Source organism: Nocardia sp. NPDC003999 (assembly GCF_053604885.1).
Genome location: NZ_JBSGIB010000011.1, coordinates 114006 through 168195, shown reverse-complemented (window position 1 = coordinate 168195; position 54190 = coordinate 114006). Strand labels below are relative to the sequence as shown.

Here is a 54190-nt window from a genome sequence, read left to right as displayed (position 1 = left end):
AGCAGGTCGTCGACGATCTCGATGATCCGAGGCTCCAGTTGCCGCACGACGCGCGGGGTGAACGCCTTGGACACCAGGCGGCGCAGGCGAGTGTGATCGGGCGGATCCAGGAACAAGAACGAGGGTTTCGCTTGGGCCGCACCGTCTTCCCGCGTGCCGTCGTGGATCGGCATCGAGCCCAGCTGCAACCGGGCCAGCGACCGGTCGACGCTCGCGCGCGGATCGCGCAGCACGGCGGCGCAGTCGGCGTAGCGGGTGAGCACGACGACCGGAGCCGTGCCGATCCGGAACGCACCGGAGTCACGCAGCCGCGCGAAGACGGGGTACGGGTCCGGCCGCACGGCGGGGTCGAGCAGGCGCACGTAGTCGTCGGTCGGGTGGTTCGTGGTCGTCATCGACACTCCCAGCTGTCCGGCCCGGAGCGGGCACCGGTCTTGCTCGGTATTATTCCGATACCGTCGGTAGGAAAGCAATACCGATGCGGGATGCGAAAATGTCGCCATGACACTGCGGCGCCCGGTCGACGATTCGGTCACCCGCGTCGTCGAACTACTCGGCGACCGGTGGACCATCCTGCTCATCGCCGAGGCGTTCTTCGGGGTGCACCGCTTCAGCGATTTCGCGCGCAATATCGGCATCACCAACCGCAACCTGCTCACCAGCCGCCTGCGCATGCTGATCGACGCGGGCATCTTCACCCGCACCGACCACGGCGGCGGCCGGGTCGACTATCACCTCACCGCAGCGGGCCGCGAACTGTATCCGATCGTCACCGCGATGATGGTGTGGGGCGACAACCACCTGACCGGGCCGGAGGGCAGGCCGATCGTCCTGGAACATCGCACCTGCGGACACGAGACCTCGCCCATGCTGGTCTGCGACCACTGCCGCGAACCGATCGATCCGCGCGATGTGGAACCCAAGGCCGGGCCCGGCTTCCACCAGCCACCCGGGGCCGAACAAGCAGGTTGAGGGATGCGTGAACCCGGACTTGCTCCGCGCTCAATCCAGCTGGTTGACGAACGCCTCGGCCAAGTACAGCGGTAGGAGTAGGTAGTACAGCAGCATCGCCATCGAGCCGGCTCCGATCGTCAACGCGGGTCCCACGCGGTGCCGTCGCGGGAACGTCGCGCAGGGATGGGAGACCGGGTGGTCTCGCGAGTGCAGGAATGTAGTGCAGCTTCCCACCATCGGCAACACCGGGCAGCGTGTCGGCTCTAGTGGAGCGCGCTGCCCTGCACCCACTGCTCCCAGGGCACACCCCAGTCACCGTTCTGCCAGACCTCCAGCGGGGCGCCGCCCGTGTTGCGGATCTCCACCACGTCACCGGGGACGGCGAAATTGAAGAACCACTGGGCGTTCTCGCCGCTGAGGTTGAGGCAGCCGTGCGAGACGTCGGTGTTGCCCTGAGCCCAGACGGTGGAGTCGAGCTGGTGCAGATAGATGCCGTCGGTGCTGATCCGGGTGGCCCAGCCGATGGCCTCCTTGTAGCCGAGCCGGGAGTTGATCGGCAGTCCGTAGGTGGAGGAGTCCATGATCACCGGATTGGCCTTGTCCATCACCGTGTAGATCCCGGGCTGGGTCCAGAACGTGATCGTCTTGCCTCCGACGACCTCGCTGCCGCCCCTGCCCATCGAGGTCGGCATGGTGCGGATCAGCCTGCCGTTCTCGAAGACCTGGACCTGTTTGGTGTTGTCATCGGCGATCGATACGTGCGCCGCGCCGATGGTGAACGTGGTCTTGGTGTCCTCCTGGCCGTAGAGCCCGCGGCCGAGTTCCTGGCCGTAGACGTTCGCCGCCACGCTGACCTTGGTGCCCGGCGCGTAGTACTCCCTCGGACGCCAGTGCGCGTTGCGGTCGTCCAGCCAGTACCAGGAGCCCTCCACCGGCGGATCGGTGGTGACCGCGAGGTGCTTCTCGGCGGCGGCGTGGTCGGGAATGTTCTCGTCGAAGTGCGCCACCACCACGGTGCCCACGCCGAACGTGCCGCCGTCGGACAGTGGCGTGCCGCCCGTGGTGGTCAGTGACACCTTCGTCTGGTTGTTGGGGGTCAGCGTGGAGAAGGTCGAGGTGGTCGGGCCGGTTCTGCCGGTGATGCTCAAACCCTCCGCGGTCACCGTGTAGGTGCGGCCGTAGCCGAGCGGCTCGGTGGGTTTCCACGCCGTCTTGTCCGGCGTCATGATCCCGTCGACCGTCTTGCCCTGCTCGTTGGTCATGGTGACCCGGGCCAGCTGGCCGTCGGCCGTGCTCACCTGCACCGGCGCCAGCGGATCGACATTGCCCGCGCCCGAGGAGGGCGTGATCGTGATCGGCGCGGGCGCTGGGCCCGCCGCACCCGGTGTCTTCCCCGGCCCCGACGAGGACGAGCACGCCGCCACGAGCACCGCCATGATCAGGGCGAACCCCGCGACGATTCCGGATCGGACGCGACTGGTCGCCATGAAATCTCCTGTATCCGCCCAGCGCAACGAATGGCGCACCCGCGCCTGTCTATCCCCCTCGCAGTTTACCGACCCGTTTCGCGCGCGAACCCGTGCGGAGCGGGCCCACGGCAGACTCCCAGCCACTACACAGGAAGGGCCTCGGCGGAAAACCGCTGGCTCCCGGGCGGTCGACCTTTCTACCGTCGCTGGGTATGGAGATCGACTACCGATGGCGAGGCGCTCTGAGCGACAGCGAACTGGCCGACTTGACGAGATCGCACGGCGGCGACGCGGACCCGGGATGGTGGGACCGCGCGGCGCGGCACAGCCTCGGCTGGGTCACCGCCCGGACCGGCGCTGACGCGCTTGCCGGTTTCGTCAACGTGGCGTGGGACGGCGGCGACCACGCGTTCCTGCTCGACCCGAAGGTGCGGTCCGAATGGCAGCACCGAGGCATCGGCACCGAACTCGTCGCCAGGGCCGCGCACGGTGCCAGGACGGCGGGCTGCACCTGGTTGCACGTCGATTTCGAGGATCGCCTCGCGCCGTTCTACTTCGATGCCTGCGGTTTCCGCGCCACGACAGCCGGACTTCTGCGACTGCGCGGCCACGGCTGACGGCCGAAAGTACCGATCGGGACCGCGCCGGCGCGTGCCATGCTGAGGGCCGGAGTCGACCGAGGGGAACGAATGCAGAATCGCCCATCGGCAGCGGAGTTGCTGGATTCGCTCGCCGAGCTGCTCGAGGAGACGCTGCTACCCGCCCTGCCCGCGGAGTTGCGGCACAGGGCGCGGGTGGGGGCCAACCTCGCCAGGATCGTGCGCAGGGAGATCGAATCGGGCCCCGGCGCAGCCGAGCGGGAGCGCGAGCTGCTCGCCGCGGTGGCCGAGGGCGATGACGAGCGACTATGGGCGGCCCTGGTCTCCGTCGTGCGGGCGGATCTGGCGATCGCCAAGCCGGGCTACGACGCCTGGGCGGCCGAGTGAGCGCCGATCCGGCGCGCGGCTTGGCCGAATTCCTCGGGTCGGGAACCCGCGAGGTGACGGTGTCGAACCTCGAATACCTCTCCGCGGGCGCCCGCCGCCGCAACGTCGCTTTCGAGGCCGATCTGGGCGGCGGGACGCGTCGCCTGGTCGCGACCATCGTGCCGAGCGCGATCGAGCTGGTTCCGGTGGACGTGGAGGCCGCCGTCCGGGAACTGGCGCGCACGCACGGTGTTCCGGTGCCGCCCGTGGTGGCGATCTGCACCGACGCCGCCTTTGTCGGGGGCCCGTTCGTGATCTCCGAGCGCGTCGATGGGGAAACCGTGCCGCGCAAGGTGTTACGGCTGGTCGAGGCGTCGGGCATCGGCGAACGGGTCGCCGAGCAATTGGGCGAGGCCATGGGGCGCTTGCACGCGATCGACCCGGCGGACGCGCCCGCACGGCTGCCCGTCGCGGCGGCCGATCCCGAGCGCCAGCTGATCGAGGCCGACGGGCAGGTGCGCGCGCTCCTGCCGGACCGTCCGGTGTTCGCCCTCGCGCTGCGCTGGCTGGAACGCCACTGCCCGCCCGCGCCGCCCCGCACCGCGCTGCTGCACACCGACCTGCGCAACGGCAACATCGTCGTCGGTCCCGACGGCCTGCGCGCCGTGCTCGACTGGGAAGGCGCGCAGCGTCAGGGTGATCCGATGCGCGACGTGGCTTGGCCCGCGCTGCGCATGTGGCGCTTCCGCGCGGACGACCGCGAATTCGGCGGCCTGGCGGGCCGCGAGGCGTTCGTGCGCGGCTACCACCGCGGTGGCGGGAGCTTCGACGAAGACCGGTTCCGCTGGTGGAAGGTGCTGTGCACGCTCGGCTGGGGCGTCGGACTGGCCGGGCAGGCCGCGGCCCATCTGGACGGCAGCGTGCGCGACATCGTGATGGCGGCCAGCGGACGCCGCGTGTCGGAAATCGAATGGGACCTGCTGATGCAGATCCGACCCACTGCGAAAGGCTGAATGCCCGATGGATTTCGAGCTACCTGCGGAACTGGTCGATTACCTCGCCGAACTCGACGCGTTCATCGATCGGGAGATCACCCCGCTCGAGCAGGCCGACGACAACATCCGCTTCTTCGACCACCGCCGTGAGGACGCCCGCACCGACTGGGAGCGCGGCGGCCTGCCGAACGGGGAGTGGGAGGAACTGCTGGCCGAGGTCCGCAGGCGCGCCGACGCCGCCGGTCACCTGCGCTACGCGTTCCCAGCGCACTACGGCGGGCGGGACGGCACGAACCTCGGCATGGCGGTGATCCGCGAGCACCTGGCCCGGCGTGGCCTCGGATTGCACTGCGATCTGCAGAACGAGCACGCCATCGTGGCCAACAATGTCGGCCTGTTGCTCATGCTCGAATACGGCACGCCCGAGCAGCAGGCGGAGTGGGTGGACGGACTGGCCTCGGGAACGAAGTTCTTCGCCTTCGGCATCACCGAGCCCGAGCACGGCTCGGACGCGACGCACATGGAGACCTCGGCGGTCCGCGACAGCGACGGCTGGGTGATCACCGGGCGCAAGACCTGGAACACCGGTGTGCACATCGCCGACGCCGACCTGATCTTCGCGCGCACCTCGGGCGGCCCCGGCGACGCGACGGGCATCACGGCGTTCCTGGTGCCCACCGACGCACCCGGGTTCATCGTCGAGGAGTACCTCTGGACCTTCAACATGCCCACCGACCACGCCCGGGTCGCGCTGGACGGCGTCCGGCTCCCGGGCTCCGCCGTCTTCGGCGGCGAGGGACGCGGCTTGGCGGTGGTCCAGCACTTCTTCAACGAGAACCGTATCCGCCAGGCCGCGTCCAGTCTGGGCGCGGCGCAGTACTGCATCGACCAGTCGGTGGCCTACGCCAAACAGCGCAAGCCCTTCGGCAAGCCGCTGGCCACCAACCAGGCGATCCAGTTCCCCTTGGTGGAACTGCACACCCAGTGCGAGATGTTGCGCGCCCTCATTCACAAGACCGCGTGGTCGATGGACACCTACGGCACGTTCGCCGTCTCCGAGCAGGTCTCGATGTGCAACTACTGGGCCAACCGGTTGTGCTGCGAGGCCGCCGACCGCGCGATGCAGGTGCACGGCGGCCTCGGCTACTCCCGGCACAAGCCGTTCGAGCACATCTACCGCCACCACCGGCGCTACCGGATCACCGAGGGCGCCGAGGAGATCCAGATGCGCCGCGTCGCGGGCTACCTGTTCGGCTTCATGGGCAGCAAAGCGCCGAAGGGCGTATGAGCCGGGTCAGAGGCGGCGGATCCGGGCCAGCCACGCGGCGGCGTCGACCTGGCCGGACTCGGAGATCTCCAGGTCCGTCGCTTCTTGCGCGACCAAATCGGTGACCCGTCCGCGGTACTGGGTCGCTCGTAGGTCCTCCACCGACCAGCCGTCGCGGAACGACTCCCGGATCAACGTGTCGCTGATCCGCGGCCCGAACCCCGGCTCGACATCCGAGAGCGCGAGAACGTAGAGCGTTCCGCCCGGCTTGCAGACGGCGTGCAGGCTGCGGACGTACGCGGCGCGCGCCTCGTCCTCGGTCCCGAAGACGTGGAACAGCGCGCTGTCGACGACGGTGTCGAACGCGGGCGCGGAGCCGGGCGGGTCACCGGAGAAGTCCGGCCGGTCGCCGAGGGCCAGCGCGTCGGCCACCTCGAACACGGCCGACGGCACACCCTGTTCGGCCGCGTTGGCGCGCGCGTACGCCACCGCGCTCGGCGACATGTCGATGCCCCGCACGTCGTATCCCAGGCGGGTCAGCAGGATCGTGTGCTCACCCGCGCCGGAGCCCGGGTCGAGCACGCGTCCGGTGATGCCGCCGTCCCGCTCGAGCGCGACGATTGCCGGTTGCGGCTCGCCGATCACCCAGGGTGCGGAGTCGTTGTCATAGACGGTGTTCCAGAAATCAGCTGGACGAGTCATGCCACCATGCTTCATCCTCAACCGCCGTTGAGGTCAACCCGACGCGGCCGGGATTGTGCGAGGTCCGGACCACGTACGCTGCGTCGACGCGGCGGTCGCGGGTACGCGCCGGGTATGAGCACACCGAATATCGATCCCGAAACGGCGGAGTCGATGCAGCAGGACGCGGATTTCGCCGAGGAGCACACCAAACCGACGCACGCCGACGAGCACCCGGCCGGTGAGCAGCTCGAGACCGACGAATCGACTCCGCGCGGCCACGGCGGAATGGATCGGTGAGCACGGCGTGGCACGGTTCCACGCGGAAACCGTGCCACGCGACCGCGCTCAGGCGACGGCGACCATCCGAGCCGCGTTGGCGGACTCGTCGTCGGCCGCCTGGTTGGCGGCCAGTTCGGCGCGCACCCGCTCGCGGTACCGGGTGATCTCCCGCTCGGTGGCGGCGGCGTCCCAGCCGAGGTGCGCGCCGATCAGCCAGGCCACCTCGGGCGCGGCGGCCAGACCGCGGTCGGCGGCCTCGATGGAGACGCGGGTGCGGCGGGTGAGCACGTCGTCCAGGTGCAGCGCGCCTTCGTGCGTCACCGCGTACACGGCCTCCGCGCCGAGGTACTCCGGCGCGCCGGTGAGCGGACGGCCCAGGTCCGGTTCGCGGGCGATCAGGTCGAACAGGTCGGTGATCGCCGAGCCGTAGCGGCCGAGCAGGCGCTCGACCGTCGCCCGCGGCAGGCCCGCGCGTTGCGCCAGGCTGTCGAGGTCGGCCGCGAGTTCCTGGTAACCCACCGCGCCGAGGATCGGCAGGTGCTCGGTCACCGACGGCGCGACCGCGCGGCCGAGTCCCGCCACCGCCGCGTCCACGACGTCGGCGGCCATCACCCGGTAGGTGGTGTACTTGCCTCCCGCGATCACGAACAGACCGGGAGCCGGTTCGGCGACCGCGTGCTCCCGCGAGAGCGTCGCGGTGTCGGCCGACGCGCCGGACAGCAACGGACGCAGCCCCGCGTACGTGCCGACGATGTCGTCGCGGGTGAGCGGCTCGCGCAGCACCTGGTTGACGTGGTCGAGCAGGTATTGCACGTCGGCGTCGCTGGCGGCCGGATGGTCCTTGCTCAGCGACCAGTCCGTGTCGGTGGTGCCGATGATCCAGTGGCCGTGCCACGGGATGACGAACAGCACGCTCTTCTCGGTGCGCATGATCAGGCCGGTGTCCAGATGCAGGCGATGACGCGGCACCAGGATGTGCACGCCTTTCGACATGCGGACGTGGAACGGGAACTCGACGCCGGTCATCCGGTTCATCTCGTCGGTCCACACGCCGGTGGCGCTGATCACCCGGCGCGCGCGCACCGTGTGCACCCGGCCGGTTTCCAGGTCGGTGACCTCCGCGCCGACGACGCGCTCACCGTCGCGCAGCAGCCCCGTCACCTTGGTGCGGGTGAGCACGGTCGCGCCGTGCTGGGCGGCGGTCCGCGCGATCATCATCGTGTGCCTGGCGTCGTCGACCTGCGCGTCGAAGTACCGGATCGCTCCGGTCAGCGCGTCCTCGCGCAGCGCGGGCGCCAGCTCCAGCGCGCGGGTGTGCGACAGGTGCCGATGCATCGGCAAGGCGCGAGCACCGCCGATCGTGTCGTACAGGGCGACGCCCGCGCCGATGTAGGCGCGTTCCCAGACGCGATGGCGTAGCGGCAGCAAAAACGACACCGGCCGCACCAGGTGCGGGGCCAGCCGGCGCAACAGCAGGCCGCGTTCCTTCAGCGCCTCCCGCACCAGCCAGAAGTCCAGCTGCTCCAGGTAGCGCAGCCCGCCGTGGATGAGCTTGCTGGAGCGGCTCGAGGTGCCTGCCGCGAAGTCCCTGGCCTCCACCAGGGTCACGGCGAGGCCGCGGGCGGCGGCGTCGAGGGCGGCGCCCGCGCCGACCACGCCGCCGCCGATGACGAGTACATCGATCTCGGTGTCGCCGAGTGCGTTCACCGCGCGGGCGCGGTACTGGGCGTCCAATCGTGCGGACACAGCGGTATCTCTCCTTGTTTCGGGGTTATTCGGGTAGGACGGCGTCGCCCCTCATTCGTCGACGTCGATCCAGTCGAGGGTGCGGGCGACGGCCTTCTTCCAGCGCGCGTAGCCACGCTCGCGCTGTTCCTCCGACCAGGTCGGATGCCAGCGCTTGGCTTCGTTCCAGTTCCGTTCCAGCTCGTCGGTGTCGTTCCAGAAGCCGACCGCGAGCCCTGCCGCGTAGGCCGCGCCGAGCGCGGTGGTCTCGGCGACCACCGGACGCGACACCGGCACACCGAGGAAGTCGGCCTGCAGCTGCATGCACAGCTCGTTGGCGGTGACGCCGCCGTCCACCCGCAGCACGTCCAGCCGCACTCCGGAGTCGGCCTGCATCGCCTCGACCACGTCGCGGGTCTGGTAGCAGATCGATTCCAGCGTCGCCCGCGCGAGATGGGCGTTGGTGCTGTAGCGGGACAGACCGACGATCGCGCCGCGCGCGTCCGAGCGCCAGTACGGCGCGAACAGGCCGGAGAACGCGGGCACGAAATACACCCCGCCGTTGTCCTCGGCCTGCCGGGCGAGCGATTCGCTTTGCGCCGCGCCGGAGATGATGCCCAGCTGGTCGCGCAGCCACTGCACCGCCGAGCCGGTCACCGCGATGGAACCTTCCAGCGCGTACACCGGCTTCTCCCCGCCCAACTGGTAGGCCACCGTGGTCAGCAGGCCGTGCTGCGAGCGCACGATCTCGGTTCCGGTGTTGAGCAGCAGGAAGTTGCCGGTGCCGTAGGTGTTCTTCGCCTCGCCGGGACGGAAGCAGACCTGTCCGACGGTGGCGGCCTGCTGATCGCCGAGCACGCCCGCCAGCGGCACCGCGCCGCCGAACGGTCCGTCGGCGCGGGTGGTGCCGAACAGTTCCGGGTTGGCCGAGGGAGCGATCCGGGGCAGCATCGCGCGCGGCACCCCGAACAGGGACAGCAGTTCGTCGTCCCAGTCCAGAGTCTCCAGATTCATCAGCATGGTGCGGCTGGCGTTGGTCGGGTCGGTGACGTGCACGCCGCCGTCGACACCGCCGGTCAGCTGCCACAGCAGCCAAGTGTCGGTGGTGCCGAACAGCGCGTCGCCGCGTTCGGCGTCCTCCGCCACCCCGGGAACGTTGTCCAGGATCCAGCGCAGCTTGCCGCCGGAGAAGTAGGTGGCGGGCGGCAGGCCCGCCTTACGCCGGATGATGTCGCCGTGCCCGGCTCGTTCCAGTTCGGCGGCGATCCGGTCGGTGCGGGTGTCCTGCCAGACGATCGCGTTGCAGTACGGCCGCCCGGTCTTGCGGTTCCACACCACCGTGGTCTCGCGCTGGTTGGTGACGCCGACCGCGGCCAGGTCGCTCGCGACCAGATCGGCCTTGGTCAAGGTGGTCTGGATGACCGCGCGGGTGCGCTCCCAGATCTCGGTCGGATTGTGCTCCACCCAGCCCGGGCGCGGCAGGATCTGCTCGTGCTCGAGCTGGTGGCGGGCGACCTCGTTGCCACCGTGATCGAACACCATGAAGCGGGTGCTCGTGGTGCCCTGGTCGATGGCGCCGACGTACTGGCTCATCGCGGTCCTTTCGGGAAATTACTGGGAAAGAGCAGGATTCAGAACAGGAACTGCGCGGCGAGTCCGGCCAGCGCGCCGCCGAGCAGCGGGCCGAACACCGGCACCCAGGCGTAACCCCAGTCGGAGTCCTTGCCGTGTGGTGCGGCGTCGGGCGATTCGGCCGGAGCGGGCGCACCCGCGCCCACGGGGACCAGGACCGCGTCGGCGGGGGCGGGCTTGCTCACCGGCAGCAGCGCGTGCGCGATGCGCGGACCAAGATCGCGAGCGGGGTTGATGGCGTATCCGGTCGGCCCGCCCAGGGAGGCGCCGATGCCGACGACCAGGAGCGCGGCGGCGGCCGGGCCGAGCCCGCTCGGGGTGTGGCCGAAGGTGAGGATCACCAGGACGAGGATGAAGGTGCCGATCACTTCGGTGACGAAGTTCCAGCGCAGGGCGCGAATCGCGGGGCCGGTGGCGAACACCGCGAGCTTCTTCTCCTCGTCGATCTCGGCGTCGAAGTGGCGCTTGTAGGCGACGTAGGCCACGGTCGCGCCGAGGAAGGCGCCGGCGAATTGGCCGCTCAGGTACGCGAGTGTCGTCGAGCCGGAGATCGCGATGCCGGGGGCGAACTCGTCGGCCCCGCTGAACAGGATGCCGACGGTGACCGCGGGGTTGAGATGGCCGCCGGTCTTGTAGGCGACGTAGACGCCCGCCAGGACCGCGAACCCCCATCCCATGTTGATCAGCAGCCAGCCGCCGTCCAATCCTTTGGACTTCGCCAGCAGTACGTTCGCGACCACACCGACCCCGAGCAGCACCAGCACGCCTGTGCCGAGTGCTTCACTGAGGAAGATCGAGCCGAAGTTCATCGTTGAGCCTCCGTTCGCCCCGCAGGTCGCGGACGCGACCGTGCGTGAAACGGAAACTACGGCGGGATACGGAACCCGGATACAGCTGCCGTTCGACAATGTCGAACGCCTCGACTGGTTGCCGGAAGGCGGCGACGCTACCGTCCGACGCGCGAGGAGGATGTATGGCGCAGCTCACACTGGGTTTCAATGATGTTGCTCAGGTATCACCAGCCGTTCGACATTGTCGAATCACGACACGGGTAGGTTCCCCGATATGCCAGGTGCGATCCAATCGATCGAGCGGGCGGCGGCCGTTCTGCGGCTGCTGGCCCGCGGCTCAGGGCGGCTCGGCGTCGGCGACATCGCGAGCGCGCTCGACCTGCCCAAGCCGACCGCGCACGGCATCCTGCGCACGCTGCAAGGCGTCGGCTTCGTCGAACAGGATCCGGCCACCGGCAAGTACCAACTCGGCGCGGCGCTGCTGCACCTGGGCACCAGCTACCTCGACGCGAACGAGTTGCGCTCCCGCGCGATCAACTGGGCCGACGCGCTGGCGGCGCGCACCGGCGAATCGGTGCGGATCGGCGCGCCGATGGACGGCGCGGTGGTCGTGGTGCATCACGTGTTCCGGCCGGACAATACCCAGCAGGCGCTCGAACTCGGCGAACTGCTGCCGCCGCACGCCACCGCGCTGGGCAAGGTCCTGCTCGCCTACGACGCCGAGCTGGCCGCCACGACGCGCCGCGCCGAGCTGGCCCCGCTCACACACCGCACCCTGGTCGACCGCACCGGGCTCGCCAGGGCGCTGGGCGGCGTCCGGCAGGCCGGATGGGCGGGCGACACCGAGGAATTCCGGACGGGCGAGGCGGGTATCGCGGCGCCGATCCGGGCGCCCGGTGGCCTCGTGGTCGGCGCCATCGGCATCACCGGCGCGGTGGACCGGCTCTGTGACGCCCAGCTGCGGCACCGGCCCGCGCTGGTCGGTCAGGTGCTCGACGCCGCACGGGCGGTGTCGCGCGATCTCGGTACGAGTCACTGACTTTCGTCCCCGCGGTGACCGTCCGATGTCGATCAGGAGCAGCCGAGCATGAAGCAGCGTTACGTGCTGGCCATCGACCAGGGCACCACCTCCACGCGGTGCATCCTGTTCGACCAGCGTGCCCGGCTCGTCGGCGTCGCGCAGCGCCCGCACCGGCAGCACTATCCGCGGCCGGGCTGGGCGGAGCAGGACGCGCTGGAGATCTGGCGCAATGTCGAGCGGATCGTGCCGCAGGCCCTGCGGGATTCCGGTGTGACGGCCGACCGGATCGCCGCGCTGGGCATCGCCAACCAGCGCGAGACCACCGTGGTGTGGGACCGCCGCACCGGCACGCCGATCGGACGCGCCATCGTCTGGCAGGACGTGCGCACCGAGGAACTGGTCCGCGAGCTCGGGGACAAGCCGGGCGCCGACCGGATCCGAGAGCTGTGCGGCCTGCCGCTGGCCAGCTACTTCGCCGCGCCGCGGCTGCGCTGGATGCTGGACTCGGTGCCAGGTCTGCGCGAGCGCGCGGAACGGGGCGAGGTGCTGTTCGGCACCATGGAGACCTGGCTGATCTGGAACCTCACCGGAGGCCCCGACGGCGGGCTGCATTGCACCGACGTCACCAACGCCAGCCGCACCCTTCTGATGAACCTGCGCACCCTCGCCTGGGACGACGAACTGCTGGAGTTCTTCGGCATCCCCGCCCGCATGCTGCCGCGCATCCAGCCCTCGATCGCGTCCTACGGCAACACGCGCCGGGTCGTGCCCGGCATCCCGATCGCCGCCGCCCTCGGCGACCAGCATGCCGCGTTGTTCGGCCAAACCTGTTTCGCGCGTGGGGAGACCAAGTGCACCTACGGCACCGGCGGCTTCCTCATGATGAACACCGGACGCGACCTGGTGCGTTCCGAGCACGGCCTGCTCACCACGATCGGCTACCAGATCGGCCCCGAGCCGGTCTACGCGCTGGAGGGGCCGATCGCGGTCACGGGATCGCTCGTGCAATGGGTGCGCGACAACATCGGACTGGTCACCAGTGCGCCGGAGATCGAAACCCTCGCGCGCACCGTCGAAGACAACGGCGGCTGCTACGTCGTGCCCGCGTTCTCCGGGCTGTACGCGCCGCATTGGCGCAGCGACGCGCGCGGTCTCATCGCCGGGCTGACCTCCTACATCACCAAGGGCCACATCGCGCGCGCCGTGCTGGAGGCGACCGCTTGGCAGACCCGGGACGTGGTGGAGGCGATGAACGCCGACTCCGGCCTGCAAGCCGCGGCACTGCGCGTGGACGGCGGGATGACCTCGAACAACCTGCTCATGCAGATCGTGTCCGATGTGCTGGATGTTCCGGTGCTGCGTCCGTTCGTCGCCGAGACGGTCTCACTGGGCGCGGCGTACGCCGCGGGTCTCGCCGTGGGGTATTGGCCCGACCTCGAGGGATTGCGCAACAATTGGCGCCTTGCCGCCCAATGGGTTCCGCGCATGGACGCGGAGCTGCGGGAGGACGAGTACGAGAACTGGAAACGCGCGGTCGAGTTGACCTTCGGCTGGGTGCGGTCGAAGAAGCGGGCGCGGCGGTGAGTCCGGGGCCCGGAGCTCGTGTCGGGAGCGTGGGTTAGCGTCGAGAGCATGCGGCTTCACGTGGGATGTGCGATGTGGACGCACGCGGCCTGGCAGGAACGTCAGCTCTCCCCGGGGGAGCGGTTGCGCTGGTACGCCACGTGGTGCAACGCGGTCGAAGGCAATACGACGTTCTACGCGACGCCGTCGCTGCGCACAGTCGAATCATGGGCGGCGCAATGCGATCCCGCGTTCCGCTTCGTGCTCAAGTTGCCGAAGCCGATCACCCACGAACGCAGACTGACCGGCGTCGAGCAGGAGCTGCGGTCCTTCCTCGCCGCGATGGAGCCGCTCGGCGAACGCATCCACGCCCTGTGGATCCAGCTGCCGGGTTCGTTCGGACCCACCGATCTCGGTGTGCTGGCCGGTTTCCTGCGCGACTTCCCGCGCTCGTACCGGGTCGCCGTCGAGGTGCGTCACCCCGCGTTCTTCGAGGACGAGCAGGCGGCGCGCAGGCTGGAATACGTACTGTCCAGGGTCGGCGCCGAATGGGTGCCGTTCGACACCACCGTGCTTTTCGACGGTCCGCCCGCCAGCGCGGCGGAACAGGAGGCGGCCGCGAAGAAGCCGCGGGTGCGGCGCAGGATGCGCGCGCTGACCGAATACCCGATCGTGCGCTTTCACGGCCGCGACGACGTCCAGCGCACCGTCGACGGCTGGCGGCCGTGGGTCGGCACGGTCGCCGAATGGCTGCGTGAAGGCCGCTCGCCCACCGTGTTCCTGCACACGCCGGACAATGCGGGCTCGCTGGAACTGGCCCGCCGTTTCCATGCCGCGGTCAGGGCCCGGCTGCCCGAGCTCGAGCCGCTGCCCGAGCCCGCCGCCGCCGAGCCCATGACGCTGTTCTGACGGAAAACGCCTCCCGCGGCATCGAGCCGCGGGACCGCGCGGATCAGGCCTGCAGGCCGACCTCGACCTCGAGGGTGAGCGTGATCTTGTCGCCGATCACCGCGCCGCCGTCGGGCAGCGGCATGTCGATGGTGATGCCGAAGTCGCGGCGGTTGATCACGGTCTTGGCCTCGAAGCCCGCGACCGGCCCCTGGCCCATGCCGGGGTTGACGCCGAGGAACTCCACCTCGAGCGATACCGGCTTGGTGACACCGCGAATGGTGAATTCGCCGTCCACCACGAAATCGTCACCCTTCACCCGGAAACCGGTGGACTTGAATGTGGCCACCGGGAACTGCTCGGCCTGGAAGAAGTCCGCGGTGCGCAGGTGGGCGTCGCGCTGTTCGTTGTCGGTGGTGACCGAGTCGACCCGGATCTCGGCCTCGGCCGAGGCGCTGCCGTCCTCGCCGATCACCAGCTTGCCGGAGAAGTCGGTGAAGCGGCCGCGCACCTTGCTGACCATCAGGTGGCGCACCGAGAAGCCGAGCGTGGAGTGGGCGGGGTCGATGGCCCAGGTGCCCGCGGTGAGAGCGTTGGTGGTTCCGGTCGACATGGCGTTCTCCTTGATAGTTGAGATTTGAATTAGTTGGGTGTGAACGGGGGTGGGATCGGTCGGGGGAAGATCAGTGAGTGCCGAGCAGCTGTGCGAACGGTACCGGGTCGTCGTACGGATCGGTGCCACGCGCTCGCGGCGTGTTGGTCAGCGCGGCGGCGAATTCCGCTGCGGCGCGGTCGATCCGAGGGCTCAACCCCTCGGTCGCCGCGGACGCCCAGTCTTCCGACGCCGCGTACACCGCGGTGGGCGCGACCACCGCGTGCAGGTAGCTGAACATCGGTCGCAGCGCGTGTTCCAACGCGAGGGAGTGGCGCGCCGAGCCGCCGGTCGCGCCGAGCAGCACCGGCATCCCTGCCAGCGCGTCCGGTTCCAGTACGTCGAAGAACGTCTTGAACAGGCCGCTGTAGGAGGCGTTGAAGATCGGCGTGACGGCGATCAGGCCGTCGGCGCCTGCCACGCTGTCGAGCGTCGCGCGCAACCCGGTCGGCGCGAATCCGGTCAGCAGGTTGTCGGCCAGATCCCGCGCGTGCTCGCGCACCTCGACCACGTCGACGGTCACGTCCGCGCCGGACGCGGACAGCGCCGCCGCGGTGGCCGCGGTGAGCCGGTCGGCGAGCAGCCGGGTCGACGAGGGCTGCGACAGGCCGGCGGAGACGACGGCGATGCGGGTCATCGGGTCGCCTCCACGGCGGCGTCGCGGGCGGCGACCAGGCTCGCGTGCGTCGGGGCGTCCGGCACGTGCGCCGGGCGCAGGTCCGCGAACTCTTTGCGCAGCACCGGCACCACTTCCTCGCCGAGCAGGTCCAGCTGCTCCAGCACGGTCTTCAGCGGAAGGCCCGCGTGGTCCATCAGGAACAGTTGGCGCTGGTAGTCGCCGAACGTTTGGCGGAAGGTGAGCGTCTTGTCGATGACCTGCTGCGGGCTGCCCACGGTGAGCGGGGTCTGCTCGGTGAATTCCTCCAGCGACGGGCCGTGTCCGTACACCGGCGCGTTGTCGAAGTAGGGGCGGAACTCGCGCACCGCGTCCTGGGAGTTCTTGCGCATGAACACCTGTCCGCCCAGGCCGACGATCGCCTGGTCGGCGGAGCCGTGGCCGTAGTGCTCGTAGCGCTGCCGGTACAGCCGGATCAGTCGCTGGAAGTGCTCTTTCGGCCAGAAGATGTTGTTGGCGAAGAAGCCGTCGCCGTAGTAGGCCGCCTGCTCGGCGATCTCGGGGCTGCGGATCGAGCCGTGCCAGACGAACGGCGGAACGTCGTCCAGCGGGCGCGGCGTGGCGGTGAACGACTGCAACGGCGTCCGGAATTTGCCTTCCCAGTCGACCACGTCTTCGCGCCAGAGCCGGTGCAGCAGGTGGTAGTTCTCGATGGCCAGCGGGATGCCGTCGCGGATGTCCTTGCCGAACCACGGGTAGACCGGGCCGGTGTTGCCGCGGCCGAGCATGAGGTCGACGCGCCCCTCGGCCAGGTGCTGCAACATCGCGAAGTCCTCGGCGATCTTCACCGGATCGTTCGTGGTGATCAGGGTCGTCGCGGTGGAGAGCTGGAGCCGCTCGGTCCGCGCCGCGATGTAGCCGAGCATCGTCGTCGGCGACGACGGCACGAACGGCCGGTTGTGGTGCTCGCCGGTGGCGAACACGTCCAGACCGACCTCCTCGGCCTTGCGCGCGATCGTCACCATGGCGGTGATGCGTTCGTGCTCACTCGGCGTCCGGCCGGTCGTGGGGTCGGTCGTCACATCACCGACCGTGAAGATTCCGAACTGCACGACGCCTCCTTCGTTCTCAGTCTGACTCAATTTGGTGGATATGGCAACCAAAGGAACCGGCTGGGGTGCCCGAGTATTCCCCGCGCGGCGGTGTGACGCCGGTTACGGCAGGTATTCCGCCAGCCAGGTCCTGGTGAGTTCGCGGGTGACCCGCGCGCCCGTGTCGAGTTCGGTGGTGCCGAAGGCGTGTTCCACGTAAGGCAGCTCGACGTAGCGCTGCGGGACGCCCGCGGTCTCGAGCGCGGCGGCGTAGGCCGCGGTGTGCTCGGCGCGCACCAGGTGATCGCTGGACCCCTGGATCAACAGGGTGGGTGGGGAGGCTGCGCTGACGTGCGGAGCGGAGCTCGTCGCGGTGTAGCGCTCGGGATACTGTTCGGGCGTACCGCCGAGATACTGCCGGGCCGCGTCGACGCCGAGCGCGGTCTCGGTGCCGGAAGCGGTGAGATCGACCGCCGGGTACAGCGCGACCGCGGCGCGCACCTCGGGCAGCTCCTCCGCGCTGCCACAGCTGGGCCGCAAGGCGCTCGCGTTGATCTTGTTCGCGACGTTGACGGCCAGATTGCCGCCCGCCGACTCGCCGAACGTGGCGATCCGCCGCAGGTCCCAGTTGTACCGCTGCGCGTTCGCGGCGGCCCAGGTCAGCGCGCAGGCGACGTCGGCGTCCGCGGTGTCCCAGCGGTGCTCGGTCGCGCCGGAGAGGCGGTAGTCGACGTCGAGGACGGCGTATCCGTTGTCGGCCAGCCAGGTCGTGTAGGCGTCGGTGCCGCGGCTGCCCGCGACGAACGCGCCGCCGTGGATGCTCACCACCAGTGGGGCCGGGGCCGGTCCCGGGGCGGGCAGATACAGATCCGCCTGGATCGGCTGCCCGTCGACGGTCGCGTAGGTGACGGTCTCGTCCGGCGCGTCACCGACGGTGCTGAACGGGACGGCCGGGGCGAACGGAACCCAGACGCCCGCCGCGTCGTGCGCCGCGAACACCAGCGTCGCGCTCGTGACTACGGACAGCACCAGGCCGACGACAGCCACGCCGGTCACCGCGGCCGCCGGGCGCCGTCCCCGCTCGCCGGAGCGAAGCGCGGTGAGCGCGAGCCCGGTCGCTGCCACCGCCAGCACCATGTTCCACGAGCCGAGCGCGTCACGGACCGAGCCGAGCAAGAGCACCGCCGACTGCACGATCGCGTTGCCCAGCAGCGGCATCATCCAGGAAACCGGCAGGATCGCGATCAATTGGCCGAGCGCGAGATACCCGGCGAGGACTCCGGCGGATACCAGCAGCGCGAGGCGGGCCAGGCGAGGCGGGGTCGCGGATTCTCCGGGCACGGTCACATCCGCTCCTGGCTCGTCGGTCATCCAAGGTCTCCGTTTCCGGTCGGGGCTGCCCTCCAACCTAGGTCGGTCTTCGTGCGTGCCGGATGCGGGTGCTGGTGAGTCGGGGCGGAATCGGGTAGCCGACTACGCGCGTTTTCCCGTGTCTCGTCCGCAGAATCGGTCGTCACAGGGTTTCGACATCGGGGTTTCGAAGGGATTTGCATGGCTGGTTATCACGATTGGTTGGCGCCTGCTCCGAATCCGGAGCCGCCCTTGGACAGCCGCGGGCGCGCCGAAGTTCGCGATCCCGCGCCGGCACGGGCGCTACCTTGCCGCACGCGGACGCGCGCTGTGTCCGGCCGGTCGAGTGCCGGGATCCGTAGCGCGGTGCGGCGTAGTCATGCGTCCGCCGCGCAGGCGGGGGACGAAACCCGCTCGGCGGCACGCCGGTTCGCCGAGTCAGCGGTGCGCATCGTCCTCGAGGTACTCGACCGTAGGAGACCCGTACCGCAACTGGCCGCGGTCGCCGACGCCACGGTCGTCGCCGCGGTGCGCACATTGCTCGCCGCCGGTCTGGTGCCCGGTCACGCACTCGGCGTCGCGGTGCCGATCCGGGTGAGCGTGGCGCTCGTGGATGCCAGGACCGCCGAGGTCTTCGCCGCATATGCCCGTGGCGGTCGCCGTTTCGCCGTGGCGGCGAGGATCGTCCGGACGCGCTCGGCGGGCTGGCGGCTGACGGCGCTGCGCATCCGATGACGTGGTGCGTCAGCCGAGCTGGACGGATCGGCGCGCCATGCCGAACCAGTAGCCGTCGATGACGGTGCGCAGCGCGCCGAGGTCGTCTTCGCCCGCGCCGAGTGCGACGAACAGCGGTGCGAAGTGCTCGGCGCGGGGGTGGGCCAGGCGCGCGGCGGGAGCTTTCCGCTCGAAATCGAGCAGTGCGTCCAGGTCGTGTGCGGCCAGCGCGTCGCGGCCCCACTCGTCGAATTCGGCGGTGAAGGAGTGCACGTGTTCGTCGTCGGCCGTCAGGGCGCGCAGGTTGTGGGTGAAGAAACCGCTGCCGACGATCAGCACGCCCTCGTCGCGCAGGGGCGCCAGCTTCCGTCCGATGTCCAGCAGCGCCCCAGGGTCCAGCGTCGGCATGGACAGTTGCAACACCGGGACGTCGGCGTCCGGGTACATCTCCTTCAGCGGCACGTAGGCGCCGTGGTCGAGCCCGCGCGCCGGGACGTCGGCCACGGCGACGCCGGGTCCGCGCAACAGGTTTCGCACCTTCTCGGCCAGCTCCGGCGCGCCCGGCGCGGGATAGCGCACCTGGTAGTACCGCCCGGGGAAGCCCCAGAAGTCGTAGACCAGCGGCACCGTCTCGGTGGCGCCGAGCGCGATCGGCGCGGCCTCCCAGTGCGCGGAGACGATCAGGATCGCCCGGGGGCGCGGCAATGCGCCCGACCACGCCGCCAGTTCGGTGGGCCAGCTCGCGTGATCGGCCAGTGGCGGAGCGCCGTGGGAGAGATAGAGCACCGGCATTCTTCCGGTGTTCACGCTGGTCATGGCGCTCCTCCTTGTTCGGCCGCAGGTAGTTCGAATTCGAACTAAACGGTAGCTGATTGTTCAAATTTGAACAATATGGTTAGGGTGGAGCTGTGGAGACCAGGTGGCTGAACGCGCGCGAGATGCAGGTGTGGCACAGCTTCCTCGCGGCGGGCGCGCTGGTGGACCGTGAGGTGGAACGGCAGCTCAAGCGGGAAGGGCTGTCGCACACGCAGTACGAGGTGCTGGTGCGGCTCGCGGACGCGCCGGAGGGCCGCCTGCGGATGACCGAACTCGCCGACGCGCTCTACACCTCCAAAAGCGGGCTGACCTACCAGGTGACGCAATTGGAGAAGGCCGGACTGCTGGTGCGCGAGGCCTGCCCGACCGACGTGCGCGGGGTCATCGCCGTGCTCACCGGCGCGGGCCGGGAACGGCTGGCGCAGATCGCGCCGGACCATGTCGCGACCGTCCGCCGCGTCCTCGTCGACGTGCTCAGCGCCGCTCAGCAGAGCGCCGTCGCGGAGGGCCTGGGCGAGGTCGCGCGGCGGCTCGCGCCCTGACTCAGGCCAGCGACGCCAGCCAGTCGTGCATCCACGACAGCGCGGTCGCGCCGCCGCCGACGCGGTAGCTGCCGTAGGCGGTGTGCGCCTCGGAGCGGTAGAACTGGTCCAGCAACCGGGCCCGTTCCTGGTTCGCCGACTCCGACAACTGGCTCTGCAGCAACGGGATTCCGCCGTTGGACATCAGATCGCCGACGATGGCGCCCATTTCCATCTGGTAGCGCCAGAGATCGGCCGGGTCGGGATGGGAGGTCTGGGCCAGGAAGCCGGCGAACCGGGTCACGAAATCGTCCGACGCCGTGGTGCAGTACAGATCGCCGACCGCGCAGATGGTGCGGGTCTGCGGGCTGACGAAGCCGAAGCCGCCGATGCGGGGACCGCCCGCGCCCGCGCCGCCCACCGGCGGACCGACCAGCGCGTCGGTGGGGGAGCGGCGCGGATCGGAGATGAGTCCGACCGCCGCGATCCGGTACGGCGGCACGACGCCGATCCCGGTGCCGATCTCGGCGGCCAGATCGCCCGCGGCGTCCGCGCCCTGGCTGTAGCCGAGCAATGCGATCTTGGTCGCGCCGCACGCCCTGGCCATCGCTCCGATCATGCCGCGCGCGTTGTCGACGGCCTCGCGTTTGGACGCGCCGTAAACCTCGGTCTCCCAAGGGAAGGCGGTCGCGGCGTAGCTGACGTAGTCGACCCGCACCGAGGACGGCAGGCCGTTGGTGACTCCGGCCAGCATCCCGGGGCCGGGGCGCTCGCCATCGGTGGTGGTTTCCCAGGTGCCCGGGATGGCCACCACGTACATGCTCGGGCACTCGGGCTCGGCGACGGCGGGCCCGCTGCCCGGCCCTACGCACGACAGCGCCATCGCCGTGAAACCGATAGCCGCCGAGATCCACTTCGATCGCATGGCGTTTGCTCCTGGTAGTACAGGCGCCGCAGGCGCTCCCCGGCAGGAAAGGCCTTCGCCGGCGCCGCGCGGTGGTCGAACCCGGCCCCGTCGAAGGCTGCATTGAGACTCGGTGGTCTCAAAGTGCAGCCAGGATAGCGAGAGTGTGTGAGACGGCACAATCCGGGGCACAAGTGACGCGTATCACAGCGAGTTCGGTCGCCTCGACGCTCCCTGATTGCTAAATGCCTGGTGCGAGCAGAACTGCGATGGCCTGTGCCCATCGGTCGATGGTTGCCGTGGCGGCGCGCTCCGAAGTGCGCAGCGGACGGGACATCGCGGTGCCGCGCAGGATCGCGACGGTGAGATCGCGGACGGCCGGATAGCCGGGGTGGGCGACGAGGCTCGGGCCGAACAGCGCGTCCACCACGCGCCGCAAGTCGCGCCCGGCTTCTCGTTCGGCCACGCGCAACGCCTCGGCAAGCGCCGGATCGGTCCGCGCGGCCGTCCACAGTTCGAACTCGGCTTGCGCCGCCGGTCGCGCCATCGATTCGTAGAGGGCGGTCAAGGCGCGCAGCACGGGATCGGCTCCGTCGCCGAGTCCGGCCGCGATCTCTCGTACCGCCGCTTCGTTGCGCGCGACCAGATGGCCGACCAGGTCGGTGATCAACGCGCCGAGGGTCGGGAAGTGATGCAGCAGCGCTCCGCGGCTGACCTGCGCGGCACGCTGAACGGAGAGGGTGGACAGTGCCCGGTAGCCCTGTTCGGCCAGCAGGTCGGCGGCGGCGTCGAGGATGCGGGCGCGGGTCGCCCGTTTCTGTTCCTCGCGTAGTCCGGCCATTCCGGCTCCCTCCGTCGGCGCGACATTTTCACAGTCAATGTTGACTGTCAATCGGCGTTTGCGCCAGACTGCGGAGACGGGTTCGGGACCAGCGTCGAAGGGAAAGCGATGACCGACAGTGACATCAGGGCCGATGGCGACGCGGGCGCGTGGTATCGCGGGTGGACCGAGCAGCCGGACTCACCGTGGGCCGGACGCCCGGACCCGGACGACGCACGCGAGTACCGGACGCTGACTTACGAGCGGGACGGCCGCATCGCGCGCATCACCTTCAACCGGCCGGAGAAGGGCAACGCGATCACGCCCGACACACCGAACGACCTGGCGCACGCGGTGGAACGCGCGGATCTGGACCCGCGGGTGCACGTGATCCTGTTGTCCGGGCGCGGCAAGGGATTCTGCGGCGGATACGACCTGAGCATGTTCGCCGAGCAGAGTTTCGCGGTGGCAGGCGGTCCCGGCGACGCGGCGGGGACGGTCGTCGACCCGGTGGTGCAGGGCCGCAATCACGATCCGGCGCGGACCTGGGACCCGATGATCGACTACGCGATGATGAGTCGGTTCAACCGCGGTTTCGCCAGCCTGATGCACGCGAACAAGCCGACCGTGGCCAAACTGCACGGCTTCGCCGTGGCGGGCGGCAGCGACATCGCCCTGTTCGCCGATCAGATCATCTGCGCCGACGACACCAAGATCGGCTACCCGCCCACCCGGGTCTGGGGTGTCCCGGCGGCGGGCATGTGGGCGCATCGCCTCGGCGACCAGCGCGCCAAGCGTCTGCTGTTCACCGGCGACTGCCTTACGGGCAGGCAAGCGGTGGAATGGGGCCTGGCGATCGAATCCTGGCCGGCCGACGAACTCGACGCGCGCACCGAGGAATTCGTCGCGCGGATCGCGCGCATGCCGATCAACCAGCTGATGATGGCCAAACTGGCGCTGAACTCGGCGCTGTACGCCCAGGGTGTGGCGAACTCCGGCATGATCAGCACCGTCTTCGACGGGATCTCCCGGCACACCACGGAGGGTTACGCCTTCCAAACCCGCGCTGCTACCGCCGGTTTCCGCACGGCGGTCCGGGAACGCGACGAACCATTCGGCGACCACAAACGCGGCCGGCCGGAGGGATGATTCGCTTCTGAGCCGAGTGAGAATCGGCCGAATCCACCGGCGCGAACGGCGAGGGGCGGTGGTCCGGTGACCACCGCCCCTCCTCCGTACGCCGGAAAATCCGTCAGCGGACGGGCGGGACCTTCCCGGTCGCCTCGTCCTCGAGGTCGTAGCCCAGCCGCACGTCGTGGGCCATCTCGCCGCCGCTCACCGTGATCCGGCTGGTCACCGCGGGATAGCCCCGGGCGACGACCGTGTAGTCGCCTTCGGCGAGATCCGCGACGACATAGCGGCCGTTCTCGTCGGTGCGCGTCGTCGCGGTCAGCACGCCCGCCGCGTCGAGCACGCTGATCTGCACGTCCGCGACCGCCCGGCCGCCGTCCGCCCACGCCGACCCGGCCAGCACCGCCATCGGCGTGAGAACGATGTCGTGGTGCAGCAATCCGCTGTCCGGCACGGTCAGCGCGGTCGCGCTGGGACGCATGTGCTCGGCGACCGCCACGACGGTGTATGTGCCTGGCACCACGCCGTGGCAAACGTAGCCGCCGTCGCCCTCGGCGGTCGCGGATCCGACGACCTCGCCGTCCAGATCGGTCAGCGTGATGGTCGCGCCCGGCAGCGGCTCGCCCAGGGTGCTGGACCGGACCACGCCGGACACCTCGCCGGAGCCGAGCAAGGTGATGTCGAATTGCTGCGGCCGGTCTGCGACGGTCACGTTGACCGCGGCGGGCTGATGTCCCGCGGCCGACACGATCAGCACGTAGTTGCCCGCGTCGGGCACGCCGACGAGGTAACTGCCGTCCGCGCCGCCGTTCGTCCGCGCGGCCTGCCGCCCCTGATGGTCGATCAGCGTGAGTGCGGCGGCGGGCACCGGCCTGCCGTCCTCGCGATGGACGTAGCCGTTGAGCGAACGGCCTTCGTGCTCGGCGCCATCGAAATTCGCCCGCGGCTCGCGCAGGTACGCGCCGTTGGCCGCCGGTTCGCCCGAGGCGTAGCCGCCCGCGGCCGCGGCGAGCACCGGTTCCGGCTCCGACAGCGCCTGCGCGGCGCCCTCCCAGACCTGATCCGCGTCCCAGTGCGACTCGGCGGCCTCGGTCTGCTCGACCGGCGTCTGCGCGGCGGGCGCCGGAGTGTCCTGGAGCGGGATCTCTTTCATGAACATCAGCACCACGCAGGCCAGCAGCGCGACCGCGCCCGCCGCGTAGAACACCCCGTGCATGGAGTTGGTGAAGCCGGTGAGGATCGGCACCTTCAGCGCGTCGGGCAGCGCCGCGATGCCGCTGGTGTTGGACTGCATGCCGCTGAGCTGCTCGGTCCCGAACCCGGGTGGCAGCGCGCCGCCGAACGCGTCGGTGATCCGGTGCGGCAGCAGATTGAACAGAATGGTCAGGAACACCGCGACGCCGAGCGTGCCGCCCATCTGCCGGAAGAAGGTGGCCGACGCGGTGGAAACACCCATGTCGGAGCGCGGACCGGCGTTCTGCGCGGCGATGATCAGCGTCTGCATACAACAGCCGAGCCCGAGCCCGATCAGTCCGCCGATGGCCAGCGGCTGCCACAGCGGGCTGTCGTAGTGCACCTGCGCGTACAGGACCGCGCCGACCGCGACGATGAACGTGCCCGTCACCGGCAGGATCTTGTAGCGGCCCGTGCTCTTGGTGATCCGCCCCGCGGCCTGCGAGCCGATCATGATGCCGAGCACCAAGGGCAGCATCAGCAGACCGGCCTTGGTCGGCGAGTAGCCGCGCACGACCTGGAAGTACTGCGGAACCATGGTGATCGCGCCGAACATCGCGACGCCGACGATGAATCCGCCCGCGATGGTGACGCTGAAGGTCGAATTCTTGAACAGCCGCAACGGGATCAGCGCGGAGTCCTTCATGAAGAACTCGACCAGGAGGAACAGCACCAGACCCGCCGCGCCGATGCCGTAGCAGAGCAGCGAGCGGTGCGAGGACCATCCCCAGTGCCTGCCTTGTTCGGCGACGATCAGCAGCGGCACCACGCAGATGGTCAGCGTCAGCGCGCCGAACCAGTCGATCCGGTGATGCTGGCGCTGGTGCGGCACGTTGAGCACCTTGGCGACCACGAGCAGGGCGAGCACGCCGACCGGGACGTTCACCAGGAACACCCACCGCCAGCCCTCGATGCCGCCGAGCTGTTCGTAGTCGGAGAAGAAGCCGCCGAGCACCGGGCCCAGCACCGTGGCCGTGCCGAAGACCATCATGAAATAGCCCTGGTAACGCACTCGTTCGCGCGCCGGGACGATGTCGCCGATGATGGTGAACGCCAGCGACATCAGGCCGCCCGCGCCCAGGCCCTGGAACGCGCGGAACGCGGCGAGCTGGTACATCGAGGTGGCGAAGGTGCACGCCACCGAACCGATCACGAACAGGCTGATCGCCGTGAGGTAGAACGGCTTACGGCCGTAGATGTCGGCCAATTTGCCGTACAGCGGCGTGGTGATCGTGGCGGTGATCAGGTAAGCGGTGGTCGCCCAGGCCTGTTCGTCGAAACCGTGCAGGCTGTTGGCGATCTTGACGATCGCGACGCTGACGATGTTCTGGTCGAGCGCGGCCAGGAACATGCCGAGCAGCAGCCCGGACAGGATGGTCAGGATCTGCCGGTGCGACAGTGACGTGTCCGCGCCTGCGGCCGGGTTCCGCGGAGCCCGGGTGGTGGAAGTCGTCATGAATGAGCCCTATTTCGGATCGGCTGGGTGTCGGGTGGTGGTCTCTATTCCTGCGGTGAGCCGGTCGAGCAGCGCGGTCAAGGTGTCGCGGTCCGATGCGGGCCAGTCGGCCAGGATGTCGGCCAGCCACCGGTTGCGCTGGGCACGATTCTCCTCGAAGACGCGAACGCCTTCCGCGGTGGCCGCAAGCACGCACGCCCGGCCGTCGACCGGGTCGGCCCGGCGCTCGACCAGGCCGTGTGCCACGAGTTGTCTGCTCTGTCTGCTGATGGTGGATGCCTCGGCGTGCAGCAGTTCGGCGAGCCTGCCCGCGCGCTGCGGTCCCTCGTGCACGAGGGAGAACAGCACGGCGTAGGCGAGTCGCTCCAGTCCGTCCGGACCCGGCCGGACGGGCTGCCATTTCGCCCGGTTGACCGCGCGCATGAACCGGACCAGCCGCTGACCGAGTTCGTCGGCGGCCGCGAGTTCGGCCGCCGTGATCCGGCGCTCGCGAGCGGTTGCGGACATGACACTCACCTCGATGTTCCCCACCAGCACATTGATTGGCAACCACAACTAGTTGCTTTAAGCAACTATACATCCGGGTTGCCGGGGGTCTGCGAGGTGGGTCACGCGCCGGTTCCGTTGCTACCGTCGATGGCGTGTCCGAGTCGCTTGTCCGCTTCCGTGCCGCCTTGCCGTCCGATTGCCGATGGGCGCCGGTCGGCAGCGGGGAGTCCGGCGCCGAGGTGTTCCGGTCCGCCGACGGCTCCCGCTACGCCAAGTGTGCCGATCCCGGTGGGGTCGCGGACCTCGCGCTGGAGCGGGACAAGATCGTCTGGCTCGACAGCCACGATATGCCCGGCCCCCGGGTGCTGGACTGGCGGGACGGCGACGATGGCCCCTGCCTGGTGACCAGCGCGGTCCCGGGCGTGCCCGCGGACGCGGTATCCGGCGAGACACTGGGCCGCGCTTGGGAATCCATCGCGGACACGGTGCGGCGCCTGCACGAGGTGCCCACCGAGCAGTGCCCGTTCGATCGTGGCCTGGCGCGGATGTTCGCGATGGCCCAGGACGTGGTGGTCCGGGGTGCGGTGCACACCGAGTTCCTCCCCGAGGAACAGCAGGGCACTCCGCCCACCGTCCTGCTCACCAGGCTGGCCGGTGAGCTGGAGCCGAGGATGACTCAGGAGTTCGCCGAAGCCGTGGTGTGCCACGGCGATCTGTGCCTGCCCAACATCATCCTCGATCCGGAAACGCACACGGTGGCCGGTTTCGTCGACCTCGGGCGTCTCGGCATCGCCGACCCCTACGCCGATATCGCCTTGCTGCTCGCCAATTCCCGGGAGTCATGGCAAGACGAGCGGCGCGCCGAACAGGCCGACCGGACATTCGCCGCCCGCTACGGCATCGAGCTGGATGCCGATCGTCAGCGCTTCTTCCTCCATCTGGACCCGCTGACCTGGGGTTAGCTCGATCAGGCAGAGGGTTTGAGCAGAACGGCGGTGCCGTACGCCGCCACCTCGCTCATCGTCCCGGCGATCTCGTTGCAGTCGAAGCGCATCGCGATGACCGCGTTCGCGCCGAACGACATGGCGTGCTGACACATCCGCATGATCGCCTCGTGCCGCGACTGGTAGAGCAGCTGGGTGTACTCGGGGATCTCCCCGCCGCCCAGCGAACGGAAACCGGCGCTGAAGTTCGAGCCGAAGCTGCGGCTGCGCACGGTCAGCCCGGCGACCTCGCCGAAGACCCGGGCGATCTCCTGTCCGGGAACGTCGTTCATGGTCGAGACCAGGATGGGGAACTGCGGTCCCGGCGGCGGGGGCGGAGGATACGGCTGCGGCGGCTGGTGCGCGGGATGTTGCGGATAGGGCGGCGGCATCGGCTGGCTCATGAGCGGGATGCTACGGCGGCAGGGCGGCCGCGTCGCTTCCGTCCGCGGCGAGATCGCCCGGAGGCCCGGAATCGCACCGACCGCCCGGTCCCGATCGGCCGGTTTCGCGTGTTCCGGGACTGTCGTGGCGGAGTTCGTCCTTGCCTGTTGAGCATTCGACCGACAGAATCCGAAGAGATATGCAATGTTGTTATTGCGCAACGGCATTGAGAGGGAACCCACGGTGGCCGAATAGGCACCGGTAAAAGGGGGTGCGGCGAGATCATGTCGTCGAACACGTCCGAGCCCGGCGGCCGACGCGCCCGCCCGGGCCAGGTCGGGGCCGGACGCGTGCCCACGTGGCCCGGGATGATCTCCGCCGACGAGCCGCCGCCGCGCCGGGAACGCGACCGGCATCGGACCCACCGCGATCGACGCCGTGCCCGGCGCGGCGCTCGGCGCGCGTGGCTGGTCGGCGGTGCCGGGCTGGCCGCCTCGCTCGCCGCGGCCGCGCTGGTCCTGGTCTACACCGACGCGGCGTCGGCTCCCCGGCAATCGGCCACGGTAGCGGACCCGGTGCTCGGCGGCGGTCCCGGCTGTGAGCCGACCCGGGGCGCACAGTTGGTGCGCGGCAACGGGACCGGCTCCACGGCCTCGGGGCCGGACGTGATCCTGGCCTTCCAGCACGCCTACTACGCGACCCGGTCCGGAGCGGTAGCGCGATCGTTGACGGCGCCCGACGCCGTGGTGCCGCCGGTCGCCGTAATCGATGCGGGCATCGCCTCCGTCCCCACCGGAACGCAGCACTGCGTCATGATCACCCCCATGCTCGACGGACGCTACGACGTGGTCATCACCGAGTTGCGCCCCGACGCCACGAGCCGCACCTACCGGCAGTTCGTCACCGTGGTCACCGCCGACGGCGGATCCACCATCGCCAAGATCACCGCACCGAACTGAGTCCGATCTCCCATTCGAGCGCGGGGACTTTCGTTACGATGCCACTGCCGGGGCGGTCGATCGGCGCGAAATGCGGTGCATAAGCGATCGATTCCAAGGGGAGGTCGTCGGTGGTGTTCGCACGGTGGTGCGCGGTTGTCGGAACCGCTCTTTCGGTGCTGCTGGCGATACCGGGCCCGCCGTCACAGGCGGAGCCGCAACTCCCGGCGGTGGCGGATCCGGCGCCGCCGGAGCAGGACCCCTTCTATCGGCCGCCCGCCGAGCTGATCGGCGCCCAGCGGCCCGGTGGAATCCTCGCCGCGCGGCCGGTCACCATCGCGAACCAGGCGCCAGGGGCGCTGGATGCCGAGGCATGGCAGATCTCCTACCGGTCGAACAACAGCGCCGACCAGCCCATCGCCGCCGTCGCGACGCTGCTGAAACCGCCCGCGGCGAACGGGAAGCTGGTGTCGCTGCACGCCGCCGAGGATTCCACCGGACTGTTCTGCGCGCCGTCCTATACCGTGCGCCGGTCGATGGCGGCCGGTCTGCTGGACGGGCAGATCGACCCGTTGCGCAGCGCTGCGGCGCTGTTGGCGCAGGGGTGGACGGTCGTGGTGCCGGATCATCAAGGGCCGAACTCGGCGTTCGCCCACGGCCCGCTGGCCGCGCGGATCGCCCTGGACGGCATCCGCGCCGCGGAGCGGTTCGGTCCGCTGGGACTGCCTGGACCGGATACCGAGGTGGCGATGTGGGGCTATTCCGGAGGTTCGGTCCCCACGTTGCACGGCGCCGAGTCGCGCAGCTCCTACGCGCCGGAGGTGAACCTGGTCGGCGTCGTCTCCGGCGGTACCGACGTCGACCTCGAGGCGCTGTCGCTGGCGGCGAACAAGGGGCCGGGCGCGGGCCTGGTCGCGGCCGCCATCATCGGTCTGGCCCGCGAGGAGCCGGAATTGGACGCCTACCTGCGGGCGAACGCGACGCCGACGGGACGGCGGTTGCTCGACGCGAAGGACAGCGGCTGCGTGCTGTATCAGGCCGCGACGGAACCGTTCCTCGACATCGACAGCCTGGTCCAGGGCGGTCTACTGCACACGCCGGTGCTGCGCGCGGTCTTCGACCGCACCAGAATGGGCAAGTCGGTGCCCGACGCACCGGTCTTCCTCTACCACGCGACCGCGGACTGGCTCGTCCCGATCGGTCCCGCCGACGCACTCGCCGCCGCCTACTGCCGCGACCCCGCCGCTCGCGTCACCTACATCCGTGACCACGCGAGCGAACATCTGACCCTCAACACCCTTGCCGAGCAGAGCGTGGTCGCTTGGCTGCGCGACCGATTCGCCGGGATACCGGTCGCCAACGGCTGCGCCGTCGCGGATATGGGGTCCATCGCGCTCGGTCGATGACGGAGTTCGCGTGACGTGTTACTCGAGGCCCGCGACCTTCCGGCAGCGGAAATCCAGGTAGTTGATCATCTTCCAGAAATCCTTGAACGCCGGGTTCGTGGTCTGGCCGTGGTGGTAGCGGTAGTAGATCTGCTGGGCGATGACGGCCAGGCGGAACAGCCCGAAGACCTCGTAGAACGGCCAGTTCTCGGCGGAACGGCCGGTGCGCGCGCAATAGTGTTCGACGATCTGCGCGCGGGTCAGCATGCCGGGCAGGTGACTCGGCTGGCGGCGGGAGGCCCGCATGACCTCGTCGTCGTCCGCCTGCACCCAATAGGCCAGCGCGCCACCGAGATCCATCAGCGGGTCGCCCAGCGTCGCCATTTCCCAATCGAGCACACCGACGATCGCGCCGGAGCCCGACGGATCCAGCACCAGATTGTCGAGCCGGAAGTCGTTGTGGATGACAGTGGTGGCGACGTCCGCGGGCTGGTTGGCATCGAGCCAGGCCATCACCGCGGCGAAATCGCTGACATTGTCGGTGCGCGCGTTCACGAAGCGCCGCGACCACCCCGCGACTTGGCGGCCGACATAGCCCGCGCCTTTGCCGATTCCGGTGAGACCGGCCGCCTCGGGGTCGACCTGGTGCAATTCGATCAGGCAGTCGAAAGCCGTGGTGGACAACCGCTTCGCCTGATCGGGGGACAGGCTGGTGCCCTCCGGCAGATCGCCGCGCAGGATCGTCCCCGCCACCCGCTCCATCACGTAGAAATCGCTGCCGATCACGTCCGGATCGGCGCACCGGGCCACCATCCGCGGCACATAGCGATAGTGCGGACGCAGCCGCTCCTGCACCAGGAACTCGCGGCCCATGTCGTGCGCGGAAGCCGCCTTCGTTCCGCTCGGCGGACGGCGCAGGATCAGGTCACGATCCGGGTAGCGCAGCAGATACGTCAGATTGGACGCGCCGCCGGAGAATTGGCGCACCTCGGGCGGCTGGCTCAGACCGGGAACCCGCTCGGCGAGCCAGATGTGCAGGGCGGCGACGTCGAAGGCGTCCTCCGCGCGGACGGCGGTGGCCTCCGGAGCGCTCACCGGTCGGTCCCGTATTTACGCAGCTCCTGCCGGGCGATCACGCCGAGGTGCACCTCGTCGGGGCCGTCGGCGAAGCGCAGCGAACGAATGCCGGCGAACGCGCGCGCCAGCGGGAAGTCATCGGAAAGCCCCGCCCCGCCGTGCAATTGGATCGCCATGTCCAGCACCTCTTGGGTCATCCTCGGCACGACCGCTTTGATCTGGGAGACCTCGCTGCGCGCGCCGGCCAAGCCCTTGGTGTCCAGCAGCCAGGCGGTGTGCAGGACCAGCAACCGCGCCTGATCGATCGCGACGCGCGCGTTGGCGATGCGCTCGCGGTTCCCGCCGAGGTTGGCCAGCGGCTTGCCGAACGCGGTGCGCGACAGGGCGCGGCGACAGCCCAGTTCGAGCGCGCGCTCGGCTAGGCCGATGGCGCGCATGCAGTGGTGGATGCGGCCGGGACCGAGACGGCCCTGCGCGATCTCGAAGCCACGTCCCGGCCCGGCGATCACGGCGTCCAGCGGCAGCCGCACGTCGGTGAAAGTGACCTCGCCGTGGCCGAAGGGCTCGTCCAGGTAGCCGAAGGTGGTGAGCATCCGTTCGACCCGCACGCCCGGGGTGTCCAGCGGAACCAGCACCATCGAATGCCGCTGGTAGGGGTGCGCCTCCGGGTCGGTGAGGCCCATGAAGATGACGAACTTGCAGTTCGGGTGGCCGATGCCGGTGCTCCACCATTTGCGGCCGTTGAGCACGATCTCCTCACCGTCCACCACGGCGGTCGCGGCCATATTGGTCGCGTCGGAGGAGGCCACCTCGGGTTCGGTCATGCAGAACGCCGAGCGGATCGTGCCGTCCAGCAGCGGTCGCAGCCACTGCTGCCGCTGCTCGATGCTGCCGTAGTGCAGCAGGACCTCGGCGTTGCCGGTGTCGGGTGCGTTGCAGTTGAACACTTCCGGCGCCCACCCGGAACTGCCCATCGCCTCCGCCATCGGGGCGTAGTCGACGTTGCCCAGGCCCGCGCCGAGTTCCGGATCGGGCAGGAAGAGGTTCCACAGACCCGCGTCCCGCGCCTTCTTCTTGAGCTCCTCGACCACCGGCGGAACCGCCCATGGCGATTCCCGCAGGGCGGCGGCGTGCTCCTCGTCGCGCGGCTCGATCTCGTCGCGCACGAACTGCCGCACCTGATCGGTGAGGCGGACGGCTCGATCGGAGTGCGTGAAGTCCATACCCATCCTCGAGGTCTGCTGAGCATTGCTCAACTTCCGGTCAGGTCATTGGTAGCATATTGTTGAGCATTGCTCAATAGAGGAGGGTGGATGACCGAGGTCGCCGTGGAGCCGGGCGGCCGGCGCTCGGCGGACGACCGGCGCAGGCAGCTGATCGGAATCGGCCTGGGCATGCTGATCGACCGGCCCTGGCACCGGATCACCGTCGACGCGGTCGCGCAGCAGGCGGGCATCTCGCGCGGGCTGCTGTTCCATTACTTCCCGACCAAGCAGGACTATTACGCGCAACTCGTCCGCGCCGCGTCGCAGCGGTTCCTGCGCGCCACCGGCCCGGACCCCGACGCCGCGGACCCGCTCGCTTCGATGATCGCGAACTTCGTGAGCTACATGCGCAAGCGCAGCGGACCGCTGGTGGGGCTGCTGCGCGCCGCCGGGCAGGACCCGGTCCTCGAATCGATCATGGAGCGGATGCACGACGAACTGACCGATCGGGTGTTCGCCGCGCTCGGCAGGCCCGCGCGGTCGACCGCCGAGCGCCTGGTGGTGCGTTCGTGGTGGGCGATGGCCGAGGACCTGACGGTGCAGTGGTTGTCCCGCGACGACGTCGACCAGGACCGGCTGGACTCGTTGCTGTTCGACACGTTGTCGCGGGTGCTCGACTCGGTGGACGCCGAATGCCGGGCGGATCCGCCTGCGGAGTGAGCCGCCCGGTGCGAGAAGGCCTCCGCGATTCGGCGGGCCGGAATGGCCGCGCGAAATACTCGGTGCACGTAAATGGCGGAACGCGGTCGGCCCGGTGCCGCCGAGGGGCGAATCTCGACGGCACCGGCGTATCCGAACGCGCTGCGGGAGCGCACGCGCCGCCGCGAAGGGAAAGCGCGCCAGTTCAGCATAGAGCGATCAATGGTCTGGCGCGCGGGGAAGGAAGTGCCTGCGACCGCCGGGAAATCACGTCGCACAGCGTGTGTCGTCCGCGGCACGCCGAATAGTTTTGCGAGATGGCAAATGAACAGTTTCGCCGGTAGCGGTGGATCGACTATGAATGAAACGTGCCGTTGCCATACGTGATCACTTGTCTGCCATCGCGTCTCCCGTGCGGGGAGCGCTGATGGTCATCGAACATCCCATCGAGGACGAGGTTACACAGCTGGCGAGGCGGGTCGAGAAGGCCCGTGGACGGCTCGCCTACCAGTTCGATCCCGCGCTCACCGAGGCGCTGTCGGAGGACGAACTGTATGCCGAACGTGAGCTCGCCGAACGGATTCGCACCCAGGAGCGCGGACAGCGCTGGAAAGAGGCGCAGGCTGCCGCCGCGGCATCCGACCGCGCCAGGCAGACCACCGAAGCGATCGAGAAGGCCGACATGCGAGATCTCCTGCTCGCCCGCAAGGCGATTGCCGCGCAGCGACGCGAATCCAGCCCGCACGCGAAGCTGGCCTCGCTGTATCGGCATCGGTCCTGGTCGCTGCGCGCGCTGGCGGGTGTCGTCGCGGCGGGCATGTTGTGGTCGGCGGTCAACGTCCAGCACAACATCGCTCCCGGCGGCGCGACCGATCCGCTCTACTGGTTCAGCTACCTGCTCGAAGGCATGATCAGCGTCTGTCTGATCATCATCATGATCGGCACGAACAAGGTCGCCGAATGGGGTGTGATCGACAACCGCCGCCAGGTCGCGACGGCCGAAGTCGCCCTGCTGGCGCTGACCGTCAGCCTCAACACCTATCCCTACTTGCGCGCGGGCGCCTGGTACGACGCGGCCGTGCACGCCATCGCGCCGGTGATGATCGGTGTCGCGCTGCTCATCCACGACGCCGCGAGCGCTCGCTACGGCCTCGCCATCGCCAGGGCCACCGAGCAGGTCCGTGACCTGCCCGACCCGGCCGAGCAGATCCGGCTCACGCTGCCCAGATACCGCGCGCCGGTCGCGCCCGAGGCGCCGAGCGCTCCACCCGAACAGAGGCACTACGAACCGCCTCCTGTTGTCGCGGCGCCCCCGGAGGAGATCGTCGAGCAGGACGTGGTCGAGGTCGCCGAAATCCAGTTCCTGCCGGAGGTCTCCGACGAGCAGCCCGTGGCCACGGTGAAAGCCGAGAAGAAGCGGCCGCCGGTCGAGGCGCCCCGCAAGCCCGTGCTGCCCGAGTCCATCGAAGATCTCGACGCGATGGCGGCTTTCGACGCGCGCCCCACGTCGCCGGTGCAGGTCAAGGACACCGACGTCATCGTCACCAATGGCGGTGCGCCCGCCGCCAACGGGAAGAAGCTCGCTGCGAACGAGCCCGCACCGGTATCGGCCGCGAAGGCCGAGTCCCGGCCGGCCGCGCGCGTGCCCGCCGAAGACTCCGCGGCGAAGGTGGTCGTCCGGCAGACGCCGCCGGCCAAGCCGCGTACGCCGGTGGCCGAGGCGGAGGTCTCGACGGCCGAGATCCCGGCCGTCACCCGGCAACCGCTGGCGGACAGCAAGAGCGACAGCTCGACGCCGGAGCCGAAGAACGGCAAGGACAGCCCCGCGTCCGACGTCGCGCAAGCGCCGACGGCTCGCCCGCCGGACATCTACGACACCGGTTCGTTCCGCGTCGCCGACATCCTCGAGCAGGAACTCGCCGAACTGCAGGCCGAACGCCGCCGCGCCCGCACCAGCAGGCAGCGTTCCGCCTCCACCGCGGGTCGCGAGTCCTAGCGAGTACGCCCCCCGGTAAGGATGCCCGCCGGCGCACCACGCGCCCGGCGGGCATCGGCGTCTTCCGGTCGGAATACGCTGGGATCGTCAGGATTCCGGGTCGGACAAAGGCGCTGTCTTCGCCCACTCCGCCCACTCGGCGAGGGCGTCGTACAGTCGGACCGCGGCTTCGACCGTGACACGCATCGAGCGGGTCTGCGGGGAGTCGCCGAAGTCCCCGCGGTCTTTGGCGTTCGCGTACTCGCGGTAGATTTCCGCCTTCTCCCGGTAGAACCGGGCTTCCCTGGTGAGGTGCGCCTCCAGTTCGTCGGAGTTCAACAGCCAGAAGAACAACGAGCGCAGGACCGGTTCCAGACGGATGGTGTGGTCCACATCGACGTGCACCAGCCAGCGGCGCAACTCGGCGACGCCGTCGTCGGTGATGCGGTACTCCTTGCGCCGGCGCGGGCCCTCCGCCGCCGCCTCGACCAGTCCTTCTTCCGCGAGCCTGGTCAGCTCCCCGTAGATCTGGGGATGCTTGGCGGGCCAGATCGCGCCGAGCATCTCCTCGAATCGGCGCGTCAGGTCGTAGCCACTGCCGGGCTGGTCGGCGAGAAGTCCGAGTAACCCGTGACGCAGTGACATCGACGCTCCCTATTCCGTGATCAGTGGCCCGGCTGGAGCGTACCTCTGTCGTTCTGCCGTAGTTCACCGTCTTGACTGTTCCAACATGTAGATTTATACATGTTGCAAGGAACATGTGGTTGCCTACTTATGGAGGCTGATATGACGACTCAGAGTTCGAAGGCGGTGCTGATCACCGGTGCGGGCGGCGGAATCGGTTCCGCCACCGTCGAGGCATTCGCCGCGCGGGGCTACCGCGTCTACGCCGGAGTGCGGACGCTGCGAAACGCCCCCCGGTTCGGGCACGCGAACGTCGTGCCGGTGGAACTCGATGTGACCGACAGCGCGGGCGTTCGCCATGCGCTCGACGCGGTCGCGGCCGACCGTGGCCCAGCCGGGTTACAGGTGCTGGTGAACAACGCGGGCGTCATCGTGCAGGGGCCGCTGGAGCTGGTCCCCGACGCGGAACTGCACCGGCAGTTCGACATCAACGTCTACGGCCCGCACCGGGTCCTGGTGGCCGCACTTCCGCTGTTGCGGGCTGGCGGCGGCCGGGTGATCAACATCAGCGCGGCGAGCGCTCGCACCGCGATGCCGTACCTGGGACCGATCTCGGCGAGCAAGGCCGCGCTCGAATCGTTGTCCCACGCGGCCCGCGTCGAGCTCGCGCCCTGGGGCATCCCGGTCTCTGTGGTGGAGCCGGGCGCGCTCGAGACGACGATCTTCGCCAAGGCCGAATCGGCTGCGCGCGAAGCACTCTTGCTGGCCGACGCCGACCGTGTCGAGCTCTACCGCGCACGATTGGCCGCCGTCGATAAGGCGCTGGCGGAACAGAAGACACGGCCGGTCGGCACGGTGGTCGACGCGATCGTGCGGGCAGCCGAGGCCAGGCGGCCCAAAGACTGCTACGTCGCGAGTTCGGACGCACGCATGCTGCGGATGCTCGCGTATCTGCCTTTCCGCCTGCGCGATCGGGTGATCGCCGGTGCATTGGGCTTGGGCAAATCCGACGTAGCGGCCGGAGCGGCGCGATGAGCCGGATCGTGTTCGCCGGAGCCACGTCCGGGCTGGGACGGCAAGCGGCACTGCGGCTGGCGAAGGACGGCCACGACCTCGTGCTGGTCGGCCGCGACGCGGACAAAGGCGCGCGGCTGGCTCGCGAGACCGGTGGCCGGTTCGTGCGCGCCGATCTGGCGGTCTCGACGGGTATCGACCACGTCGCGGAGCAGGTCGCCGAGCGGTTCGACGGCGTGGACATCTTGATCAACAACGCCGGTGTCATGACGCCCGAACGTCGCGTGACCGGCGAGGGAATCGAGCTGAATCTCGCCGTCCATCATCTCGCGCCGTTCTCCCTGACCGGACGACTGCTGCCGTTGCTGTGTCGCGGCGGCGGCCGGGTGGTCAACGTCAATTCCGAAGGCCACCGGCAGTCGATGTTCCGCGCGGGCCCGGTGCGCATCGACTTCGACGACTTGCCGAGCGAGCGGAACTTCGACCCGTTCGTGACCTACAGCCGTACCAAGTTGGCCAACCTGTTGTTCACCTACGAACTGCGTCGCAGGTACCCGCAATTGACTGTGGCCGCATTGCATCCCGGCTTCGTGCGCACCGACCTCGGCCGAGAATTCCCACGGGCGCGGGTGGCGATGCTGCACCTGACGGCATTGTCCGCGCGGCAAGGCGCCGCGCCGGTCGTCCACCTGGCGACGACGCGGGATCTGGTGAACGGGGCCTATTACAACCGCTTCACCGAGACGCGCAGCTCGGACGCGTCCTACGACCGGGATACCGCGCTGCGGCTGTGGGAGGTGACCGAACGGCTGCGTGGCCCGTTCGCCGCCCCGGTTCGGGATCCCTCGCTCGACTGCTGAGAGCGGATCTGCCGAGGGCAGCAGGGGAACGGTCCGGCGCCACGCGTGCGGCACCGTGGAGCCATGGCTCACGATGACAAGACTCCGATGTTCAGCTGGCGGGCACGCGAGCAACTGCTCAGTCGCCGCATCGTCGTGCTCGACGGCGCGCTCGACGACGACAACGGGACGCTGCTGATGACCCAGCTGCTCACGCTCGCCGCCGAGGATCCCGAGGCGGGTATCTCACTGTGGATCCATTCGCCGGGCGGATCGGTCCCCTCGATGCTCGCCATCCGCGACGTCATGCGGCTGGTGCCGTGCGAAGTCTCCACGCTCGCGCTCGGATTGGCTTGCAGCGCAGGACAATTTCTCTTGTCGTCGGGCACCAAGGGTAAACGTTTCGCGCTGCCGCACGCCCGGGTGCTGATGCACCAGGGATCGGCGGGCATCGGCGGCACGGCCGTCGACGTCGAGGTCCAGGCCGACGATCTGCGCTACACCGTGGACACCGTGCTCGGGATCATCGCCGAGGACACCGGCCAGCCGTTCGATCGGATCTACGAGGATTCGCTGCACGACCGATGGTTCACGGCCGCGCAGGCCAAGGAGTACGGCTTCATCGACCACATCGTCGACTCGTTCGGGCAGGTCGTCCCGCAACGCCAGCGAATCGGGATCTCGGCATGATCGGTCAGCCCCGGAGGCGGCAGCGCAGCGTGACCACGGAGGGGCCCGATCATGCCGGAAGCGGGCACAGCATGATCGGTCAGCCCCTGAGGCGGCAGCGCGGCGTGACCACGGAGGGGCCCGATCATGCCGGAAAGGACACAGCATGAGCACCTACACCATCCCGAATGTGATCGCGCAGCATCCGCGTGGCGGGGAGCGGATCACCGACATCTACTCCCACCTGCTCGCCGAGCGCATCGTCTACCTCGGCACGCCGATCGACTCCGGGGTCGCCAACGCGCTCATCGCGCAGCTGCTGCACCTGGAATCGGAGAGCGCGGAGCAGGAGATCAACCTCTACATCAACTGCGAGGGCGGCGATCTGTCCTCCATGCTCGCCGTGTACGACACCATGCAGCACATTCGTTCGCCCATCCAGACCACCTGCGTCGGCCAGGCGATCGCGGTCGGCGCGGTGCTGCTTGCGGGCGGCGAGCCGGGCCGTCGCGCCATGCTCCCGCACGCCAGGGTGGTGCTGCACCAACCCGCCGCACGTGGACAGGGCGCGATTCCCGACCTGATCCTGCAGGCCGACGAGCTGGTGCGGTTGCGGGCGGAGATCGAGTCGATCCTGTCCCGGCACACCGGGCAGTCGGTGGAGCGACTTCGGCACGACACCGACCGCGACCGGGTCTTCACCGCGTCGGCCGCGATCGAGTACGGCCTGGTCGACCAGGTCCTGGGACGGCGCGACTGATCAGGCCGCCAGCGCCATCAGCGTGGGCCCGGTGCCGGAAAGCGGCGCCGACCGCGGCAGGAGGGCGATCCTGCGGCGCGCGCGGAGTTCGTCCGCCACCTGGCCGGTGAGCTCACCCAGCGTGGTGGCGAGCGATCCGGCCAGGGCGGCGATCATCTCGCTCGACGGCTCCTTGCGTCCCCGCTCGACCTCCGACAGATACTGCGGGGAGATACCCGCCCGCCGGGCCGTCTCGACCAGCGTCTCGCCGCGGTCCTGCCGCAGGGTGCGCAACTGTTCGCCGAGCACCTCGCGCCACAAGGGTTCCGGCGGCGTTCGCGAGTCCGGTTGAGGGGTGCGGTCATCGCGTCCACCGGGAATCGAGTGCAGTCTCGGGTGCTCGCTCATGAGCAGAGCGTACGGTTCCGGGCCGCCGGAGTGCCCGGCATTACGCTCAGGGCGGACGAGCGGCGGGTCTTCGCGAATTCGGCGTGGTCGTCGCGGTAATCGGCGCGGAGGCGAGCATGATGGGAAACCGTGCCCGAGAACTCGAAAGTCCCCGATCTGAAACCGCGCAGCCGTGACGTCACCGACGGGCTGGAGAAGACCGCCGCTCGCGGGATGTTGCGCGCGGTCGGCATGGGCGACGACGACTGGGAGAAGCCGCAGATCGGCGTGGCCTCCTCGTGGAACGAGATCACGCCCTGCAATCTGTCTCTGGAGCGACTCGCCCGGGGCTGCAAGGACGGCGTCTTCTCCGGCGGCGGCTTCCCCATGCAGTTCGGCACCATCTCGGTGTCCGACGGCATCTCCATGGGACACGAGGGGATGCACTTCTCCCTGGTCTCACGTGAGGTGATCGCCGACTCCGTCGAGACGGTGATGCAGGCCGAGCGGCTCGACGGTTCGGTGCTGCTGGCCGGCTGTGACAAATCGCTGCCCGGGATGCTGATGGCCGCGGCCCGGCTGAACCTGGCGAGCGTGTTCCTGTACGCGGGGTCGATCCTGCCCGGCATCGCGAAGCTCTCCGACGGCAGCGAGCGCGAAGTGACGATCATCGACGCCTTCGAAGCGGTCGGCGCCTGCGCCCGAGGGTTGATGAGCCGTGACGACGTCGCCGCGATCGAGCGGGCGATCTGTCCCGGCGAAGGCGCATGCGGCGGCATGTACACCGCCAACACCATGGCCAGCGCGGCCGAGGCGCTGGGCATGTCGCTGCCCGGCAGCGCGGCGCCGCCCGCGACCGACCGGCGCCGCGACGGTTACGCCCGCCGCAGCGGCGAGGCCGTGGTCGAGTTGATCCGCCAGGGCATCACCCCGTCGGACATTCTCACCAAACCCGCTTTCGAGAACGCGATCGCGGTCGTCATGGCGTTCGGCGGCTCCACCAATGCCGTGCTGCACCTATTGGCCATCGCGCACGAGGCGAATGTCGACCTGTCGCTGGACGACTTCGCGCGCATCGGTCGCCGTGTGCCGCACCTGGCGGACGTCAAGCCCTTCGGCAACCACGTGATGACCGATGTGGACCGGATCGGCGGCGTGCCGGTCATGATGAAAGCCTTGCTCGATGCCGGGTTGCTGCACGGCGACTGCCTGACCGTGACGGGACGGACGGTGGCGGAGAACCTGGCCGACATCACCCCGCCGGACCCCGACGGCAAGGTGATCCGCGCGATGGCCGCGCCGATCCATCCGACCGGTGGCATCACCATCCTCTCCGGTTCTCTCGCGCCGGATGGCGCCGTGGTCAAGTCGGCGGGTTTCGACTCCGACGTGTTCACCGGCACGGCACGGGTTTTCGATCGGGAACGGGCCGCGATGGACGCCCTCGAAGACGGCACGATCGCGGCCGGCGACGTGGTCGTCATCCGGTACGAGGGGCCGAAGGGCGGTCCCGGGATGCGCGAGATGCTGGCCATCACCGCGGCCATCAAAGGCGCGGGCCTGGGCAAGGACGTGTTGCTGCTCACCGACGGGCGGTTCTCCGGCGGCACCACGGGCCTGTGCGTCGGGCACGTCGCGCCGGAAGCCGTCGACGGCGGCCCGATCGCCTTCGTGCGTGACGGCGACCCCATTCGGCTCGATGTCGCCGAGGGCACGCTCGACCTGCTGGTCGATGCCGACGAACTCGCCCGCCGCCGCGCCGGCTGGGAACCGTTGCCGCCCCGCTACACCCGCGGCGTCCTGGCCAAGTACACGAAGCTGGTGGGCTCGGCCTCGATCGGTGCCGTCTGCGGCTGACGGATGCTCGATGCCGCGCACGACAGGGCCGAGTATCGAGGCCGCGCAGGCTGAGAACCGTTGCCGCCGATTGCATCGCAATGTCGTATCGAAGTACGCGGAGCTGGTGGCCCGGGCTCGATCAGGGCTGTGCGGCTGAGGAATTCGGTGCAGCGCAAGGCATCCGGTCTAGTACTGCGACCGCGCCTAGCTCTGTGAACTGGTTGTACGGCTCGACGGCTCGCCGCCAGTCGAGCTACGGAGGAGGGGATGGGTCGGGCCCGCGCGGGGGAATCTCCCACCGCGCGGGCCGCTTTGCGTGACCGCGCGGATCCCTAGCCGGCGGCGGCTCGGGCGATCAACTCACCGACTGCGTCGGGAGCGGACACCGAGACCGCGTGCGAGGCCGAGACCTCGACGATTTCGGCGCTCGCGCGTTCGGCCATGAACCGCTGCGCTTCCACCGGAATGTTCTTGTCCTCGCCGGTGACCAGCGCGAACGACCGGATGTCCCGCCAAGCGGTGGCGGTCGCGGGCTGTTGCAACGCGTCGAGGGCGACCGGTCGCTGGGTCGCGGCCATCAGCTCGGCCGTGGCGGCGGGCACGTCGGCGGCGAACTGCCGGTGGAATTCCGCCTGCCGGATGTAGAGCTCGGTACCAGTGCCCCCGTCGGGAAGCGGATAGGACGCGGCCCGGGTAGTGGGCCCGAGCGTCGATCCGGGGAACTTGTCGGTCAATTGCAGTGCGCTCTCGCCCACATCCGGAATGAACGCGGCGATATAGACGAGCGCTTCGACGTCGCTCCGTCCGGCGGCGGCCACCGTGATGACGCTTCCGCCGTAGGAATGGCCGACCAGAACGCTCGGCCCTTCCACGGAATCGAGTACCGACGCGACATAGGCTGCGTCACTGTCCAGACCGCGCAGTGGATTAGCGGCCGCGATCACGGGATGTCCCTGTGCGCGCAGCCGTTCGATGACCCCGTTCCAGCTGGACGAGTCGGCGAACGCGCCGTGGACCAGCACGATGGTCGGCGTGGAAGGACTGACGGGCTCGGTGCTCACAAGTGTGGTTCCTTCGAATCGGGTGGTCGGGGACCGGTCAGTCGGTGTACAGCGCGGACCGCAACGTCGCGACGGCCTGCGCCACCGCGGCTTTGGCGGCATGGGTGTCGTGCAGCGAGTTGACCATCACGAAGTCGTGGACGATCCCGCCGTAGCGCACCTGGGTGACCGGCACGCCCGCGGCGCGCAACTTGCCCGCGAAGGCCTCGCCCTCGTCGCGCAGCACGTCGGCTTCGGCGGTGATGACCAGCGCGGGCGGCAGCCCGGCCAGTTGCTCGGTGGTCGCCCGCAGCGGTGAGACGGTGATCTGCGCGCGCTCGTCGGCACTGGTGGTGTACTGATCCCAGAACCACTTCATGCCCTCGCGGGTGAGGAAGTAGCCCTCGGCGAACTGCTGGTAGGAGCCGGTGTCGAAGTTGGCGTCGGTGACCGGGTAGAACAGCACCTGCTGAACGAAGGAGACGTCGCCGCGCTCCTTGGCCATCAGGGTCAGCGCGATGGCCATGTTGCCACCGACCGAGTCACCCGCGATCGCGATCCGGGACGAGTCGAGGCCCTTCGCCGCGCCCTCCGCGGTAACCCACTGCGCCACCCGGTAGGACTGCTCGTTGGCCACGGGATACCGCACATCGGGCGACCGGTCGTATTCGGGGAAGACCACGGCGGCGTGCGTGCCGACGGCCAGGTCGCGAACCAGGCGGTCGTGGGTGTGCGCGTCGCCGAAAACCCATCCCGCGCCGTGGGTGTAGATGATCACCGGCAGCGTTTCGGTGACGCCCTGCGGCTTGACGATCCGAACCCGCACCGAGCCCGTCGGGCCGCCCTCGACCGTGATCCACTCCTCGTCGACCTCGGGCTTGAAGATCGGCGCGTCCTGCACGGAGTCCACCGCCTTGCGCCCCTCCTCGGGCGGGAGCTGGTAGAGGAACGGCGGCTGCGAGGTCGCGTCGACGAACTCCTGCGCCGCCGGTTCGAGCGAGATGCCCAGCGGGTTACCTGACATGATCGTGCCTCTCGTAGAAGTGGTGGAAACTGCGGTTATTCAGGCGGATTGATCGATCGCGCCGGTGATGACGGCCACGACTTCGTCAGGGTGGGTCTGCATCACCAGGTGTGGTCCGTCGATCTCGACCACCGCGCGCATTCCGGCTCGCTGGTAGCCGAATCGTTCGACGTCGGGATTGATGGTGCGGTCGGCGCCGGACACGATGCCCCAGGCCGGTTTCGTCTTCCACGCGGCCGCCGAGGCGGGCTCGGTGAACGCGAACGCCGACAGCGGCCGCTGCGAGACCGCGAGGACCGCGGCCTTCGCCGGGTCCAGGCCCGCGGCGAAGACATCGGGGAACGCGTCGATGGCGACCGAGACGTCCGTGCCGGGCTCGTCACCCTCGATCGGGTACGGCGCGTAGACGAGGTTGGCCGCCAGATCGGAATCCGGGAATCCGCCCTGTAATTGCCCGAGGCTCTCGCCTTCTTCCAGGGCGTAACCGGACACGTAGACCAAGCCCACCACGTTGTCGGCGACGCCTGCCACGGTGATGACGGCGCCGCCGTAGGAGTGGCCGGCCAGCAGGACGGGGCCGTCGATCCGTTCCACGAACGACTTGATGTAGGCCGCGTCCGCCGACAGGCTGCGGTTGAACACCGGCGGAACCACGACGCGATGGCCCTGGTCGAGCAGCCGTGCGGTGACGGGGGACCAGCTCGAGGCGTCGGCGAAGGCGCCGTGCACCAGAACGATGGTCGGACTTGCCGGGGCGGACATCGGTTTCCTTTCTCCAGCGCTCGGTGAGCGGCGCTGTGGCCGACTCAGTCTCGGCCGTAGGCCCCGCCGCGCGCCCCTCCCCACGGGCCACAAAAGCCTCCGTTCAGGACACGGCCTGCTCCAGCGCCGGATCGATCCGGGCGGTCGACCGGAAACGCTGCTGGTACTTGCGCGGGGAAATGCCAACGCGTGCCACGAAGGCCCTGCGCAACGCCTCGCTGGTGCCGTACCCCGCGGCCATGGCGGTCTCCGTCACGCTGTATCCGGCGTGCAGCATGTCCCTGGCCGTGCCGAAGCGGATGAACGCGACGTATTCCGCGGGCGAGCGTTCCAGTTCCGCGCGGAACAGCCGGGTCAGATGCCGGACGCTGACCCGCGCGTGGGCGGCCAGCGTCTGCACCGTATGCGGATACGCCGGGTCCGCGCAGATCAGATCCACCACCCTGCGCACCAGCGGGCTGCGCGGCGCCGGTCCGGTCAGCGACGCGGAGAACTGTGACTGACCGCCCGCGCGCTGCATGTAGACCACCAGCGCCTGCGCGACGCGCCGCGCGACGTCGGCGCCGTGGTCCTCTTCGACCAGCGCCAGCGCGAGATCGACGCCCGCGGCGACCCCGGCCGAGCTGTACAGATTGCCGTCCCGCACGAAGATCGCGTCCGGGTCCACCTCGATCGACGGATAGCGTCGCGCGAGCTCGGTCGTGAATTTCCAGTGCGTCGTCGCGCGGCGCCCGTCGAACAGGCCCAGATCGGCCAGGACGAACGCACCGCTGCAAATGGACGCCAGCCTGCGGGTGTTGCAGGAAAGATGCCGCGCGGCCGCCAAGACCTCCGGTGTCATGAACTTCCCTGGTGGCAGCTCGCTGCCCGGAATCACCACGGTGTCGAAACGACCCGCGTCGGCCGCCGCGCAGCTCACCTCCACCCGCGCGCCGATCGAGGTCTGCGCGTCCTTGCCGTCGGCCGAGACCAGCACCACCTCGTACCCCGCCACCGACTGATCGGCCTCGACGAACACCTCGGCGGGCCCGACGAAGTCGAGCATCTTCACGCCGTCGAATACCAGGATGCCCACCCGTTTGCTGGGCGAGGCGGCGAAGTTGTTGGACATGTCACCATTATTGTGGAGGCACGGCTCCAGAACAAGCGATGTGCCGCAGTTCGCACGCCGATTGGTACGGTGAGCACATGGGACGGCCGCGACGATTCGACGAGTCGAACCTGCTCGACGCCGCGACCGAGTTGTTCTGGTCGAAGGGTTTCGACAGCACTTCGGTGGAAGACGTCTCGCTCGCGACCGGCGTCGGGAACGGGAGCATCTACGCCGCCTACGGCAGCAAGCGCGGACTGTTCCTGGCCGCGTTCGAACGCTATTGCGAGGGCCGTGCGCGTCTGGTGCGCGATGCCATCGGTTCGGCGGGCGGTTCGGCGCGCTCCGCGGTGCGCGCGCTGTATCAAGCGATCATCGAAGACTGCGCGGCGCAACCGGATCGGCGCGGTTGCCTGATGATCAACAGCATCGCGCAGCTCGGCACTCGGATCCCCGAAGTCGCCACCATCGGCAGCCGCACCACCACCGAGATGGAGCGGGGCGTCGCCGACCGGCTGCGGCCCGCGATGCACGACGCGGGAGACGACGACGAAGCCACGCTCTCGGCGGTCAGCGCCGCTGTCGTGGTGGTCGCCCAGGGCCTGATCCAGCTCAGTCGTCAGGGATTTCCCGCACAGCGGCTGCACGAGATCGCCGATGTGTCGAGCGCGGCCTTACCGCGGGAATGGGCCGATCAGCTCGTGCACTGACCCGGGACGTCGATCGCCGTGCGTTCAGGGCAGTGTGCCCGCCGCGCGCCCGTTGGTGACCCGCAGGAGGTCGAGCTTCCCCGCGTCCTCGCTGCCGCCTGCCGCCGTGTAGGTGACCATGCGGAGGTCGGCGCCCGGAACGACGAGGACGTCGCAGTCGAGGGTGATGTCGCCGAGCTCGGGATGCCGGACCGTCTTCCGATCGCTGGTGTGCTGCGACGCTGTCGCCGTCGTCCACAGCTGGGCGAATGCGGCGGAGGTGTCGCGCAATTCCCGCACGAGACGATCGAGTCCCGCGTCGGCGGGATAGCGGGACACCGCGTCCCTGAGATCGGCCACGATCGACGCCGCGAAGGCGCCGTGCGCGCGGTCGGACCGGAACGGACGCATCGAGGCGCGGGCCGCGCCGGTGCCGAAAACCGCACGGGCGAGGTTGCGCTCGCCGACCGGGACCAGCGCGGGGTCACCGTGCAGCCCGCTCCACATGCCGTTCCACCACAGCAGCGTCCAGTCGGCGCCGAACACCCCGATCGGGACGTCGCCGAGGCGGGCGGTGAGCCGTTGGATGCCCGGCGGGACATGCGTGCCGATCGTCCCGTCCCGCGGGGGCAGCAATCCGGCTGCGCGATACAGCTCGTCGCGCTCGGTCCTGGACAGTTGCAGGGCCCGCGCGAGGGCGCCGACCACCTGCGCGGAGGGGTTGCGCGCGCGACCCTGCTCCAAGCGCAAGACGTAGTCGACCGAGAGTCCGGCCAGCTGCGCGAGCTCCTCACGGCGCAATCCCGGAGCACGACGGCCGCCGGTCACCGGGAACCCGGCGTCGGCGGGCGCGAGACGATCCCGCCAGGCGTGCAGGAGCGCGCCGAAAGCGGAGCGAGCGGAAGCCATGCGCTCATTCTCGCCGCCGCGCGCCGCATCAGCCTGGGTACTGTCAGTCCTGGTGACGGGCGCGGCACTGGCTGCCGAGGGCCGCGGCGGCGACCATCGAGGCGACCGACGGGCTGTCATCAAGTGAAGGAGCCGCTATGCCCTCGACCATCGTGATGACCGGGGCGAGTCGCGGGATCGGCCGCGTCGCCGCGGAGCGCATCGTGCACGCGGCGCCGCAGGCGCATCTCGTCGTCGCCGCACGCGGGTCCACCGGTGCGCGACTCGCGGCCGAACTCGGCGCGGGCGGACACCGGGTCTCGCACGTCCCGGCGGACCTCGATTCGCTGGACAGCGTGCGATCGGCCGCGGACGAGATCCGCAGCAGGCTCGACCTGGGCGAGCTGCCGCCGCTGCACGGTTTCGTGGGCAATGCGGGAATCCAGTACACGAACGCGCTCACCGAAGGGCCGGACGGATTCGAGTCCACCTTCACCGTCAATGTGCTCGCCAACCACCTGTTCATCCGCCTGCTCGAGGATCGCTTCCGCACTCCGTCGCGCATCGTGATCACCGTGAGCGACACTCACTTCGGCGACTTCCGGCACAACTTGGGCATGGTGCCAGGCCCGGTCTGGCGGTCCGCGGACGTCCTCGCCCGCCCCGGCGCGTTCTCCGAGCCGGGCACCACCGCCGCCGGGCGCACCGCGTACTCGACGAGCAAACTCGCCGCCATCCACCTCCTGCACGAGTACGCCCGCCGCCTGCCGGACGGCATCGATGCCATCGGCTTCAACCCGGGCTTCGTCCCCGGCACCGACCTCGCTCGCAACGCGGGTCGGGTCTCCCGGTTCGCGATGCGCCGCGTCCTGCCGGTATTGACCCGCACGCCGTTCGCGACCAGCCGCGCTGCCGCCGGGCGCCATCTCGCGGACGTCGTCCTCGGCGCCACCGCCGCGCCGACCGGCTCCTACGTCGACCGCGACCGGGTCGTCCGCTCGTCGGAGGAGTCGTACGATCCGCCGCGCGAAGCCGAACTCTGGGACGCTGTCGAGCGGCTCATCGCGCCTTACGCGGCCTGAGCCGGCGCAACTGCCCCTCCTGATCGGCAGAACCGGCCGGGTGATCGGAGAGAACTCGACGCAGGTCTTCAAAGCCGGGTAGGTCGAACCGCTCCGGGTCACCGAGCGTCTCTCCGCGAGTCACCTCACAGGTAGGGGAAGCAATCGATATCGCGGTGCGTCAGGCAGGGTTGCTCGACGGGCCGCAGCCAGCGGGCGGGGACTCGCAGCGGTTCGACTTCGGGCAGGCGCACGGGCCGATCCTCGCCGTCGAACAAGGTCCCGCGCACCCGGAACACACCCATCGGCAGTCCGAGCGCGTCGGCTTGCTCGCTGGTCAGGACCACCGCGATGCGGGAGTTCGCGGTGATCCGCAGCCCTTCGACGGTGGTCGGCTCGCTGGTGTGGTCGATGCCGGTGACGGTGAGCCGGAACCGGCCGCCGCGCAGCCACGACCACGCCCACGTGAGCGAACCCGGCTGGTCGCAGTCGGGGTAGCGACTGCGTGGCAAGCGCTGCGGGACCAACACCATATAGGTGCACCCGACCTCGATATCGCGGGTCCGCATACCTTTCAGGGTGGCCGCAGCATCGGCTCATCGCAAGGAAACCAGCAAATCAGCGCTACACCGGGGCGGACCCGAAGGCGTAGGCGCAACCGGCCGCCGAAACCGCGCCGGAGTCGAGTATGAAAGCCGCCGCGCGGGGTAGGCGACAGGTGTGCGACTGGGTGTGCTGGACATCGGTTCGAATTCCGCGCAGTTTCTGGTGGTGGACGCCTCTCGCGGGGCGCCTCCGTTGCCACTGCGCGCGTTGAAGGAGCCGGTGCTGCTCGGCGAAGACATCGACGCGGCCGGGGTGATCACCGCGGACGGGGCGCAGCGGGTCGCCGACGCCGTCGAGCGGGTGCTGTCGGGCGGCCCTGCGCGGGGTCTCTCCGGCACGCGCGAGTCAGATCCTGGCCGGAGCGATGGTGGCGGACGCGACCATGGCGGCACTGGACATCGACTGCCTGGAAGTGAGCCCGTGGGCCTTGCGAGAAGGGGTCGTCCTGGAACACATCTCCACGCGCGTCGACAGTGACCGGACGCTGCCGTTGCACGCGCTCGAGCTGCCGCGGCACGGCCCGGAGTCCCCGGTCAGCGTGCTCCCGCGACGGGTGTGATCAGGGGGATCAGCGGTTGCCGAACACTTTGCCGCCGAATCGTCCGAATGCGGCATTCATCAGTGGCGAGCGGGTGACCGTCACTTTGAGGCGGTTCAGAATGGGGGCGATGGGGCGGGGGTCGACGTCGCGAAGCGCCTCGGTGAGCAGGCGGACGGGTTCGGCGCAGGAGTCGTAGCGGTCACCGGGGGCTTTCGCGAGTGCCCGGTGCAGGATCGCGTCGACCTCGGGCGGGATCCAGCGGTGCTGCGCGGAGAGCGCCGGGGGAGGCTCCTGCAGCTGCGCTTCGGCGGTGGCCATGAGGTTCACGCGAGAGAACGGCGTGTGGCCGGTGAGCAGCTCGACGGCGGAACAGGCCAACGCGTACTGGTCGGTGGCCGGTGACACCGTCTCCGCCCGCAGCAGTTCCGGCGCGGCATACGGCACCGATACGACGACGAACCCGTTGGTGGCCAAAGGCGGTTCCGGCCGATCCAGCCACCGCGCCGAATCGAAATCCGAGATCTTCACCGTCGACTCGTCCGTCCCGACCAGCACGTTCGCCGGTTTCACGTCGAGATGGACCACTCCGTTGGCGTGCGCGAAATCCAATCCCGCCGCGACGTGTGTCAGTACGTGGAGCACCCGCCGCAGGTCCGGGTACCGATGCGGTGAACGCACCAATGTCGAACCCGTCGCGCCCGCCACGTACTCGTGTGCCGACCACAGCCTGCCGTCGGTTTCCCCGTGCGTGTACATCCGCACGATGTCGGGGTGTCGCAACGCCGACAAGATGTCGAACTCGTGCACGAATCGGGCGCGCGCCTCGGGTGACCGACTGTCCTCGGGCCCCAAGATCTTCAAGGACACCGGGCGTGACCACTCCGGATCCTCGGCCAGGTACACGTGGCTGCTGCCACCGTGTCCCAGCGGGGCCCGCACGACGAAGCCCGCGAACTGGTCACCTGGTTCTAGCAGCACCGCCTCACCATAGTGCGACGACCCCAGCCGCACGCCGGTGTTTGCCTTCGGTGTGCCCAACGGCACTGCGCCCGCCCGGTAAGCGCGATGCTGCCCGCCGACGCGCGGCCTGCGGGACGCGAGACTGCTCCCGCCGGCCCGAAGGTCGTGGCACGACACATCAGGCCGACGGGCAGCACGGCGGTGGGTCAGACGAGGGTGATCTTGAGGGTGTAACCGGCCGCCGAGCCGTCGGCGGAGGTGACGAGGATCTGGTAGTCGTTGCCGTCGGCGACGAGATCGGCGTGCGGTGCCTCGTTGGCGACCTGCGGCCCGATCAGCGGGGCCACCGAGACGCGGGCATTGCCCGCGACGTCGAAGCTCAGGCGCTGCCCCGGCGCGGTGGCGATGGAGTAGCTGTCGGCCTTGCCCTGCCCGACGTTGCCGCTGATCTCGGCGCTGTTCTGGCCGGGAGCGATCTGCAGGCGTTGCACGACGCCGGGAACCGAAGGAATACCGGGCGCGGCCTGGGCGGTCGCCGCCCCTCCGGCCGCGGTGAAGCTGACGACGGCGAGCACCGCGGGCACGGTACCCACCAACGAACGAATCAGTCGAGAAGCGGTCATGGGCACCATCTTTCCTCAGCGCGGGTGCGAGATCTCATGCGGCTGCGGTAAACCGATGGCTACGCCTGGGGATCGCGCGTGATCACCGCACAGACGAAGGCGCCCCAGTGACCGATCACGGATGGAAACACCGGCAATGAACGGGAGATGTCGGTGCCTCATGCCACACTGGCGGTGTAGTCACCTGGCCAGAGGAGAACGAATTGGCCGACATTGATGACCGCCCCGTGGTGCGACTGGTCGCGCATTGCCGTCGCTGTCACGGTTGGCTGCTGTCGCCACAATCGGTCGCACAAGGAATCGGCCCGACCTGTGCGATACGTGAGCGCGCGGAGCTGCGCGCCCAATCTACCCGAGAGCTCACTCTTTTCGATGTCGCGGCGTAGCCGGGGTTCGGTGCGTTGTCCGGCCGACCCGGAGATGCTGACCGGGCCGTCCCGCATCGAGTCCATAGCCGAGCTGTGGCATGGGGAGCGAGACGGCCCGGCGGGCCGATGCGTTCAGGTCGTCGCGATCAGAATCTGTTCCGATTCGGCCGGTCGCAGCCCGTCGGTCCGGTCGGCGAAGTAGCGGCCGGTCAGCTCCGCGGCGGGGACGTGACGGGTGGCGGCGAATCCCGCGTCTTCGGCCAGCCGCACCATTTCCTCGGGACGGAAGAAACTGATGAACGGCGTGCCGGATCGGCGGGCGCCCTCCTCGGCGAATCCGCGCATGACCTGTTCATCGGCGTCGACGAGTTCGAGCGGCAGCAGGAAGGTCGTGACCAGAGCGGAGCCCGGCGAGAGCGCCGAAAGTTGCCGCAGAGTAGCGATATTCGCCTCGCGGGTCAGGTACATCGATACACCGGTGGAGGCGACGAGCGCCGGACGGGCGGGGTCGAAACCGGCCTCGAGGAGCCGCTGCCACCACGCGTCCACTTCGAAATCGACCGGAACCAGCCGCAACCACGGCGGGATGTCGAAGCCGAGTTCGCTGAGGCGCTGCCGTTTCCATGCCTGCGGTCCGGGTTGATCGACCTCGAAGACGGTGAACCGTGCGGCCAGCTCCGGTCTGCGCTGGGCGAAGGTGTCCAGTCCCGCGCCGAGTACCACGTACTGATCCACGCCGCGCTCGGCCTGCTCGGCCAGCAGATCCTCTACGAAACGAGCCCGCGACACGATGCCCGCGCGCATCGGCGCGGTGGACCGCGGATCCATGTCCGGGCGGTCCCGCCAGCCGTCCTCGGGCGCGGCCAGGCGTAGGCCGACGCGGTCGTCGAACACGTGCGGTGCCTGGTCGTGCAGCGCGTGCACGGCTCGCCACAGCGCTACCCGGACCGCGGTGCTGTCCGGCGCGATCGTCTCGGGTGTCATTCGGCTCACTCCTCTCCCGGGGCCTGCAGGCTCCATACCCGCCCGTCCGGGTCGTGGACGGTCATCTCCCTCGTCCCGTAATGGGTCGGCTCGAAGTCGGTGCGGATCTCGACACCGTCACCCGGACGTACCTCTGGGCTCGCCACCTTCAGCACCAACCGGGTGCTCGTCTGCTGTGTCGGCGGCACCTCGGCCACGAAGACGTAAGCTCCCTCGCCGTTGCGGAACTGGCCGGAGTTGTGATCGGTCTCGAAGCCGACCGTGAAGCCCAGCCCTTGCAGGAATTTCGCCATCCGGCCCCAGTTGTGGGTCTCCAGGAACACGGCCTCGATGCCATCGGTGGTCATTGTCGATCCTCTCCTTCGTCGTCGAGGTAGGCGCGCAGCGCGGCGGTGACCAGCGCCGACAACGACATCTCCGACTCGATCGCCCGATACTTGACCTGCTTGATCAGCTCGATCGGCAGGTAGACGTTGAACTGCTTCACTTCCTCGGCCACGAGGCAATGCTAGCAAACTAGCATGCTAAGGGACAGGGTTCCAGCATCGCCCGTCGATCGGGTCATCGAACCCGAGTTCGAGCACGACGCCGGTCGCTGTGGTTAGGATGAGCGACGCTCATTTTCCGTGGACGGGCGGGAGGAAGTCATGCCGCCGAAGGCTGTCGGTCAACGTCGTCGCCCCGCGCAGGCGCGGGCCAAAGCGACCAGGGAGCACATCCTGGACACAGCGGCGCGGCTGTTCGGTGAGCGCGGTATCGCCAATACCTCCACGAACAAGATCGCGGCGGAAGCGGGCGTGAGCATCGGCACGGTCTACCGGTACTTCGCCGATCGCGGTGTCCTGGTCGAAGAACTGCTCGAGCGGTTGCTCGAAACGGTGGAGCGGCGTTTCACCCAGCGCGTCTTCGACTTGTCGGGAAAAACGATGCATCAGGTCGCCGCCGACATCCTGGGCGTGATCACCGAAGAGCTGGTGGCCAATGCGAAGTTGGTGCGCGCGCTCGTCGCAGGCGTGCAGTTCTACAGCAGTGGCATTCCCGAGTTCGAACCGCGGCTGCGCCTGCTGGTGAAAGTGATGCTGATCCAAGTGCTCGGTCCGGGCGACGATCACGAGTACGACGTGATGACCTTCGTCGTGATCAATACCGGTTTCGCGGCTGTTTTGCGCGCGTCCGCCCTGGAGGTCGACGACCCCGCGCGGGCGGAGGCGATCGACATGACAGCGCGGATGATCGGCGCCTGGGCCGAAGCCGAGGCGGCGGCGCGCGCCGCCGTTTGAGCAGCTGTGGCGCTCTGCGCAAAAAAGTGAGCACCTGACCATGTATGTGGTGCGCATGAGCTTCCCAAATCGGGCTTTCCTTCATGATCTTTGCTGGTCAGAGCTTATTTTTCCGTTACTTCCCCAGTCGCCGGAAGCGGAGTAGCAGCTGAGTCGGCCTGCGGTTTACCGTTTTTCCACGGACCGAACGGCAGATAGTGCCGCGGACACCGCGAGGTAGTCACGGTCGCCGATCGAGCGCGAACCCGACGCTCCCTCGGTTCCACGGCGACAAGGAGGTCACCAGTGACGATCGAGAGCATCGCCCACGTCGAATCCAACAAGGCGCGGCGCGTCACGCCGCATACACCGAAAACCCACCGGGCCGCCGCGAAGGTCGTCGCGCACCTCATCGATTCCGCCGCGTTGCCCGGCGGCACGGCCGAGGCGGAAGCCGCTGCCGTGGTTCGGATGTGCTTGGAGTGGTCCGTCCAGCGATTGAACGGGCAGGAATCGACCGGACGAACCGACATTCTGCAGACAGCGGCGGCGGGATGGGCCAGGAAGGGGATCCCGATCGACGGCATCCTCCATGCGATCCACGCCGGGTTCAAATTCGGATTGGGCATGCTGTTCGCCGACGAAGACGGCCGCGCCGACCTCATCGCGGGCGCCGCCGTCACGCTCGAGCTCTTGAACCTGATCACCGCGACGGTCAGTAAAGCGTATGTGCGAGAGTGCAAAGCCGTGGCGGCCGAGGACCACGCCGCGACGCACACCTTGACTTCGGCGCTGCTCGGCGGGCACGCGTCCTCGATGATGGCTCGCGAATGCGGAATACCGGTCGCCGACGAGTATTTCGTGCTCGCGGTCGCGGTGCCCGCGCATCCCGACGAAAGCCTTCCCCAGCTCGACAGCCGAGTCGTCGCCCGGCGTAAGCTGCGCCGCCTGCAGTCCGGCCTCGCCGACCTGTTCGACGGCCGGGCGCTGTCGCTTCTGTCGGTCGACGGAGGAACGATCCTCATTCCCACCACCCAGCTCAACGCCCTCGATCTCGACAGCGTGGTCGACAAGCTGTCCGCGGCGGCGCGCGTGCCGGTCACCGCCACCGTCGTGACCGCCGGTCCCCGACAGGTCTCCGTCGCCGCTGCCCAAGCCCATGAGTTGCTCGACACCGTAGAGCAACTCGGACGCGAACCCGGGTTGTACAGATTCACCGAACTGGCGCTGCAATATCAGCTCACCCGGCCCGGCATCGGCCGCGATGTACTCGGCACCCGGGTCGCGCCGCTGATGGAACATCCGGACCTGTTGGAGACGCTGCGGATCCACATCGACAACGACCTCAACCGCCAGCGCACAGCGCGGCAACTCCATGTGCATCCGAACACCGTCGATTACCGGCTGCGCCGAATCGCGCAGCTCACCGGACTCGATCCCGCCGACGCCAGGGGACTGTGGTACCTGCGTTCAGCGCTGATCGTCTGGACCGACGACGGCACCCGGCGGCTC

At 69.2% G+C, this 54190-nt stretch carries 59 protein-coding genes (2 of these 59 only partly in view); 28 read left to right on the top strand and 31 right to left on the bottom strand.

What is annotated here, in order from left to right; all coding sequences use genetic code 11:
• Positions 1-395: the beginning of a cytochrome P450 gene (locus tag ACWESM_RS22445; RefSeq protein WP_452493524.1), read on the bottom strand. Its footprint begins 859 nt before the window's first position; 395 of the gene's 1254 nt are visible here — the first part of the coding sequence; the start codon lies at positions 393-395; the stop codon falls past the left edge of the window.
• A 106-nt stretch (positions 396-501) separates the two neighbouring features.
• Between ACWESM_RS22445 and ACWESM_RS22440 the strand changes: the two genes are divergently transcribed.
• Positions 502-972 (top strand): winged helix-turn-helix transcriptional regulator, encoded by a 471-nt coding sequence (locus ACWESM_RS22440; RefSeq protein WP_356966983.1) that lies wholly within the window; start codon positions 502-504, stop codon positions 970-972.
• A 245-nt stretch (positions 973-1217) separates the two neighbouring features.
• Here the strand turns inward: ACWESM_RS22440 and ACWESM_RS22435 are convergent, their stop codons facing one another.
• Positions 1218-2441 carry a L,D-transpeptidase gene (locus ACWESM_RS22435; RefSeq protein WP_364430005.1) on the bottom strand — a complete coding sequence of 408 codons (1224 nt, stop codon included), beginning with the start codon at positions 2439-2441 and terminating at the stop codon, positions 1218-1220.
• A 194-nt stretch (positions 2442-2635) separates the two neighbouring features.
• Here ACWESM_RS22435 and ACWESM_RS22430 point away from each other — a divergent pair, with 194 nt between their 5' ends.
• From ACWESM_RS22430 to ACWESM_RS22415, 4 genes are all read left to right on the top strand, one after another.
• The gene (locus ACWESM_RS22430; RefSeq protein ID WP_364430002.1) at positions 2636-3040 is read left to right on the top strand and encodes a GNAT family N-acetyltransferase; all 405 of its coding nucleotides are present in this window, start codon (positions 2636-2638) and stop codon (positions 3038-3040) included.
• A 72-nt stretch (positions 3041-3112) separates the two neighbouring features.
• The gene (locus tag ACWESM_RS22425) at positions 3113-3409 is read left to right on the top strand and encodes a DUF6285 domain-containing protein (RefSeq protein WP_355075713.1); all 297 of its coding nucleotides are present in this window, start codon (positions 3113-3115) and stop codon (positions 3407-3409) included.
• Positions 3406-4401: a phosphotransferase family protein gene (locus tag ACWESM_RS22420; protein ID WP_452493521.1), complete on the top strand. Its 996-nt coding sequence runs from the start codon at positions 3406-3408 to the stop codon at positions 4399-4401. The genes ACWESM_RS22425 and ACWESM_RS22420 overlap by 4 nt, the downstream gene beginning before the upstream one ends.
• Before the next feature lie 7 nt (positions 4402-4408).
• Positions 4409-5671 (top strand): acyl-CoA dehydrogenase family protein, encoded by a 1263-nt coding sequence (locus tag ACWESM_RS22415; RefSeq protein ID WP_452493519.1) that lies wholly within the window; start codon positions 4409-4411, stop codon positions 5669-5671.
• Positions 5672-5677: 6 nt separating this feature from the next.
• On the opposite strand, the gene ACWESM_RS22410 is transcribed toward ACWESM_RS22415, so the two are convergent.
• Positions 5678-6352 carry a class I SAM-dependent methyltransferase gene (locus ACWESM_RS22410; RefSeq protein WP_364429995.1) on the bottom strand — a complete coding sequence of 225 codons (675 nt, stop codon included), beginning with the start codon at positions 6350-6352 and terminating at the stop codon, positions 5678-5680.
• Positions 6353-6466: 114 nt separating this feature from the next.
• On the opposite strand from ACWESM_RS22410, the gene ACWESM_RS22405 reads away from it, so the two are divergent.
• On the top strand, positions 6467-6631 hold the full coding sequence (locus ACWESM_RS22405; protein WP_355075720.1) for a hypothetical protein: 165 nt from the start codon (positions 6467-6469) through the stop codon (positions 6629-6631).
• Positions 6632-6679: 48 nt separating this feature from the next.
• On the opposite strand, the gene glpD is transcribed toward ACWESM_RS22405, so the two are convergent.
• From glpD to ACWESM_RS22390, 3 genes are read right to left on the bottom strand one after another with little or no spacing between them, the layout of a single operon-like run.
• Positions 6680-8359, bottom strand: coding sequence for a glycerol-3-phosphate dehydrogenase (gene glpD, locus ACWESM_RS22400; protein WP_364429991.1), 1680 nt, complete (start codon positions 8357-8359; stop codon positions 6680-6682).
• 51 nt (positions 8360-8410) lie between these two features.
• Positions 8411-9931: a glycerol kinase GlpK gene (gene glpK, locus ACWESM_RS22395; protein WP_355075724.1), complete on the bottom strand. Its 1521-nt coding sequence runs from the start codon at positions 9929-9931 to the stop codon at positions 8411-8413.
• Between the two features lie 38 nt (positions 9932-9969).
• On the bottom strand, positions 9970-10779 hold the full coding sequence (locus tag ACWESM_RS22390; protein ID WP_355075726.1) for an MIP/aquaporin family protein: 810 nt from the start codon (positions 10777-10779) through the stop codon (positions 9970-9972).
• Between the two features lie 256 nt (positions 10780-11035).
• Here ACWESM_RS22390 and ACWESM_RS22385 point away from each other — a divergent pair, with 256 nt between their 5' ends.
• The 3 genes from ACWESM_RS22385 to ACWESM_RS22375 are packed head-to-tail and all read left to right on the top strand — an operon-like array spanning position 11036 to position 14254.
• Positions 11036-11800 carry an IclR family transcriptional regulator gene (locus ACWESM_RS22385; RefSeq protein ID WP_397279186.1) on the top strand — a complete coding sequence of 255 codons (765 nt, stop codon included), beginning with the start codon at positions 11036-11038 and terminating at the stop codon, positions 11798-11800.
• Positions 11801-11848: 48 nt separating this feature from the next.
• Positions 11849-13366: a glycerol kinase GlpK gene (glpK, locus tag ACWESM_RS22380; protein ID WP_356967001.1), complete on the top strand. Its 1518-nt coding sequence runs from the start codon at positions 11849-11851 to the stop codon at positions 13364-13366.
• A gap of 48 nt (positions 13367-13414) precedes the next feature.
• On the top strand, positions 13415-14254 hold the full coding sequence (locus ACWESM_RS22375) for a DUF72 domain-containing protein (RefSeq protein ID WP_452493515.1): 840 nt from the start codon (positions 13415-13417) through the stop codon (positions 14252-14254).
• A gap of 43 nt (positions 14255-14297) precedes the next feature.
• Here the strand turns inward: ACWESM_RS22375 and ACWESM_RS22370 are convergent, their stop codons facing one another.
• The 4 genes from ACWESM_RS22370 to ACWESM_RS22355 all read right to left on the bottom strand — a co-directional run bounded on the left by ACWESM_RS22370 (position 14298) and on the right by ACWESM_RS22355 (position 17963).
• The gene (locus ACWESM_RS22370) at positions 14298-14846 is read right to left on the bottom strand and encodes a YceI family protein (RefSeq protein ID WP_364429979.1); all 549 of its coding nucleotides are present in this window, start codon (positions 14844-14846) and stop codon (positions 14298-14300) included.
• A gap of 70 nt (positions 14847-14916) precedes the next feature.
• The gene (locus ACWESM_RS22365; RefSeq protein WP_452493513.1) at positions 14917-15522 is read right to left on the bottom strand and encodes an FMN reductase; all 606 of its coding nucleotides are present in this window, start codon (positions 15520-15522) and stop codon (positions 14917-14919) included.
• Positions 15519-16613 carry an LLM class flavin-dependent oxidoreductase gene (locus ACWESM_RS22360; protein WP_364429973.1) on the bottom strand — a complete coding sequence of 365 codons (1095 nt, stop codon included), beginning with the start codon at positions 16611-16613 and terminating at the stop codon, positions 15519-15521. Before ACWESM_RS22360 ends, ACWESM_RS22365 begins: the two co-directional genes overlap by 4 nt.
• 102 nt (positions 16614-16715) lie before the next feature.
• Positions 16716-17963, bottom strand: a complete 1248-nt coding sequence (locus tag ACWESM_RS22355) for an alpha/beta hydrolase (protein WP_364429970.1) — start codon at positions 17961-17963, stop codon at positions 16716-16718.
• Between the two features lie 345 nt (positions 17964-18308).
• Here ACWESM_RS22355 and ACWESM_RS22350 point away from each other — a divergent pair, with 345 nt between their 5' ends.
• Positions 18309-18677, top strand: a complete 369-nt coding sequence (locus ACWESM_RS22350) for an Rv3235 family protein (protein WP_364429967.1) — start codon at positions 18309-18311, stop codon at positions 18675-18677.
• Positions 18678-18686: 9 nt separating this feature from the next.
• On the opposite strand, the gene ACWESM_RS22345 is transcribed toward ACWESM_RS22350, so the two are convergent.
• Positions 18687-19472, bottom strand: coding sequence for a DODA-type extradiol aromatic ring-opening family dioxygenase (locus tag ACWESM_RS22345; RefSeq protein WP_452493511.1), 786 nt, complete (start codon positions 19470-19472; stop codon positions 18687-18689).
• Positions 19473-19564: 92 nt separating this feature from the next.
• On the opposite strand from ACWESM_RS22345, the gene ACWESM_RS22340 reads away from it, so the two are divergent.
• Positions 19565-20014 carry a MarR family winged helix-turn-helix transcriptional regulator gene (locus ACWESM_RS22340; protein WP_364429962.1) on the top strand — a complete coding sequence of 150 codons (450 nt, stop codon included), beginning with the start codon at positions 19565-19567 and terminating at the stop codon, positions 20012-20014.
• 1 nt (position 20015) lies between these two features.
• Here the strand turns inward: ACWESM_RS22340 and ACWESM_RS22335 are convergent, their stop codons facing one another.
• Together ACWESM_RS22335 and ACWESM_RS22330 are read right to left on the bottom strand one after the other, a co-directional pair.
• On the bottom strand, positions 20016-20918 hold the full coding sequence (locus ACWESM_RS22335) for a cutinase family protein (RefSeq protein WP_355075746.1): 903 nt from the start codon (positions 20916-20918) through the stop codon (positions 20016-20018).
• 220 nt (positions 20919-21138) lie between these two features.
• On the bottom strand, positions 21139-21738 hold the full coding sequence (locus ACWESM_RS22330; protein WP_364429959.1) for a TetR/AcrR family transcriptional regulator: 600 nt from the start codon (positions 21736-21738) through the stop codon (positions 21139-21141).
• Positions 21739-21846: 108 nt separating this feature from the next.
• On the opposite strand from ACWESM_RS22330, the gene ACWESM_RS22325 reads away from it, so the two are divergent.
• Positions 21847-22866 carry a crotonase/enoyl-CoA hydratase family protein gene (locus ACWESM_RS22325; protein ID WP_355075750.1) on the top strand — a complete coding sequence of 340 codons (1020 nt, stop codon included), beginning with the start codon at positions 21847-21849 and terminating at the stop codon, positions 22864-22866.
• A 103-nt stretch (positions 22867-22969) separates the two neighbouring features.
• On the opposite strand, the gene ACWESM_RS22320 is transcribed toward ACWESM_RS22325, so the two are convergent.
• The gene (locus ACWESM_RS22320; RefSeq protein WP_364429955.1) at positions 22970-25537 is read right to left on the bottom strand and encodes an MFS transporter; all 2568 of its coding nucleotides are present in this window, start codon (positions 25535-25537) and stop codon (positions 22970-22972) included.
• 9 nt (positions 25538-25546) lie between these two features.
• Complete coding sequence (locus ACWESM_RS22315; RefSeq protein ID WP_355075754.1) at positions 25547-26044, bottom strand: MarR family winged helix-turn-helix transcriptional regulator; 498 nt, start codon at positions 26042-26044, stop codon at positions 25547-25549.
• Positions 26045-26178: 134 nt separating this feature from the next.
• Between ACWESM_RS22315 and ACWESM_RS22310 the strand changes: the two genes are divergently transcribed.
• On the top strand, positions 26179-26988 hold the full coding sequence (locus ACWESM_RS22310) for an APH(3'') family aminoglycoside O-phosphotransferase (RefSeq protein WP_452493506.1): 810 nt from the start codon (positions 26179-26181) through the stop codon (positions 26986-26988).
• 5 nt (positions 26989-26993) lie between these two features.
• Here ACWESM_RS22310 and ACWESM_RS22305 read toward each other — a convergent pair whose 3' ends face one another.
• On the bottom strand, positions 26994-27317 hold the full coding sequence (locus tag ACWESM_RS22305; protein ID WP_355075979.1) for a YbjQ family protein: 324 nt from the start codon (positions 27315-27317) through the stop codon (positions 26994-26996).
• A 360-nt stretch (positions 27318-27677) separates the two neighbouring features.
• Here ACWESM_RS22305 and ACWESM_RS22300 point away from each other — a divergent pair, with 360 nt between their 5' ends.
• Both ACWESM_RS22300 and ACWESM_RS22295 read left to right on the top strand, forming a co-directional pair.
• On the top strand, positions 27678-28352 hold the full coding sequence (locus tag ACWESM_RS22300) for a hypothetical protein (protein ID WP_364429950.1): 675 nt from the start codon (positions 27678-27680) through the stop codon (positions 28350-28352).
• Positions 28353-28462: 110 nt separating this feature from the next.
• Positions 28463-29737 carry a lipase family protein gene (locus tag ACWESM_RS22295; RefSeq protein ID WP_364429947.1) on the top strand — a complete coding sequence of 425 codons (1275 nt, stop codon included), beginning with the start codon at positions 28463-28465 and terminating at the stop codon, positions 29735-29737.
• Positions 29738-29755: 18 nt separating this feature from the next.
• Here ACWESM_RS22295 and ACWESM_RS22290 read toward each other — a convergent pair whose 3' ends face one another.
• Positions 29756-30811, bottom strand: coding sequence for a phosphotransferase family protein (locus ACWESM_RS22290; RefSeq protein ID WP_364429944.1), 1056 nt, complete (start codon positions 30809-30811; stop codon positions 29756-29758).
• A complete protein-coding gene (locus tag ACWESM_RS22285) occupies positions 30808-32016 on the bottom strand; it encodes an acyl-CoA dehydrogenase family protein (RefSeq protein ID WP_397279199.1) in 1209 nt (402 codons plus the stop codon). The genes ACWESM_RS22290 and ACWESM_RS22285 overlap by 4 nt, the downstream gene beginning before the upstream one ends.
• Before the next feature lie 90 nt (positions 32017-32106).
• Here ACWESM_RS22285 and ACWESM_RS22280 point away from each other — a divergent pair, with 90 nt between their 5' ends.
• Both ACWESM_RS22280 and ACWESM_RS22275 read left to right on the top strand, forming a co-directional pair.
• Positions 32107-32718 (top strand): TetR/AcrR family transcriptional regulator, encoded by a 612-nt coding sequence (locus tag ACWESM_RS22280; RefSeq protein WP_356967033.1) that lies wholly within the window; start codon positions 32107-32109, stop codon positions 32716-32718.
• 406 nt (positions 32719-33124) lie between these two features.
• Positions 33125-34693: a hypothetical protein gene (locus ACWESM_RS22275; protein WP_452493503.1), complete on the top strand. Its 1569-nt coding sequence runs from the start codon at positions 33125-33127 to the stop codon at positions 34691-34693.
• 87 nt (positions 34694-34780) lie between these two features.
• Here ACWESM_RS22275 and ACWESM_RS22270 read toward each other — a convergent pair whose 3' ends face one another.
• The gene (locus ACWESM_RS22270) at positions 34781-35317 is read right to left on the bottom strand and encodes a PadR family transcriptional regulator (protein ID WP_355075767.1); all 537 of its coding nucleotides are present in this window, start codon (positions 35315-35317) and stop codon (positions 34781-34783) included.
• A gap of 141 nt (positions 35318-35458) precedes the next feature.
• Here ACWESM_RS22270 and ACWESM_RS22265 point away from each other — a divergent pair, with 141 nt between their 5' ends.
• From ACWESM_RS22265 to ACWESM_RS22250, 4 genes are all read left to right on the top strand, one after another.
• Entirely contained in the window at positions 35459-36331 is an 873-nt protein-coding gene (locus ACWESM_RS22265; protein WP_452493500.1) for an SDR family NAD(P)-dependent oxidoreductase, read from the top strand.
• On the top strand, positions 36328-37170 hold the full coding sequence (locus ACWESM_RS22260; RefSeq protein ID WP_364429931.1) for an SDR family NAD(P)-dependent oxidoreductase: 843 nt from the start codon (positions 36328-36330) through the stop codon (positions 37168-37170). The genes ACWESM_RS22265 and ACWESM_RS22260 overlap by 4 nt, the downstream gene beginning before the upstream one ends.
• A 63-nt stretch (positions 37171-37233) precedes the next feature.
• Positions 37234-37839, top strand: a complete 606-nt coding sequence (locus tag ACWESM_RS22255) for a ClpP family protease (RefSeq protein ID WP_364429928.1) — start codon at positions 37234-37236, stop codon at positions 37837-37839.
• Between the two features lie 145 nt (positions 37840-37984).
• Positions 37985-38578, top strand: a complete 594-nt coding sequence (locus ACWESM_RS22250) for a ClpP family protease (protein ID WP_452493498.1) — start codon at positions 37985-37987, stop codon at positions 38576-38578.
• Here the strand turns inward: ACWESM_RS22250 and ACWESM_RS22245 are convergent, their stop codons facing one another.
• Positions 38579-38965, bottom strand: coding sequence for a helix-turn-helix domain-containing protein (locus tag ACWESM_RS22245; RefSeq protein ID WP_364429924.1), 387 nt, complete (start codon positions 38963-38965; stop codon positions 38579-38581).
• 129 nt (positions 38966-39094) lie between these two features.
• Between ACWESM_RS22245 and ilvD the strand changes: the two genes are divergently transcribed.
• On the top strand, positions 39095-40801 hold the full coding sequence (ilvD, locus tag ACWESM_RS22240; protein WP_355075779.1) for a dihydroxy-acid dehydratase: 1707 nt from the start codon (positions 39095-39097) through the stop codon (positions 40799-40801).
• A gap of 314 nt (positions 40802-41115) precedes the next feature.
• Here the strand turns inward: ilvD and ACWESM_RS22235 are convergent, their stop codons facing one another.
• The 4 genes from ACWESM_RS22235 to ACWESM_RS22220 all read right to left on the bottom strand — a co-directional run bounded on the left by ACWESM_RS22235 (position 41116) and on the right by ACWESM_RS22220 (position 44720).
• Positions 41116-41844 (bottom strand): alpha/beta fold hydrolase, encoded by a 729-nt coding sequence (locus ACWESM_RS22235; RefSeq protein WP_397279207.1) that lies wholly within the window; start codon positions 41842-41844, stop codon positions 41116-41118.
• A 37-nt stretch (positions 41845-41881) separates the two neighbouring features.
• Positions 41882-42847 carry an alpha/beta hydrolase gene (locus ACWESM_RS22230; protein WP_356967046.1) on the bottom strand — a complete coding sequence of 322 codons (966 nt, stop codon included), beginning with the start codon at positions 42845-42847 and terminating at the stop codon, positions 41882-41884.
• Positions 42848-42886: 39 nt separating this feature from the next.
• Positions 42887-43609, bottom strand: a complete 723-nt coding sequence (locus ACWESM_RS22225; RefSeq protein WP_355075785.1) for an alpha/beta fold hydrolase — start codon at positions 43607-43609, stop codon at positions 42887-42889.
• Positions 43610-43712: 103 nt separating this feature from the next.
• Positions 43713-44720, bottom strand: a complete 1008-nt coding sequence (locus ACWESM_RS22220; RefSeq protein ID WP_452493494.1) for a GlxA family transcriptional regulator — start codon at positions 44718-44720, stop codon at positions 43713-43715.
• Between the two features lie 77 nt (positions 44721-44797).
• Between ACWESM_RS22220 and ACWESM_RS22215 the strand changes: the two genes are divergently transcribed.
• A complete protein-coding gene (locus ACWESM_RS22215; protein ID WP_397279212.1) occupies positions 44798-45409 on the top strand; it encodes a TetR/AcrR family transcriptional regulator in 612 nt (203 codons plus the stop codon).
• Positions 45410-45433: 24 nt separating this feature from the next.
• Here ACWESM_RS22215 and ACWESM_RS22210 read toward each other — a convergent pair whose 3' ends face one another.
• The gene (locus ACWESM_RS22210; RefSeq protein WP_364429912.1) at positions 45434-46297 is read right to left on the bottom strand and encodes a helix-turn-helix transcriptional regulator; all 864 of its coding nucleotides are present in this window, start codon (positions 46295-46297) and stop codon (positions 45434-45436) included.
• Positions 46298-46434: 137 nt separating this feature from the next.
• Here ACWESM_RS22210 and ACWESM_RS22205 point away from each other — a divergent pair, with 137 nt between their 5' ends.
• Entirely contained in the window at positions 46435-47358 is a 924-nt protein-coding gene (locus ACWESM_RS22205) for an SDR family NAD(P)-dependent oxidoreductase (protein WP_452493492.1), read from the top strand.
• A 125-nt stretch (positions 47359-47483) separates the two neighbouring features.
• On the opposite strand, the gene ACWESM_RS22200 is transcribed toward ACWESM_RS22205, so the two are convergent.
• A complete protein-coding gene (locus ACWESM_RS22200; protein WP_379254193.1) occupies positions 47484-47906 on the bottom strand; it encodes a hypothetical protein in 423 nt (140 codons plus the stop codon).
• Positions 47907-48259: 353 nt separating this feature from the next.
• Between ACWESM_RS22200 and ACWESM_RS22195 the strand changes: the two genes are divergently transcribed.
• On the top strand, positions 48260-48502 hold the full coding sequence (locus ACWESM_RS22195) for a Ppx/GppA phosphatase family protein (protein WP_452493569.1): 243 nt from the start codon (positions 48260-48262) through the stop codon (positions 48500-48502).
• A 9-nt stretch (positions 48503-48511) separates the two neighbouring features.
• Here the strand turns inward: ACWESM_RS22195 and ACWESM_RS22190 are convergent, their stop codons facing one another.
• Positions 48512-49462 (bottom strand): serine/threonine-protein kinase, encoded by a 951-nt coding sequence (locus ACWESM_RS22190; protein ID WP_412806549.1) that lies wholly within the window; start codon positions 49460-49462, stop codon positions 48512-48514.
• 188 nt (positions 49463-49650) lie between these two features.
• On the bottom strand, positions 49651-50067 hold the full coding sequence (locus ACWESM_RS22185; RefSeq protein ID WP_355075798.1) for a hypothetical protein: 417 nt from the start codon (positions 50065-50067) through the stop codon (positions 49651-49653).
• Between the two features lie 227 nt (positions 50068-50294).
• Here ACWESM_RS22185 and ACWESM_RS22180 point away from each other — a divergent pair, with 227 nt between their 5' ends.
• Positions 50295-50453, top strand: a complete 159-nt coding sequence (locus ACWESM_RS22180) for a DUF6011 domain-containing protein (RefSeq protein WP_364430161.1) — start codon at positions 50295-50297, stop codon at positions 50451-50453.
• Positions 50454-50567: 114 nt separating this feature from the next.
• Here the strand turns inward: ACWESM_RS22180 and ACWESM_RS22175 are convergent, their stop codons facing one another.
• The 3 genes from ACWESM_RS22175 to ACWESM_RS22165 are packed head-to-tail and all read right to left on the bottom strand — an operon-like array spanning position 50568 to position 51918.
• Positions 50568-51419, bottom strand: a complete 852-nt coding sequence (locus ACWESM_RS22175) for a class I SAM-dependent methyltransferase (RefSeq protein WP_364429896.1) — start codon at positions 51417-51419, stop codon at positions 50568-50570.
• A 5-nt stretch (positions 51420-51424) separates the two neighbouring features.
• Positions 51425-51766 carry a VOC family protein gene (locus tag ACWESM_RS22170; RefSeq protein ID WP_452493489.1) on the bottom strand — a complete coding sequence of 114 codons (342 nt, stop codon included), beginning with the start codon at positions 51764-51766 and terminating at the stop codon, positions 51425-51427.
• The gene (locus tag ACWESM_RS22165; RefSeq protein ID WP_355075803.1) at positions 51763-51918 is read right to left on the bottom strand and encodes a CopG family transcriptional regulator; all 156 of its coding nucleotides are present in this window, start codon (positions 51916-51918) and stop codon (positions 51763-51765) included. Before ACWESM_RS22165 ends, ACWESM_RS22170 begins: the two co-directional genes overlap by 4 nt.
• A gap of 148 nt (positions 51919-52066) precedes the next feature.
• On the opposite strand from ACWESM_RS22165, the gene ACWESM_RS22160 reads away from it, so the two are divergent.
• Both ACWESM_RS22160 and ACWESM_RS22155 read left to right on the top strand, forming a co-directional pair.
• Complete coding sequence (locus ACWESM_RS22160; RefSeq protein ID WP_355075804.1) at positions 52067-52699, top strand: TetR/AcrR family transcriptional regulator; 633 nt, start codon at positions 52067-52069, stop codon at positions 52697-52699.
• 285 nt (positions 52700-52984) lie between these two features.
• Positions 52985-54190, top strand: the 5' portion of a protein-coding gene (locus ACWESM_RS22155; protein WP_364429891.1) for a PucR family transcriptional regulator. The gene runs 36 nt beyond the window's last position; only the first 1206 of its 1242 coding nucleotides appear in the window; the start codon lies at positions 52985-52987; its stop codon lies beyond the right edge, outside the window.

Excerpts from the sequence above, each read along its gene's own strand:
- ACWESM_RS22440 (WP_356966983.1), top strand. The coding sequence starts at position 502 with ATGACACTGCGGCGCCCGGTCGACGATTCGGTCACCCGCGTCGTCGAA.
- ACWESM_RS22435 (WP_364430005.1), bottom strand. The coding sequence starts at position 2,441 with ATGGCGACCAGTCGCGTCCGATCCGGAATCGTCGCGGGGTTCGCCCTG.
- ACWESM_RS22430 (WP_364430002.1), top strand. The coding sequence starts at position 2,636 with ATGGAGATCGACTACCGATGGCGAGGCGCTCTGAGCGACAGCGAACTG.
- ACWESM_RS22425 (WP_355075713.1), top strand. The coding sequence starts at position 3,113 with ATGCAGAATCGCCCATCGGCAGCGGAGTTGCTGGATTCGCTCGCCGAG.
- ACWESM_RS22415 (WP_452493519.1), top strand. The coding sequence starts at position 4,409 with ATGGATTTCGAGCTACCTGCGGAACTGGTCGATTACCTCGCCGAACTC.
- ACWESM_RS22410 (WP_364429995.1), bottom strand. The coding sequence starts at position 6,352 with ATGACTCGTCCAGCTGATTTCTGGAACACCGTCTATGACAACGACTCC.
- ACWESM_RS22405 (WP_355075720.1), top strand. The coding sequence starts at position 6,467 with ATGAGCACACCGAATATCGATCCCGAAACGGCGGAGTCGATGCAGCAG.
- glpK (WP_355075724.1), bottom strand. The coding sequence starts at position 9,931 with ATGAGCCAGTACGTCGGCGCCATCGACCAGGGCACCACGAGCACCCGC.
- ACWESM_RS22390 (WP_355075726.1), bottom strand. The coding sequence starts at position 10,779 with ATGAACTTCGGCTCGATCTTCCTCAGTGAAGCACTCGGCACAGGCGTG.
- ACWESM_RS22385 (WP_397279186.1), top strand. The coding sequence starts at position 11,036 with ATGCCAGGTGCGATCCAATCGATCGAGCGGGCGGCGGCCGTTCTGCGG.
- glpK (WP_356967001.1), top strand. The coding sequence starts at position 11,849 with ATGAAGCAGCGTTACGTGCTGGCCATCGACCAGGGCACCACCTCCACG.
- ACWESM_RS22375 (WP_452493515.1), top strand. The coding sequence starts at position 13,415 with ATGCGGCTTCACGTGGGATGTGCGATGTGGACGCACGCGGCCTGGCAG.
- ACWESM_RS22370 (WP_364429979.1), bottom strand. The coding sequence starts at position 14,846 with ATGTCGACCGGAACCACCAACGCTCTCACCGCGGGCACCTGGGCCATC.
- ACWESM_RS22365 (WP_452493513.1), bottom strand. The coding sequence starts at position 15,522 with ATGACCCGCATCGCCGTCGTCTCCGCCGGCCTGTCGCAGCCCTCGTCG.
- ACWESM_RS22355 (WP_364429970.1), bottom strand. The coding sequence starts at position 17,963 with ATGACCGACGAGCCAGGAGCGGATGTGACCGTGCCCGGAGAATCCGCG.
- ACWESM_RS22345 (WP_452493511.1), bottom strand. The coding sequence starts at position 19,472 with ATGACCAGCGTGAACACCGGAAGAATGCCGGTGCTCTATCTCTCCCAC.
- ACWESM_RS22335 (WP_355075746.1), bottom strand. The coding sequence starts at position 20,918 with ATGCGATCGAAGTGGATCTCGGCGGCTATCGGTTTCACGGCGATGGCG.
- ACWESM_RS22330 (WP_364429959.1), bottom strand. The coding sequence starts at position 21,738 with ATGGCCGGACTACGCGAGGAACAGAAACGGGCGACCCGCGCCCGCATC.
- ACWESM_RS22325 (WP_355075750.1), top strand. The coding sequence starts at position 21,847 with ATGACCGACAGTGACATCAGGGCCGATGGCGACGCGGGCGCGTGGTAT.
- ACWESM_RS22320 (WP_364429955.1), bottom strand. The coding sequence starts at position 25,537 with ATGACGACTTCCACCACCCGGGCTCCGCGGAACCCGGCCGCAGGCGCG.
- ACWESM_RS22315 (WP_355075754.1), bottom strand. The coding sequence starts at position 26,044 with ATGTCCGCAACCGCTCGCGAGCGCCGGATCACGGCGGCCGAACTCGCG.
- ACWESM_RS22300 (WP_364429950.1), top strand. The coding sequence starts at position 27,678 with ATGTCGTCGAACACGTCCGAGCCCGGCGGCCGACGCGCCCGCCCGGGC.
- ACWESM_RS22285 (WP_397279199.1), bottom strand. The coding sequence starts at position 32,016 with ATGGACTTCACGCACTCCGATCGAGCCGTCCGCCTCACCGATCAGGTG.
- ACWESM_RS22280 (WP_356967033.1), top strand. The coding sequence starts at position 32,107 with ATGACCGAGGTCGCCGTGGAGCCGGGCGGCCGGCGCTCGGCGGACGAC.
- ACWESM_RS22275 (WP_452493503.1), top strand. The coding sequence starts at position 33,125 with ATGGTCATCGAACATCCCATCGAGGACGAGGTTACACAGCTGGCGAGG.
- ACWESM_RS22270 (WP_355075767.1), bottom strand. The coding sequence starts at position 35,317 with ATGTCACTGCGTCACGGGTTACTCGGACTTCTCGCCGACCAGCCCGGC.
- ACWESM_RS22265 (WP_452493500.1), top strand. The coding sequence starts at position 35,459 with ATGACGACTCAGAGTTCGAAGGCGGTGCTGATCACCGGTGCGGGCGGC.
- ACWESM_RS22260 (WP_364429931.1), top strand. The coding sequence starts at position 36,328 with ATGAGCCGGATCGTGTTCGCCGGAGCCACGTCCGGGCTGGGACGGCAA.
- ACWESM_RS22255 (WP_364429928.1), top strand. The coding sequence starts at position 37,234 with ATGGCTCACGATGACAAGACTCCGATGTTCAGCTGGCGGGCACGCGAG.
- ACWESM_RS22250 (WP_452493498.1), top strand. The coding sequence starts at position 37,985 with ATGAGCACCTACACCATCCCGAATGTGATCGCGCAGCATCCGCGTGGC.
- ACWESM_RS22245 (WP_364429924.1), bottom strand. The coding sequence starts at position 38,965 with ATGAGCGAGCACCCGAGACTGCACTCGATTCCCGGTGGACGCGATGAC.
- ACWESM_RS22230 (WP_356967046.1), bottom strand. The coding sequence starts at position 42,847 with ATGTCAGGTAACCCGCTGGGCATCTCGCTCGAACCGGCGGCGCAGGAG.
- ACWESM_RS22225 (WP_355075785.1), bottom strand. The coding sequence starts at position 43,609 with ATGTCCGCCCCGGCAAGTCCGACCATCGTTCTGGTGCACGGCGCCTTC.
- ACWESM_RS22220 (WP_452493494.1), bottom strand. The coding sequence starts at position 44,720 with ATGTCCAACAACTTCGCCGCCTCGCCCAGCAAACGGGTGGGCATCCTG.
- ACWESM_RS22215 (WP_397279212.1), top strand. The coding sequence starts at position 44,798 with ATGGGACGGCCGCGACGATTCGACGAGTCGAACCTGCTCGACGCCGCG.
- ACWESM_RS22210 (WP_364429912.1), bottom strand. The coding sequence starts at position 46,297 with ATGGCTTCCGCTCGCTCCGCTTTCGGCGCGCTCCTGCACGCCTGGCGG.
- ACWESM_RS22205 (WP_452493492.1), top strand. The coding sequence starts at position 46,435 with ATGCCCTCGACCATCGTGATGACCGGGGCGAGTCGCGGGATCGGCCGC.
- ACWESM_RS22200 (WP_379254193.1), bottom strand. The coding sequence starts at position 47,906 with ATGCGGACCCGCGATATCGAGGTCGGGTGCACCTATATGGTGTTGGTC.
- ACWESM_RS22185 (WP_355075798.1), bottom strand. The coding sequence starts at position 50,067 with ATGACCGCTTCTCGACTGATTCGTTCGTTGGTGGGTACCGTGCCCGCG.
- ACWESM_RS22175 (WP_364429896.1), bottom strand. The coding sequence starts at position 51,419 with ATGACACCCGAGACGATCGCGCCGGACAGCACCGCGGTCCGGGTAGCG.
- ACWESM_RS22170 (WP_452493489.1), bottom strand. The coding sequence starts at position 51,766 with ATGACCACCGATGGCATCGAGGCCGTGTTCCTGGAGACCCACAACTGG.
- ACWESM_RS22160 (WP_355075804.1), top strand. The coding sequence starts at position 52,067 with ATGCCGCCGAAGGCTGTCGGTCAACGTCGTCGCCCCGCGCAGGCGCGG.